Source organism: Streptomyces sp. NPDC091282 (assembly GCF_044757385.1).
GTDB lineage: Bacteria > Actinomycetota > Actinomycetes > Streptomycetales > Streptomycetaceae > Streptomyces > Streptomyces gramineus.
The window spans coordinates 1,488,831-1,545,337 of record NZ_JBIVUX010000001.1 but is presented as its reverse complement, the minus strand read 5'-3'; the positions used below and the strand labels follow the sequence as shown (position 1 = coordinate 1,545,337).

Annotated in this window: 40 protein-coding genes and 1 rRNA gene (1 of these 41 only partly in view); 19 read left to right on the top strand and 22 right to left on the bottom strand. The window is 73.0% G+C overall.

Annotated features, from left to right (window positions below):
• Nucleotides 1–95, top strand: a 5S ribosomal RNA gene (gene rrf, locus ACIQOE_RS07060); the annotation flags it as partial.
• 117 nt (nt 96–212) lie between these two features.
• Here rrf and ACIQOE_RS07055 read toward each other — a convergent pair.
• From ACIQOE_RS07055 to ACIQOE_RS07035, 5 genes are read right to left on the bottom strand one after another with little or no spacing between them, the layout of a single operon-like run.
• Entirely contained in the window at nt 213–1,523 is a 1,311-nt protein-coding gene (locus ACIQOE_RS07055) for a DUF58 domain-containing protein (RefSeq protein WP_401410056.1), read from the bottom strand.
• Nucleotides 1,523–2,512 (bottom strand): MoxR family ATPase, encoded by a 990-nt coding sequence (locus ACIQOE_RS07050; protein WP_351323128.1) that lies wholly within the window; start codon nt 2,510–2,512, stop codon nt 1,523–1,525. Before ACIQOE_RS07050 ends, ACIQOE_RS07055 begins: the two co-directional genes overlap by 1 nt.
• Nucleotides 2,512–3,708: a DUF4350 domain-containing protein gene (locus tag ACIQOE_RS07045; protein ID WP_401410054.1), complete on the bottom strand. Its 1,197-nt coding sequence runs from the start codon at nt 3,706–3,708 to the stop codon at nt 2,512–2,514. The genes ACIQOE_RS07050 and ACIQOE_RS07045 overlap by 1 nt, the downstream gene beginning before the upstream one ends.
• Nucleotides 3,705–4,487, bottom strand: a complete 783-nt coding sequence (locus ACIQOE_RS07040) for a DUF4129 domain-containing protein (RefSeq protein ID WP_401410052.1) — start codon at nt 4,485–4,487, stop codon at nt 3,705–3,707. The genes ACIQOE_RS07045 and ACIQOE_RS07040 overlap by 4 nt, the downstream gene beginning before the upstream one ends.
• Nucleotides 4,488–4,491: 4 nt before the next feature.
• Complete coding sequence (locus ACIQOE_RS07035) at nt 4,492–5,880, bottom strand: hypothetical protein (protein ID WP_401410050.1); 1,389 nt, start codon at nt 5,878–5,880, stop codon at nt 4,492–4,494.
• A 140-nt stretch (nt 5,881–6,020) separates the two neighbouring features.
• Here ACIQOE_RS07035 and mtnA point away from each other — a divergent pair, with 140 nt between their 5' ends.
• The 7 genes from mtnA to ACIQOE_RS07000 all read left to right on the top strand — a co-directional run bounded on the left by mtnA (nt 6,021) and on the right by ACIQOE_RS07000 (nt 14,966).
• The gene (gene mtnA / locus ACIQOE_RS07030) at nt 6,021–7,163 is read left to right on the top strand and encodes an S-methyl-5-thioribose-1-phosphate isomerase (RefSeq protein ID WP_365571797.1); all 1,143 of its coding nucleotides are present in this window, start codon (nt 6,021–6,023) and stop codon (nt 7,161–7,163) included.
• Between the two features lie 209 nt (nt 7,164–7,372).
• Nucleotides 7,373–8,062, top strand: coding sequence for a two-component system response regulator MtrA (mtrA, locus tag ACIQOE_RS07025; RefSeq protein ID WP_015659998.1), 690 nt, complete (start codon nt 7,373–7,375; stop codon nt 8,060–8,062).
• Nucleotide 8,063: 1 nt separating this feature from the next.
• Nucleotides 8,064–10,121 (top strand): MtrAB system histidine kinase MtrB, encoded by a 2,058-nt coding sequence (gene mtrB / locus ACIQOE_RS07020; protein ID WP_401410047.1) that lies wholly within the window; start codon nt 8,064–8,066, stop codon nt 10,119–10,121.
• Nucleotides 10,111–11,949 (top strand): LpqB family beta-propeller domain-containing protein, encoded by a 1,839-nt coding sequence (locus tag ACIQOE_RS07015; RefSeq protein WP_401410045.1) that lies wholly within the window; start codon nt 10,111–10,113, stop codon nt 11,947–11,949. Before mtrB ends, ACIQOE_RS07015 begins: the two co-directional genes overlap by 11 nt.
• 216 nt (nt 11,950–12,165) lie before the next feature.
• Nucleotides 12,166–13,005 (top strand): phosphoribosyltransferase family protein, encoded by an 840-nt coding sequence (locus ACIQOE_RS07010; RefSeq protein ID WP_401410043.1) that lies wholly within the window; start codon nt 12,166–12,168, stop codon nt 13,003–13,005.
• Nucleotides 13,006–13,321: 316 nt separating this feature from the next.
• Nucleotides 13,322–14,014 (top strand): ribosome hibernation-promoting factor, HPF/YfiA family, encoded by a 693-nt coding sequence (gene hpf, locus ACIQOE_RS07005; RefSeq protein ID WP_351322863.1) that lies wholly within the window; start codon nt 13,322–13,324, stop codon nt 14,012–14,014.
• A 205-nt stretch (nt 14,015–14,219) separates the two neighbouring features.
• Nucleotides 14,220–14,966, top strand: coding sequence for a response regulator transcription factor (locus tag ACIQOE_RS07000; protein ID WP_351322864.1), 747 nt, complete (start codon nt 14,220–14,222; stop codon nt 14,964–14,966).
• A gap of 15 nt (nt 14,967–14,981) precedes the next feature.
• On the opposite strand, the gene ACIQOE_RS06995 is transcribed toward ACIQOE_RS07000, so the two are convergent.
• Together ACIQOE_RS06995 and ACIQOE_RS06990 are read right to left on the bottom strand one after the other, a co-directional pair.
• Nucleotides 14,982–16,172, bottom strand: a complete 1,191-nt coding sequence (locus tag ACIQOE_RS06995) for a DNA glycosylase AlkZ-like family protein (protein WP_351322865.1) — start codon at nt 16,170–16,172, stop codon at nt 14,982–14,984.
• Nucleotides 16,173–16,221: 49 nt separating this feature from the next.
• On the bottom strand, nt 16,222–16,797 hold the full coding sequence (locus tag ACIQOE_RS06990; RefSeq protein ID WP_401410040.1) for a GNAT family N-acetyltransferase: 576 nt from the start codon (nt 16,795–16,797) through the stop codon (nt 16,222–16,224).
• Between the two features lie 358 nt (nt 16,798–17,155).
• On the opposite strand from ACIQOE_RS06990, the gene secA reads away from it, so the two are divergent.
• On the top strand, nt 17,156–19,999 hold the full coding sequence (secA, locus tag ACIQOE_RS06985; RefSeq protein ID WP_351322867.1) for a preprotein translocase subunit SecA: 2,844 nt from the start codon (nt 17,156–17,158) through the stop codon (nt 19,997–19,999).
• A gap of 121 nt (nt 20,000–20,120) precedes the next feature.
• On the opposite strand, the gene ACIQOE_RS06980 is transcribed toward secA, so the two are convergent.
• Entirely contained in the window at nt 20,121–20,579 is a 459-nt protein-coding gene (locus ACIQOE_RS06980; RefSeq protein ID WP_362644222.1) for an Rv3235 family protein, read from the bottom strand.
• 339 nt (nt 20,580–20,918) lie between these two features.
• On the opposite strand from ACIQOE_RS06980, the gene ACIQOE_RS06975 reads away from it, so the two are divergent.
• From ACIQOE_RS06975 to ACIQOE_RS06965, 3 genes are all read left to right on the top strand, one after another.
• Nucleotides 20,919–21,434: a DUF6912 family protein gene (locus ACIQOE_RS06975; protein ID WP_401410037.1), complete on the top strand. Its 516-nt coding sequence runs from the start codon at nt 20,919–20,921 to the stop codon at nt 21,432–21,434.
• Between the two features lie 77 nt (nt 21,435–21,511).
• On the top strand, nt 21,512–22,177 hold the full coding sequence (locus ACIQOE_RS06970) for an HAD family hydrolase (RefSeq protein WP_362167840.1): 666 nt from the start codon (nt 21,512–21,514) through the stop codon (nt 22,175–22,177).
• Between the two features lie 458 nt (nt 22,178–22,635).
• A complete protein-coding gene (locus ACIQOE_RS06965) occupies nt 22,636–27,570 on the top strand; it encodes an NAD-glutamate dehydrogenase (protein ID WP_401410035.1) in 4,935 nt (1,644 codons plus the stop codon).
• Between the two features lie 117 nt (nt 27,571–27,687).
• On the opposite strand, the gene ACIQOE_RS06960 is transcribed toward ACIQOE_RS06965, so the two are convergent.
• Together ACIQOE_RS06960 and ACIQOE_RS06955 are read right to left on the bottom strand one after the other, a co-directional pair.
• Nucleotides 27,688–28,569 (bottom strand): ABC transporter ATP-binding protein, encoded by an 882-nt coding sequence (locus ACIQOE_RS06960; RefSeq protein WP_351322874.1) that lies wholly within the window; start codon nt 28,567–28,569, stop codon nt 27,688–27,690.
• Nucleotides 28,562–29,479, bottom strand: coding sequence for an ABC transporter permease (locus ACIQOE_RS06955; RefSeq protein WP_351322875.1), 918 nt, complete (start codon nt 29,477–29,479; stop codon nt 28,562–28,564). The genes ACIQOE_RS06960 and ACIQOE_RS06955 overlap by 8 nt, the downstream gene beginning before the upstream one ends.
• A gap of 359 nt (nt 29,480–29,838) precedes the next feature.
• On the opposite strand from ACIQOE_RS06955, the gene ACIQOE_RS06950 reads away from it, so the two are divergent.
• The 3 genes from ACIQOE_RS06950 (at nt 29,839) to ACIQOE_RS06940 (ending at nt 31,889) form a co-directional block, all read left to right on the top strand.
• Entirely contained in the window at nt 29,839–30,465 is a 627-nt protein-coding gene (locus ACIQOE_RS06950; protein ID WP_351322876.1) for a TetR/AcrR family transcriptional regulator, read from the top strand.
• 79 nt (nt 30,466–30,544) lie between these two features.
• Nucleotides 30,545–30,922, top strand: a complete 378-nt coding sequence (locus ACIQOE_RS06945; protein WP_362644217.1) for a DoxX family protein — start codon at nt 30,545–30,547, stop codon at nt 30,920–30,922.
• 37 nt (nt 30,923–30,959) lie between these two features.
• On the top strand, nt 30,960–31,889 hold the full coding sequence (locus tag ACIQOE_RS06940; RefSeq protein ID WP_351322878.1) for an RNA polymerase sigma-70 factor: 930 nt from the start codon (nt 30,960–30,962) through the stop codon (nt 31,887–31,889).
• Between the two features lie 19 nt (nt 31,890–31,908).
• Here ACIQOE_RS06940 and galE read toward each other — a convergent pair whose 3' ends face one another.
• On the bottom strand, nt 31,909–32,889 hold the full coding sequence (gene galE, locus ACIQOE_RS06935; protein ID WP_401410032.1) for a UDP-glucose 4-epimerase GalE: 981 nt from the start codon (nt 32,887–32,889) through the stop codon (nt 31,909–31,911).
• Between the two features lie 38 nt (nt 32,890–32,927).
• Nucleotides 32,928–34,145, bottom strand: coding sequence for a glycosyltransferase 87 family protein (locus tag ACIQOE_RS06930; protein WP_401410129.1), 1,218 nt, complete (start codon nt 34,143–34,145; stop codon nt 32,928–32,930).
• Nucleotides 34,146–34,542: 397 nt separating this feature from the next.
• Between ACIQOE_RS06930 and ACIQOE_RS06925 the strand changes: the two genes are divergently transcribed.
• Nucleotides 34,543–36,057 carry a glycosyltransferase family 39 protein gene (locus tag ACIQOE_RS06925; protein WP_365560953.1) on the top strand — a complete coding sequence of 505 codons (1,515 nt, stop codon included), beginning with the start codon at nt 34,543–34,545 and terminating at the stop codon, nt 36,055–36,057.
• 49 nt (nt 36,058–36,106) lie between these two features.
• Here ACIQOE_RS06925 and ACIQOE_RS06920 read toward each other — a convergent pair whose 3' ends face one another.
• Complete coding sequence (locus ACIQOE_RS06920) at nt 36,107–36,589, bottom strand: MarR family winged helix-turn-helix transcriptional regulator (RefSeq protein WP_401410030.1); 483 nt, start codon at nt 36,587–36,589, stop codon at nt 36,107–36,109.
• Between the two features lie 129 nt (nt 36,590–36,718).
• Here ACIQOE_RS06920 and ACIQOE_RS06915 point away from each other — a divergent pair, with 129 nt between their 5' ends.
• Complete coding sequence (locus ACIQOE_RS06915; protein ID WP_351322882.1) at nt 36,719–37,135, top strand: organic hydroperoxide resistance protein; 417 nt, start codon at nt 36,719–36,721, stop codon at nt 37,133–37,135.
• On the opposite strand, the gene ACIQOE_RS06910 is transcribed toward ACIQOE_RS06915, so the two are convergent.
• The 9 genes from ACIQOE_RS06910 to ACIQOE_RS06870 all read right to left on the bottom strand — a co-directional run bounded on the left by ACIQOE_RS06910 (nt 37,122) and on the right by ACIQOE_RS06870 (nt 54,134).
• Nucleotides 37,122–38,558 carry a hypothetical protein gene (locus ACIQOE_RS06910; RefSeq protein ID WP_401410028.1) on the bottom strand — a complete coding sequence of 479 codons (1,437 nt, stop codon included), beginning with the start codon at nt 38,556–38,558 and terminating at the stop codon, nt 37,122–37,124. The two genes, ACIQOE_RS06915 and ACIQOE_RS06910, sit on opposite strands and share 14 nt — an antisense overlap.
• Before the next feature lie 78 nt (nt 38,559–38,636).
• Nucleotides 38,637–39,941, bottom strand: a complete 1,305-nt coding sequence (locus ACIQOE_RS06905) for a hypothetical protein (protein ID WP_401410026.1) — start codon at nt 39,939–39,941, stop codon at nt 38,637–38,639.
• On the bottom strand, nt 39,938–42,121 hold the full coding sequence (locus ACIQOE_RS06900) for a CDP-glycerol glycerophosphotransferase family protein (RefSeq protein ID WP_401410024.1): 2,184 nt from the start codon (nt 42,119–42,121) through the stop codon (nt 39,938–39,940). The genes ACIQOE_RS06905 and ACIQOE_RS06900 overlap by 4 nt, the downstream gene beginning before the upstream one ends.
• A gap of 2 nt (nt 42,122–42,123) precedes the next feature.
• The gene (locus tag ACIQOE_RS06895; protein WP_401410022.1) at nt 42,124–44,313 is read right to left on the bottom strand and encodes a bifunctional glycosyltransferase family 2 protein/CDP-glycerol:glycerophosphate glycerophosphotransferase; all 2,190 of its coding nucleotides are present in this window, start codon (nt 44,311–44,313) and stop codon (nt 42,124–42,126) included.
• Nucleotides 44,314–44,437: 124 nt separating this feature from the next.
• Entirely contained in the window at nt 44,438–46,699 is a 2,262-nt protein-coding gene (locus ACIQOE_RS06890) for a CDP-glycerol glycerophosphotransferase family protein (protein ID WP_401410020.1), read from the bottom strand.
• Between the two features lie 151 nt (nt 46,700–46,850).
• Complete coding sequence (locus ACIQOE_RS06885) at nt 46,851–47,690, bottom strand: carbohydrate ABC transporter permease (protein ID WP_351938784.1); 840 nt, start codon at nt 47,688–47,690, stop codon at nt 46,851–46,853.
• The gene (locus tag ACIQOE_RS06880; protein WP_401410018.1) at nt 47,687–49,018 is read right to left on the bottom strand and encodes a carbohydrate ABC transporter permease; all 1,332 of its coding nucleotides are present in this window, start codon (nt 49,016–49,018) and stop codon (nt 47,687–47,689) included. The genes ACIQOE_RS06885 and ACIQOE_RS06880 overlap by 4 nt, the downstream gene beginning before the upstream one ends.
• A gap of 7 nt (nt 49,019–49,025) precedes the next feature.
• Nucleotides 49,026–50,408, bottom strand: coding sequence for an ABC transporter substrate-binding protein (locus tag ACIQOE_RS06875; RefSeq protein ID WP_365560973.1), 1,383 nt, complete (start codon nt 50,406–50,408; stop codon nt 49,026–49,028).
• 150 nt (nt 50,409–50,558) lie between these two features.
• On the bottom strand, nt 50,559–54,134 hold the full coding sequence (locus ACIQOE_RS06870) for an FHA domain-containing protein (protein ID WP_401410015.1): 3,576 nt from the start codon (nt 54,132–54,134) through the stop codon (nt 50,559–50,561).
• A gap of 416 nt (nt 54,135–54,550) precedes the next feature.
• Here ACIQOE_RS06870 and ACIQOE_RS06865 point away from each other — a divergent pair, with 416 nt between their 5' ends.
• Entirely contained in the window at nt 54,551–56,230 is a 1,680-nt protein-coding gene (locus tag ACIQOE_RS06865; RefSeq protein WP_401410013.1) for a serine/threonine-protein kinase, read from the top strand.
• Nucleotides 56,231–56,341: 111 nt separating this feature from the next.
• On the top strand, nt 56,342–56,507 hold the beginning of the coding sequence (locus ACIQOE_RS06860) for a serine/threonine-protein kinase (RefSeq protein ID WP_351941276.1). The gene runs 1,067 nt beyond the window's last position; only the first 166 of its 1,233 coding nucleotides appear in the window; the start codon lies at nt 56,342–56,344; the stop codon falls past the right edge of the window.

Sequence of the window (56,507 nt, the reverse complement as noted above, 5' to 3'; positions counted from 1 at the left end):
AAACGCCCGGTTACATTCCGAACCCGGAAGCTAAGCCTTACAGCGCCGATGGTACTGCAGGGGGGACCCTGTGGGAGAGTAGGACACCGCCGAACAAATATTGGGAAAGGCCCACACCGTATGGTGTGGGCCTTTCTGCATTTCCAGGAGTCTTTATTCGCTGAGGAGCGGAAGAAGAGTGGCAGGCCCGTCGACGGGCCTGCCACGGAATCTCAGAGCCGGCCCGCCGCTTTCAGGGCCAGGTATGCGTCGGCCAGTGCGGGGGCGAGATCCTCAGGCGTCGCGTCCACCACCGTCACACCGCGCCGACGGAGTTGTTCCGCCGTGCGGTGCCGCTCGCTCTGGGCCTGCGCAGCCGCCGCCGCTTCGTACACCGCGTCGGCGTCTCCGCGCGCCATCGCCATCCGGGCGACACGCGGATCGGCCACCGACGCGAGCAGCACCGTGTGCCGTTGGGTCAGCTGAGCGAGCACGGGCAGCAGACCCTGTTCGACAGGCGCGGTGTCGAGCGTCGTCAGGAGAACGATCAGAGAGCGGCGTGGAGCCGCCCGGAGGGCCGTGGCCGTCAGCCCACGTGCATCCGTCTCGACGAGCTCGGACTCCAGCGTGGCCATCGCGTCGACCAGGGACGGCAGGACGTCGCCCGCGGCACGGCCCTGGACGCGGGCACGCACCCGGCGGTCGTAGGCGAGCAGATCCACACGGTCGCCCGCGCGTGAGGCGAGCGCTCCGAGGAGGAGCGCCGCGTCCATCGAGGCGTCCAGGCGCGGCGCGTCGCCGACCCGGCCGGCCGAGGTGCGGCCGGTGTCGAGCACCAGGAGGATGTGCCGGTCCCGTTCGGGACGCCAGGTGCGTACGGCGACCGCCGAGTGCCGGGCGGTGGCGCGCCAGTCGATGGAACGGGTGTCGTCACCGGGAACGTACTCGCGCAGGCTGTCGAACTCGGTGCCCTCGCCGCGGGTCAGGACGCTGGTGCGGCCGTCGAGTTCACGCAATCGAGCGAGTTTCGACGGCAGGTGCTTCCGGCTGGTGAACGGGGGCAGAACCCGTACAGTCCAGGGCACTTGGTGGCCGCCCTGGCGGGAGAACAGGCCGAGGGGGCCGAAGGAGCGGATCGTGACGCGGTCCGCCTGGCGGTCGCCGCGACGGGTGGGACGCAGTCTGGTCGTCACGCGCCGGCGCTCGCCCGGCGGGACGGTGAGGCGGTGGCGTGAGGCCTCGATCTCCGTGCCAGGCAGCCAGCTGCTCGGCGGCCAGCCGTCCCTGAGTCGGGCCCGCAAGGTGCGTCCCGACGGGTTCGTCACGGTCAGGGTGACGTCCGCGCTCTCGCCGAGGCGCGCCGACGTGTCGCCGGAGCGGGTCAGCACCAGGCGGCGTACGGGAGCCGCCAGGGCGAAGTCGCAGGCGCAGGCCAGCGCGACCGAGCCGTTCACGGCGAGGATGCCCGTCCAGCTCGGGTCCCAGATGCCGAGAGGGATGGATCCGATGGCCGCGAGGAGGGCGGCGCGTCCGGTGACGGGCATCAGCGGGGGACCGGGACGTGGGCCAGGATCGCGTTGATGACGGAGTCGGCGGTCACGCCCTCCATCTCGGCCTCCGGGCGGAGCTGGACACGGTGGCGGAGGGTGGGCAGGGCGAGGGCCTTGACGTCGTCGGGGATGACGTAGTCCCGGCCGGTCAGCCAGGCCCACGCCCGCGAGGTGGCGAGGAGGGCGGTGGCGCCACGCGGTGAGACGCCGAGGGTGAAGGACGGCGACTCGCGCGTGGCACGGCAGATGTCGACGACGTAGGCGGTGATCTCGGGGGAGACCGTCGTCTTGGCGACCGCGGCGCGGGCGGCTTCGAGGTCGGCGGCGCCCGCCACCGGGCGTACGCCGGCGGCGCGCAGGTCGCGCGGGTTGAAGCCCTCGGCGTGGCGGGTGAGGACGTCGATCTCGTCCTGGCGGGAGGGGAGAGGGATCGTCAGCTTGAGGAGGAAGCGGTCGAGTTGGGCCTCGGGGAGGGGATACGTGCCCTCGTACTCGACGGGGTTCTGGGTGGCGGCGACCAGGAAGGGGTCGGGCAGCGGACGCGGGGTGCCGTCGACCGTGACCTGGCGTTCCTCCATGGCTTCGAGGAGGGAGGACTGGGTCTTGGGCGGGGTGCGGTTGATCTCGTCCGCGAGGAGGAGGTTGGTGAAGACCGGCCCGGCCTGGAAGGAGAACTCCGCGGTGCGGGTGTCGTAGACGAGGGAGCCCGTGATGTCGCTGGGCATCAGGTCGGGGGTGAACTGGACGCGCTTGGTGTCCAGTTCGAGCGCGGCGGCGAGAGCACGGACGAGCAGGGTCTTCGCCACGCCGGGGACGCCTTCGAGGAGTACGTGTCCGCGGCACAGGAGAGCGACGACGAGGCCGGTCACGGCGGGGTCCTGGCCGACCACGGCTTTGGCGATCTCGGCGCGCAGGGCCTCCAGGGAGGCCCGTGCGTCGGCCGGGTTCCCGGTGGTCCCGGCGTTGTCAGTGGTCGGGTCCATCATGGACGGCGTACCTCTCTTTCGAGGGCGTCGAGTTGGTCGGTGAGGGCGATGAGGGCCGCGTCGTCGCCGGGCGGCGGTCCGAAGAGCAGGGAGTGCAGGGCCTGGCCGTCGCCGCGGAGATGGGCGGAAAGGGCGGGCAGCAGGGCCTCGGGGGCGTCCGCCTGGGAGACGGGGACGCCGACGAGCGGGGCGAGCCGGGTGCGTGCGGCGGCGCGGAGGGCGGCGGCCGCCCGGTCGCGGGCGTTGGCCTTGCGGTAGAGGCGCGCGCGGCCTTCGACGGTCTCGGAGGCGCGGACCGCCACGGGGAGCTTCTCGGGCACCAGCGGGCCGAGGCGGCGTGCGCGCCAGAAGGCGGCGAGGACCGCGGCGAGGAAGAGCTGCAGCGCGCCCCACAGCCAGCCGGAGGGAAGCAGGTCGAACAAGGTCTTCTGGTCGTCGGTGCCGGCGGCCGACGAGTCGGAGAGCGAGGGGAGGTACCAGACCAGATGGTGGCGGGAGCCGAGGAGCTGGAGGGCGAGCGAGGCGTTGCCCTGCTTGTCGAGCCGGTCGTTGAGCAGGATGTCGGGCGAGCCGAGGACGACGGTGTCGCCGCCTCCGGAGGCCGCGGGGACACGGATCAGCGTGGCCAGACGCTGGCTTGGGTAGCAGGTGTCGGCGTCGAGGTGCGTGGTGGTGTAGCGGATGCCGCCCGTGTCCGCGCTGCCCGCGCGGCGGGCCGCGGCCAGGCCGCAGTGCGGGTCCAGGGTGGACCTCGGGCTGGTGGCGGGGTCGGCGGTGACGCCGGGGGCGAGCCGTTCGACGGACGTGGTGCCGGCCGCGACCAGGACGGTGCGGCCGCCCGATCCGGCGGTCGACAGCCGCAGCTGGGACTGCTGGCTGGGCGTGAGCAGGTCGGGGACGGCGACCAGCAGGGTGGTGTCCCGGCCGGCCGCGGCGCGGGCCTCGGACAGGGTGGTGACCACGCGGGTGGAGACACCCCGGTCGGCGAGGAGTTCCGCGACGGCGCGGCTGCCGTAGGGGTCGACGGAGCGCGGGTCGAGTTCGCCGTGCCTGCTGTCGGAGCGGATGACGGCGATGGCGACGGCACCGGCCAGCAGGAGCACCACGGCGAGGACGATGCCGCGGCTGCGCGTCCAGAGCTGGCGGGTGGTGGGCGCGGTGGTGGTGGGCGCGAGGGCTACGCCGGTCGTCATTCGGCGTCTCCCTTGCGGACGTGGTGGGTGGTGCTCGCGGTGCTCGCGGTGAGCGTGGGCCTGGTGCGTTCCAGGTCGCGGTCGAGTTCCGCGATGCGCTCGTACGAGGCCTGGGTGGCCCTGCGGCCGCCGTACGTCACGTCGTCGAACTCGCGGGCGGCGGCGCGCAGCCGGTCCGGGTGGGCGGGCAGGACGCGGCCCGCTTCGGCGGCGGCCTCGTCGGCGGTGCGGCCCGGACGGACGTCGAGCAGGGCGCGTTCCTCCAGGGAGCGGACGACGGCGCGCATGCGTTCCTGGAGGGCCTGGTTCCAGTGGCCCTGGGCGGCGTGCGCCTCGGCGGCCGCGCGGTGTTCGGCGGCGCTGCGGGGGCGGTCGTCGAACAGTGCGGCGGCGGAGACGGGCCGGCGGTGCGGTGTGCCCAGACGCCACCACAGGGCGCCGATGACGGCGATGACGGCCAGGACCACGACGACGAGGCCCAGCGTGCCTCCGGGGGTCGCGGACGCGGCGGCGGACAGCATGCGGCCCACCCAGTCCAGGAAGGCGCTCAGGGCTCGCTGGAACAGCCCGGGGTCGTTCTCGTGGTACATCCGTTTGGCCAGCTCGCGCCGTGCCGCCTCCCGCGCGGGGTCGCGCGGGATCGTCACGGGCGGCTGGTCGCCGGAGCCGGCCGGCGACAGCAGAGCTGCCTCCCTGGCCCGCAGCAGGCCGCGTACGGCCTTGTCGGCGGCGTGCGGCAGGACCGCGGGCGCCGCGGTGAGAACTCCCCCCGGACTCACCGCATCAGCTCCCCGGGACGGTGCCGGCGGCGCCGGCGCCGTGGTTCTCCACACCGGCCGCGCGGGCCAGTTCGAGGTCGAGGGCCTCGCGGCGGATGCGCTGGTCGATGTAGAGGAGCACGGTGACGCCCGCGTTGATCGGGAAGGTCAGCATGGAGCCGATCACCGATCCGATGCCGCTGATGACGAGGAACGTCCAGCCGACGTTGGTGTTGGTGCTCTCCAGGAAGCCGGAGTAGCCGTCGCCGCTGAGGATGGCGGCGATCACGGCGAAGGGGATCACGGCGATCGAGGAGATGACGTTGGCGATGATCGTCGCCAGGATCTGGATGCCGAAGACCCGCCACCAGGAGCCGCGGACGAGCTTGGCGGAGCGGCCCAGCGACTTCGTGATGCCCTGCTTCTCCAGCATCAGGGCGGGAGAGGCCAGGGAGAAGCGGATCATCAGCCAGAGGGCGACGACGCCGCCCCCGAGGATGCCCACGACGAGCAGTGCGGCGATGGCGCCGCCGGGGCCGCCGGCGATCGCCACGACGATGCCGGGCAGCGCGCCGACCAGCAGGACGCCGACCACGATGAGGCCCAGCAGGACGATGAGGCCGAACAGTCTCAGTACCTGCGGGCGCGCGTCGCGCCAGGCCTCGCCGGTGGTCACGGACCTGCCGAGCACGGCACGGCTGGTGACGGTGGTCAGCAGGGCCGTCGCGATGATCGTGCCGACCAGCGAGATCAGCAGGACGGCGCCCGAGCCGGCCATGACCTCGCCCGCGGCACGGGACACCTCGCCGAGGGAGGCGCCGGGCTCGTTGAGGGCGTCGGTGGTCTCGGCGTCGTTGAGGACGAATCCCTGGAGGAGGATGACCGCGACCTGGGTGACGACGGCGACCGTCAGCGAGATGCCGAGGACCGTGCGCCAGTAGGTGCGCATGGTGGAGACGGCACCGTCGAGGATCTCGCCGACGCCGAGCGGGCGCAGCGGGATCACGCCGGGCTTCGCCGCGGGCGGGGGTCCGCCCCAGCCGCCGCCCCAGGCTCCGTAGCCGCCGGGCGGCCCGTATCCGCCGGGCGGGCCGCCGTAGCCGCCGGGTCCACCGGGGCCGCCGTAGCCTCCGTAACCGCCGCCGGGGGGCCGGCCGCCCCAGCCGGGGCCGGGCGGTGGCGGCGGCGGTGCCTGGCCCGGTGCCGGGGCGCCGGTGGGCGCGGACCACTGGCCGGGCGGCGGCTGGTCCTTGGACCACTTCGGGCCGGAGTCCTGCGGGTCGGTGCCCGGCTGGTCGGTGGGCTGCTCGGCAGGGCCTGCGGGAACGGGGCGGTCGGCAGGGGCGGACGCGCCGGGTTCCCGCCCGTCGGACGGGGCGGATCCGGGCGAGGCCCAGCCCGGAGTGTCGTTCATCGAAGCTCCTTCACGGTGCCCGTCCGCGGTCGCGGTGGCAGGTTGGCTGCCATCGTGCCATGGGCAGGTCACCCAGTGACCTGCCGCGGTACAGGCTCCGCACCTTCAATTGTCCGCCGAATCCGGGGCAGACTGACGGCATGGCTGATCAGTACGCGCAAACCGGCGAGGACAAGCGGCCGACAGGAATGCCCGTGATCCGGTGGGAGGAGCCGCCCGAGGGCCCCGTGGTGGTCCTTCTTGACCAGACCAGACTGCCGGCCGAGGAGGTCGAGCTGGTGTGCACGGACGCGTCGGCGCTGGTCGAGGCGATCCGGACGCTCGCGGTGCGCGGAGCGCCGCTGCTGGGCATAGCGGGGGCGTACGGCGTCGCGCTCGCCGCCGTGCGGGGCTTCGACGTCGACGAGGCGGCGTTGGCGCTGGAGGGTGCCCGGCCCACGGCCGTGAACCTCTCCGTCGGGGTGCGCAGGGCCGTCGCCGCGTACCGGTCGGCGCTGGCCAAGAACGGTGACACCGGGGCGGCGGCGGTGGCGGCACTGGTCGCGGCGCGGGCGCTGCACCGCGAGGACGCCGAGGCGAGCGCCCGAATGGCCGGGCACGGGCTGGCTCTCCTCGACGAGTTGCTGCCGGGCGGCGGCCACCGCATCCTCACGCACTGCAACACCGGGTCGCTGGTGTCGGGAGGCGAGGGAACGGCGTTCGCGGTGGCCCTGCAGGCGCACCGGGCGGGGCGGCTGCGGCGGCTCTGGGTGGACGAGACGCGTCCGCTGCTGCAGGGCGCCCGGCTGACGGCGTACGAGGCGGCGCGCAGCGGCATGGCGTACAGCCTGCTCACCGACAACGCGGCGGGTTCCCTGTTCGCCGCGGGCGAGGTGGACGCGGTGCTGGTCGGAGCGGACCGGATCGCGGCCGACGGATCGGTGGCGAACAAGGTGGGGAGCTATCCGCTGGCGGTGCTGGCGCGGTACCACCATGTGCCGTTCATCGTGGTGGCGCCGTTGACGACGGTGGATCCGGAGACGCCGGACGGGGCGTCCATCGAGGTCGAGCAGCGCCCCGGCTACGAGGTGACCGAGGTCACAGCGCCGCAGGTGGCGGTGACGGGAGCGGGTGGCGGGATTCCGGTGGCACCGCTGGGGACCCAGGCGTACAACCCGGCGTTCGACGTGACGCCGCCCGAGCTGGTGACGGCGATCGTCACCGAGCACGGGGTGCTCTCGCCGGTGACGGCCGAGGCGCTGGCGGAGCTGTCCGCCAGGTCACGGCAGGTGCCGATCGGCTGACAAGGCCGGTGCAACCGCCGAAACGACCCCTCGACCTGTGGCGATGAGCAGGGCGGGGGGCGTCGGCCGTCAAGGGGTGCCCGGCGGCCGTCATGGGCCCGCACCCGGTCTCCCCGCATACGTGGGCAGACAGTGACGCCGTCCTGCGGCTATCGTCACAGGCCGGTGACCCTGGTCACCTGCGCAACCTTCACCGTTATGAGAATGGGATGATGTCGTTTATGAAGGGACGAGTCCTTGTCGTCGACGACGACACCGCACTGGCCGAGATGCTCGGCATCGTGCTGCGTGGTGAAGGTTTTGAGCCGTCTTTCGTAGCCGACGGCGACAAGGCGCTGGCCGCTTTCCGTGAGACCAAGCCCGATCTGGTGCTGCTGGACCTGATGCTGCCCGGCCGGGACGGCATCGAGGTGTGCCGCCTGATCAGGGCGGAGTCCGGGGTGCCGATCGTGATGCTCACGGCGAAGAGCGACACCGTCGACGTGGTCGTGGGCCTGGAGTCGGGCGCCGACGACTACATCGTGAAGCCGTTCAAGCCGAAGGAACTGGTCGCCCGGATCCGCGCCAGGCTGCGGAGGTCCGAGGAGCCGGCGCCGGAGCAGCTCGCCATAGGCGACCTGGTCATCGACGTGGCCGGGCACTCGGTGAAGCGGGACGGGCAGTCGATCGCGCTGACCCCGCTGGAGTTCGACCTGCTGGTCGCGCTCGCCCGCAAGCCGTGGCAGGTGTTCACGCGCGAGGTGCTCCTGGAGCAGGTCTGGGGCTACCGGCACGCGGCGGACACCCGTCTCGTCAACGTTCACGTCCAGCGGCTGCGCTCCAAGGTCGAGAAGGACCCGGAGCGTCCGGAGATCGTGGTGACCGTCCGTGGTGTCGGATACAAGGCCGGACCGAGCTGACATGTCCGAGGACAGTGCCGCTGCGGCCCCCGGCCGGTCCGGGGACCGTCCGGAGCGGCCTGTCGGCGTGAAGAGGCCCCGTTCGCGCTGGGCGCTGCTCGTCGAGGGCGGGCTGCTGCAGGGCGGGGTCCAGGGCAGCCCGGTGCTGCGGCTGTTCATGCGCTGGGTGCGCCGGCCGCTGCTGCCGGTCATGCGGCTGTGGCGGCGCAACATCCAGCTCAAGGTCGTCGTCACGACCCTGCTGATGTCGCTGGGCGTCGTCCTGCTGCTCGGTTTCGTCGTCATCGGGCAGGTCCGCAACGGCCTCCTCGACGCCAAGGTGAAGGCCTCGCAGAGCCAGGCCACCGGCGGTTTCGCGGTCGCCAAGCAGAAGGCCGACGAGGCCGCGACCGGCACCGGGGACACGACGGTGTCACCGGACGGACGCCAGTCGCAGAACCTCACCCCCTGGATGAGCGACCTCGTCGAGTCCCTGTCCAGCGGCGGCCAGGGCGCCTTCGACGTGGTGACGCTGCCCGCGGGCGACAACAGCGGCGGCGGGCGCGGTCCGCGCGCCTCCGGCCAGGTGGACCCGGCGTCCAGCGTCCCCGACGACCTGCGCACCCGGATCAACGGGACCATGACCGCCGCGCAGAGCTACACGCGGATCGTCTACACGGACAGCGACAAGGAGTCGCAGCCCGCCCTGGTCATCGGCAAGCAGGTCAACGACCCGAACGGCGACCCGTACGAGCTGTACTACCTCTTCCCGCTCACCCAGGAGGAGAAGTCCCTCAGCCTGGTCAAGGGCACGCTCGCGACGGCCGGTCTGTTCGTCGTCGTCCTGCTCGGGGCCATCGCCTGGCTGGTGGTGCGGCAGGTCGTGACGCCGGTGCGGATGGCGGCCGGGATCGCCGAGCGGCTGTCCGCCGGGCGGCTGCAGGAGCGCATGAAGGTCACCGGCGAGGACGACATCGCGCGGCTCGGCGAGGCCTTCAACAAGATGGCGCAGAACCTCCAGCTGAAGATCCAGCAGCTGGAGGACCTGTCGCGGATGCAGCGCCGGTTCGTGTCGGACGTGTCGCACGAGCTGCGTACGCCGCTGACGACCGTACGGATGGCGGCCGACGTCATCCACGAGGCGCGCGAGGACTTCGATCCGGTGACCGCGCGGTCCGCGGAGCTCCTCGCCGACCAGCTGGACCGGTTCGAGTCGCTGCTTGCCGACCTCCTGGAGATCAGCCGTTTCGACGCGGGCGCCGCGGCGCTGGAGGCCGAGCCGATAGACCTCAGGGAGGTCGTGCGGCGCGTGGTCAGCGGGGCCGCGCCGCTCGCGGAGCGCAAGGGCACGCACATACGCGTGCTCGGCGACCTGCAGCCCGTGGTGGCCGAGGCGGACGCCCGGCGCGTGGAGCGGGTGCTGCGCAACCTGGTCGTCAACGCCGTGGAGCACGGCGAGGGCAAGGACGTCGTCGTCAAGCTGGCCTCGGCCGGCGGCGCGGTGGCGATCGCGGTGCGCGACTACGGCGTCGGCCTCAAGCCCGGCGAGGCGACGCGGGTCTTCAGCCGCTTCTGGCGGGCGGACCCGGCACGCGCGCGTACCACCGGCGGAACCGGCCTCGGGCTGTCGATCGCCCTGGAGGACGCGCGGCTGCACGGCGGCTGGCTGCAGGCGTGGGGAGAGCCGGGCGGCGGCTCGCAGTTCCGGCTGACGCTGCCGAGGACCGCCGACGAGCCGCTGCGGGGCTCGCCGATACCCCTGGAGCCGAAGGACTCCCGGCGCAACCGGGGTCTCAGCGACGCCGGTCTGCCGGGCGGCGACGGCAAGCGGGCCACCGTGCCGATGCAGTCCGGCGGCGGGCAGGGAGCGGCGCTCGCTCCCATGGCGCAGCGGATGGCGGGCGTGACCCCGACCGCCGACCCGACGGCGCTGCCCGGCAACGGGGCGCGGGTGGTGCCCAGGCCCGGCGGGAGCGCGCGGCGCCAGGAGAGCACGCCCGGTACCGGCCCGGCGGACGACGGGAGCGTCGGCGGGCCGGACGAGTCGAACAAGCCAGGGGAGGCATTTCGTGGTCGGTGACCGCGAGGGGAGCGCGCGGCCCGGACCGGTGCGCGCGGCGGCGTACGCCGCCTGCGGAGCCGTACTGCTGGCGGGCTGTGCCTCCATGCCGGACAGCGGTGATCTGCGGGACGTCGAGTCCACGCCACGGCAGGACACGCAGGTGCGGGTCTTCGCCATGCCGCCGCAGCAGGACGCCTCCTCCACCGAGATCGTCCAGGGCTTCCTGGAGGCCCTGACCAGTGACGATCCGCGGTACGACACGGCACGCAAGTACCTGAGCCCGGCCGCCGCGAAGATCTGGCGGCCGGATTCGCAGGCGACCGTGCTGGCGAACGGGCCGAGCATCCAGACGGATCCGCGCCCGGCCGGCCGGGACGGCACGGACAGCATCACGTACACGTTGCAGGGCAGCCGGGTGGCGACCGTCGACGCGCAGCAGGCGTACACGCCCGCCGCCGGGACGTATCAGAGGACGGTGCACCTGACGAAGGACGCCAAGAGCGGGCAGTGGCGGATCGACTCGCTGCCGCAGGGCGTCGTGATGGGCAAGTCCGACTTCCAGCGCAACTACACGTCCGTCAACAAGTACTACTTCGCGTCGGGGACGTCCGCGGGGGAGACCGGGCAGCCGGTGGCGGTCGCCGATCCGGTCTTCGTCCGCAGCCGGGTGGATCCGACGACCCAGCTGGTGCGTTCGCTGATCAACGGCCCGACCACCTGGCTCGGCCCGGTGGTCCGGTCGAGCTTCCCGACCGGTACGGCTCTGAAGAAGGGCGTGTCCGGGCTGACGCCGGACGACCAGAACCGGGTCACCGTGCCGCTGAACGTCAAGGCGTCCCGGATCGGTTCGGTCAAGTGCACCGAGATGGCGACCGAGTTGCTGTTCACGCTGCGGAACCTGACGCCCACCGTGGAATCGGTGGCGCTGCAGTCCGTCGGCGGCGGCCGGATGTGCGACGTCACCGAGGAAGAGGCCGAGGCGACCGCCTGGCGGCCGTCCGCCAAGCGGCCCGACTACCTGTACTTCCTGGACGGCAAGCACCGGCTGGTGCGGATGACGGCCGGCGGGACCGGCACCGGCGCGGTGGCCGTGCCGGGGCCGTTCGGGGCGGGCACCAAGCCGCTGCAGTCGGTGGCGGTCGCCCGCGACGAGCGGACCGCGGCCGGGGTCAGCAGCGACGGCAGGTCGCTGTACGTCACCTCGCTCGCGTCGGACGGCTCGCTCGGCGACGCCGTGCTGACCAGCCACGGAGCGACCGAGGACGACCGGCTGACGGCGCCGAGCTGGGACGCCAGGGGCGACCTGTGGGTGGCCGACCGGAACGCCGCCGATCCGCAGCTGTACATGCTGGCGCAGGGCGTCGGCCAGCCGATGGCGGTGCAGATCCCCGAGCTGAACGGCCGCATCGAGGACGTGCGGGTCGCCGCCGACGGGGTGCGGATCGCGCTCGTCGTGGAGAAGGACGGCAAGCAGTCGCTGCTGGTGGGGCGGATCGAGCGCAGCAGGTCGGACGACCAGCAGGAGGTCTCGGTCCTGGAGCTGCGGTCCGCCACCCCCGGCTCGGAGGAGGTCACCGCGATGTCCTGGGCCGGGGACAGCCGGCTCGTGGTCGTCGGGCGTGAGCAGGGCGGCGTGCAGCAGACGCGGTACGTGCAGGTCGACGGCTCCACGCCGGACGGACCGGCGCCCGCGGCACTCACGGGCGTGCTGGCGATCGCCGCCTCCGAGGACGACCGGGTGCCGCTGGTGGCCCGGTCGAAGGACGACGGGATCGTCCGGCTGCCGTCCGGGGCGCAGTGGCAGAAGGTGGTCAAGGACGGTTCGGCGCCGATATACCCGGGCTGAGGCCGCCTCTTCGTCATACGCGGGCTGAGGCCGCCTCGTCGTCCGGATATGCGGGCTGAAGCCGCCTCCTCGTCCGGGCGGGCCCCGTTGGCCGGGCTCCGTCGGTGCGGCGCGGAGTCCGGCTCCGCGGGCGGTCGCTGCGCTTCCCGTCCGGTTGTCCACAGGCGGTTGTCCACAGGGGTGGCCGCCGCGGCCGGGTGTGGGCACAGTGGGGTCATGCGGGGGTGGTGGCAGGACCTCACCGACCTGGTGCTCCCGGCCGAGTGCGGAGGCTGTGGGACGCCTCGCACGGTGCTCTGTCCCGAGTGCCGTGCCGCCCTGAGCGGGGCCGTACCGCGCCGGGTGCGACCGGTGCCGGAGCCGCGTGGGCTGCCGGCGGTGTACGCGGCGGCGGCCTACGCGGACGAGGTGCGGGCGGTTCTCCTCGCCCACAAGGAGCGGGGCGCGTTGGCGCTCGCGGGGGCGCTCGGTGCGGCCCTCGCGGGAGTGGTGCGCGCCGGGCGCCCCGGCATCGGCCCCGCGCTTCTCGTGCCGGTGCCCTCCGCGCCGTGGGCCGTGCGGGCGCGGGGACACGATCCGGTGCGGCGGATCGCCCTCGCGGCGGCCGCGGAGCTGCGGCGCACCGGAGTCCCGGCGCGGGTGGTCCCGGTGCTCCGGCAGCGGCGGGCCGTCGCCGACCAGTCGGGGCTCAACTCCCGGCAGCGGCTGGCGAACATCGACGGCGCGCTGGAGGTCGTGGCCGGCGGTGCCCGGCTCCTCGCGGGCGGCCGGGTCGTCCTCGTCGACGACCTCGTCACGACCGGCGCCACCCTCGCCGAAGCGGCACGTGCGGTACGGGAGAGGACGGGGCCGGAAGGGGCAGGAGAAGAGACAACGGCTGTGTATCGGCGCGCGGCTTGGGAAGGTAGGGAGGAACGGACCGCCGGACCGAGGGAAGAACGAGCGAAGTGGACACGGGACGCACCGGGAATCGCCGAGGGGAACGCCCCCGCGTGGCCGATCCGCGCGGCCGTGATCGCAGCCGCACCGGATTCTTTCGAAATGAACCGGAACTGACTGCTAACGCTCATCGTTGCAGGTAGTGACCGGGCCAATTCACCTGAATGGAGGTACGCATCAGTAGAGGGTGACGACATCCGTCCGGGCGAGATATGTTCGGTTGTGAGGGAGAAAGCCGCAGGCCGTGGCTCCCGAATCCGAATGCCGTGCCGCGTGTTTTCCGTAATCATCGCGGTGCTGGGGTGCAGATCTTGCCCATGGGGGAGGAGGAGGTGAAGTCGCCGAGTCCGAGGCTCCGGGGTTCCCCGGAGTCGGGTGCAAAAAGGGAGATGCTCCGCCAGAGGAGCGGAGCGCTCCGGGAACGGAGTTCTGCGTGGACATCGTCGTCAAGGGCCGCAAGACCGAGGTGCCCGAGCGGTTCCGCAAGCACGTGGCCGAGAAGCTGAAGCTGGAGAAGATCCAGAAGCTCGACGGCAAGGTGATCAGCCTCGACGTCGAGGTGTCCAAGGAGCCCAACCCCCGACAGGCGGACCGTTGCGACCGGGTGGAGATCACGCTCCGCTCCCGCGGTCCGGTGATCCGGGCGGAGGCAGCGGCCAGCGACCCGTACGCGGCACTCGACCTGGCGGCGGAGAAGCTGGACGCGCGGCTGCGCAAGCAGCACGACAAGCGGTACTCCCGTCGTGGCGCCCAGCGGATCCCGGCCGCCGAAGTCGCCGACCACGTCCCGGACGCGGCGACCCTCAACGGGAACGGCGTCCCCGTCCCGGCGGAAGAGCCCGACGGCGTGCCCACCAAGAAGATGGGCTCCCTGGAGGTGAAGGGCGAAGGCCCCCTCATCGTCCGCGAGAAGACCCACGTCGCCTCACCGATGAGCCTCGACCAGGCCCTGTACGAGATGGAACTGGTCGGACACGACTTCTACCTGTTCGTCGACTCCGAGACCAAGGAGCCGAGCGTCGTCTACCGGCGACACGCGTACGACTACGGCGTCATCCACCTGAGCACCGACCCGATGGTCGCCCAGGCGCAACCCCCGGCGGCGGGAGGCACACTGGGCGGCTGACCCGCCCGCCCGGTAGCTGAGCCGGTGCCCCTGGAAGCGTGCGTGCGCCCCAGGGGCACCGGTGTGCGACCACTTCGCGCCCCGCTCTGTCTCCGCGTTGCCGCCCAGGCATGGAATCATGGCCGCAACGGTCCAACCGGTGGGCCGCTGCCTTGGGTTGGCGATGGCACAGCACCACAGGCCACAGCCTTCAGGGGGAGGAACGATGGCGGACAGCTTCGGACCGTTGCGGGACGATGCCGGCGACGGCGTCACCGGCCTGGGCCCGGACACGGAGGGCACAGCGCGCAAGGAACCCATCAGAGTCCTTGTCGTGGACGACCATGCGCTCTTCCGCCGCGGCCTGGAGATCGTGCTCGCCGCCGAGGAGGACATCCAGGTCGTCGGCGAGGCGGGCGACGGCGCCGAGGCCGTGGACAAGGCCGCCGACCTGCTGCCGGACATCGTGCTGATGGACGTCCGGATGCCCAAGCGCGGAGGCATCGAGGCCTGCACCTCCATCAAGGAGGTCGCGCCCAGCGCGAAGATCATCATGTTGACGATCAGCGACGAGGAAGCCGATCTCTACGAGGCGATCAAGGCGGGCGCGACCGGATATCTCCTCAAGGAGATCTCCACCGACGAGGTGGCCACCGCCATTCGCGCCGTGGCCGACGGGCAGTCGCAGATCAGCCCGTCCATGGCGTCGAAACTCCTCACCGAGTTCAAGTCGATGATCCAGCGCACCGACGAGCGCCGGCTGGTCCCGGCGCCACGGCTCACCGACCGCGAACTCGAAGTCCTCAAACTCGTCGCCACGGGCATGAACAACCGCGATATCGCGAAGGAGTTGTTCATCTCCGAGAACACCGTGAAGAACCACGTGCGCAACATCCTGGAGAAGCTGCAGCTGCACTCCAGGATGGAGGCCGTGGTCTACGCGATGCGGGAGAAGATCCTGGAGATCCGCTGAGACCTCCGGGACCGGTCAGCGCAGCGCGGCCATCAGCGCGCGGCTGACCTCCCGGACGAGCGGCTCCCGCAGTTCCGGTGCGTCCACCCGCTCCACCCGCACGGTCGTGCAGTCCACCCAGCTCGCCGCCTCGACCAGGGCCTCGGCCACCGCCGGAACCGCCTTCGGCGTGTCCAGCGCCACCTGCCGTGCCACCAGCACACCGCCCGCCTCACGCGCCGGATCCACCCGGCCCACCAGACGGCCGCCGGCCAGCACCGGCATCGCGTAGTAGCCGTACACCCGCTTCGGCTTCGGGACGTACGCCTCCAGGCGGTGGGTGAATCCGAAGATCCGCTCCGTGCGCGCCCGGTCCCAGATCAGCGAGTCGAAGGGCGAGAGCAGCGTCGTCCGGTGCCGGCCGCGCGCCGGAGCGGCCAGGGCCGCCGGGTCCGCCCAGGCCGGCTTGGACCAGCCCTCCACCTCCACCGGCACCAGCCCCGAATCGGCGATCACCGCGTCGACCTGCTCGCCCTTGAGCCGGTGGTAGTCGGCGATGTCGGCGCGCGTGCCGACACCCAGCGACTGCCCGGCCAGCCCGACCAGACGGCGCAGGCACTCGGTGTCGTCCAGGTCGTCGTGGAGCAGCGCGCTCGGGACGGCGCGCTCGGCGAGGTCGTACACCCGCTTCCAGCCGCGCCGCTGGACGCACACCACCTCGCCGTACATCAGGGCGCGCTCCACGGCGACCTTGGTGCCGGACCAGTCCCACCACTCGCTGGTCTTCTTCGCGCCGCCCAACTCCGTCGCGGTCAGCGGGCCTTCGGTGCGCAGCTGCTTGATGACCTGGTCGTAGACGCCGTCGGGGAGGTCGTGGCTCCAGTGCGGGCGGTCGCGGTAGGCGCGGCGGCGGAAGGCGAAGTGCGGCCACTCCTCGACGGGCAGGATGCAGGCCGCGTGCGACCAGTACTCGAACGCGTGCGTGTCGGTCCAGTAGGCCGCGTCGACCGCCTTGCGCCCGACGGCTCCGAGGCGGGCGTACGGGATGAGCTCGTGGGAACGGGCGAGGACCGAGATGGTGTCGAGCTGGACCGCGCCGAGGTGGCGGAGCACGCCCCGCACGCCCGAGCGGCGGTCGGGGGCACCGAGGAAGCCCTGAGCCCGCAGGGCGATGCGGCGGGCGTCGTCCGCCGACAGGACGGTGGTGGGGCGCGGGAGGGTCGTCATGGAGCGGACGATAGAGGGTGGCACTGACAGTGCGGAAAGACTCCCGGTCTCAGCCCTGCGAGGGGGCCGGCAGATAGGGCGCGGCCGAGGGCAGGCCCAGGTCCGACGGCAGCAGCGAGCCCACCCAGCAGTCGCGCCGCACCCCCTTGTTGTCGAGGGCGGAGCGCAGGGTGCCCTCGACGGTGAACCCGGCACGTTCGGCGACGGCGCGCGAGCCGTGGTTGCCCACCTCGGCACGCCACTCGACCCGGCCGATCGCCAGCTGCGTGAACGCCCAGTGGGCGGCGGTCCGGGTGGCCTCGCTGATGTAGCCGCGGCGGCGGTGCTCCGCGGCGGTCCAGAAACCCACCTCGGCCGTGCCCGGTGAGCGCATGGTCAGGCCGAGCATCCCGGCCAGCTCCCCGGCCGGCAGGAACACGCCGAAGGTGAACATCGAACCCGCCGACCAGCCGTCGGGGACCAGCTGCTCGGTGAAACTCCGGGCATGCTCCGGGAGGTAGGGCGAGGGGATGGTCGTCCAGCGCTGGATGGCCGGATCCTGGGCGGCCGCGTACACCGCGTCGGTGTCCCGCGGGCCGACCGTGCGCAGCAGCAGACGGGCGGTGGTGAGCGTGACGGGTTCCATCGGCCGATTCTGCGCGGCCCGGCACCCGGCGCGCCACGCATTTCGCGTTCCGTGGCCGCGCGATCACGGTTCGCGCAAATCCTCGGCGGATGCGGCACTATCGGGCCGCCCCGGCCGTTGTCCCCTGTGAAGCGGTCAGAAAGCGGAAATCGATCCGGCACCACCCCCCCCCACAACCGAATGGCCACCCGGAGGAGTCACCCGAAGGGGGCCCGCGGCGCCCTCGGAAAAGCGGCGGACGGCCGTCGGGCCGCCAGGCCTCCCGGCGCGGCCGGGTCCTCGCATACGATGGCCGTTGCTCAGTACGTCCAATCGAAACCGACCGTCCCAGGCCCGATCGGCAAGGAGACAAACCCCCGTGTCCGTCCTCTCGAAGATCATGCGTGCAGGCGAAGGCAAGATCCTGCGCAAGCTGCACCGCATCGCGGACCAGGTCAACTCCATCGAAGAGGACTTCGTCGACCTCTCCGACGCCGAGCTGCGGGCCCTCACCGATGAGTACAAGCAGCGCTACGCCGACGGAGAGAGCCTCGACGACCTGCTCCCCGAGGCGTTCGCGACCGTCCGCGAGGCCGCCAAGCGCGCCCTCGGCCAGCGCCACTACGACGTGCAGATCATGGGTGGCGCCGCCCTCCACCTCGGCTACGTGGCCGAGATGAAGACCGGTGAGGGCAAGACCCTCGTCGGCACCCTGCCCGCGTACCTCAACGCGCTGTCGGGCAAGGGCGTCCACCTGATCACGGTCAACGACTACCTGGCCGAGCGCGACTCCGAGATGATGGGCCGCGTCCACAAGTTCCTGGGCCTGAACGTCGGCTGCATCCTGGCCAACATGTCGCCCGCCGAGCGCCGCGAGCAGTACGCGGCGGACATCACGTACGGCACGAACAACGAGTTCGGCTTCGACTACCTGCGCGACAACATGGCGTGGGCCCAGGACGAGCTCGTCCAGCGCGGCCACAACTTCGCCATCGTCGACGAGGTCGACTCCATCCTGGTCGACGAGGCCCGTACGCCGCTGATCATCTCCGGCCCGGCCGACCAGGCCACCAAGTGGTACGGCGACTTCGCCAAGCTGGTCCTGCGCCTCAAGAAGGGCGAGGCCGGCAACCCGCTCAAGGGCATCGAGGAGACCGGCGACTACGAGGTCGACGAGAAGAAGCGCACGGTCGCCATCCACGAGTCCGGCGTCTCCAAGGTCGAGGACTGGCTGGGCATCGACAACCTCTACGAGTCGGTGAACACGCCTCTGGTGGGCTACCTGAACAACGCCATCAAGGCGAAGGAGCTCTTCAAGAAGGACAAGGACTACGTCGTCATGGACGGCGAAGTCATGATCGTCGACGAGCACACCGGCCGTATCCTCGCCGGCCGCCGCTACAACGAGGGCATGCACCAGGCGATCGAGGCGAAGGAAGGGGTGGACATCAAGGACGAGAACCAGACCCTCGCCACGATCACCCTGCAGAACTTCTTCCGCCTCTACAAGCGCCACGACCACAACGGCAAGGAGCAGCCCGGCCTGTCCGGCATGACCGGTACGGCCATGACCGAGGCCGCCGAGTTCCACCAGATCTACAAGCTCGGCGTGGTCCCGATCCCGACGAACCGGCCGATGGTCCGCAAGGACCAGTCCGACCTCATCTACCGCACCGAGGTCGCCAAGTTCGAGGCGGTCGTCGACGACATCGCGGAGAAGCACGAGAAGGGCCAGCCGATCCTGGTCGGCACGACCTCCGTCGAGAAGTCGGAGTACCTCTCCCAGCAGCTCTCCAAGCGCGGCATCCAGCACGAGGTGCTCAACGCCAAGCACCACGAGCGGGAGGCGTCGATCGTCGCGCAGGCCGGCCGCAGGGGCGCCGTCACGGTGGCCACCAACATGGCCGGCCGTGGTACCGACATCAAGCTCGGCGGCAACCCGGACGACCTCGCCGAGGCGGAGCTGCGCCAGCGCGGCCTCGACCCCGAGGAGCACATCGAGGAGTGGGCGCAGGCCCTGCCCGCCGCCCTGGAGAACGCCGAGCGCGCGGTGAAGGCCGAGTTCGAGGAGGTCAAGGACCTCGGCGGCCTGTACGTCCTCGGTACCGAGCGGCACGAGTCGCGCCGGATCGACAACCAGCTGCGCGGTCGTTCCGGCCGTCAGGGCGACCCCGGCGAGTCCCGTTTCTACCTCTCCCTCGGTGACGACCTGATGCGCCTGTTCAAGGCCCAGATGGTCGAGCGCGTGATGTCCATGGCCAACGTGCCGGACGACGTGCCGATCGAGAACAAGATGGTCACCCGCGCGATCGCGTCCGCGCAGTCGCAGGTCGAGCAGCAGAACTTCGAGACGCGCAAGAACGTCCTGAAGTACGACGAGGTGCTCAACCGCCAGCGTGAGGTCATCTACGGCGAGCGCCGCCGCGTCCTGGAGGGCGAGGACCTGCAGGAGCAGATCCAGCACTTCATGGACGACACGATCGACGCGTACGTCGGCGCGGAGACCGCCGAGGGCTTCCCGGAGGACTGGGACCTCGACCGGCTGTGGGGCGCCTTCAAGCAGCTCTACCCGGTCAAGGTGACCATCGAGGAGCTGGAGGAGGCGGCCGGCGACCGTGCCGGTCTGACCGCCGAGTACATCTCCGAGTCCATCAAGGACGACGTCCAGGACCAGTACGCGGCGCGGGAGGCGCAGCTCGGCTCCGAGATCATGCGTGAGCTGGAGCGCCGGGTCGTGCTGTCGGTCCTCGACCGCAAGTGGCGCGAGCACCTCTACGAGATGGACTACCTCCAGGAGGGCATCGGCCTGCGCGCGATGGCCCAGAAGGACCCGCTGGTCGAGTACCAGCGCGAGGGCTTCGACATGTTCACCGCCATGATGGACGGCATCAAGGAGGAGTCCGTCGGCTACCTGTTCAACCTGGAGGTCCAGGTCGAGCAGCAGGTCGAGGAGGTCCCGGTCGAGGACGCGGCGGTGGCCGCGGACGGCGTCCAGGACGCGGTGCCGGCCCAGGCGGGCGCCCGTCCCGAGATCCGCGCGAAGGGCCTGGAGGCGCCGCAGCGCCGGGGCATGCACTTCTCCGCGGCCACCGTGGACGGCGAGGGCGGTCTCGTCGAGGGCGACTTCGACTACGACGACGAGCCGGCCCGCTCCGAGGCGGACGGCCTCACCCGCGCCGAGCGCCGCAAGCAGGCGAAGGGCAGCCGCCGCCGCAGGAAGTGACGGCACCCGCGACACCGGCCAGGGCCGGCCACCCCGCACAGGGGGGCCGGCCCTTCGGCTTGCCGCGGGGCGGCGCGCCCTGGGGCTTGCCGCGAACGTCCCGTCTGCCGAGGGGCCGGCCCTAGTCGGTGTGCGGAGGGCGGGGGACGCCCAGTTCGACCGCTGTGCAGCGCCAGCGCAGGTCCTGGCTCTGCTCCAGGCGGAAGGCCATGGCCCGCAGCTGGTCGCCCGCCGCGATGCGGGCGAAGACCTCCAGGGCGCCGGCCCGGGGCACGTAGTAGCCGATGTCGTGGACGACGGGGTCGGTGCCGCGGGCGCGCAGCGGGCCGCGGGCGGCGAGGCGCGCCAGGTCGTCGTAGGCGGGTCCCGCCGTGTGCCGGAGCATCCAGTGGACGGGGCGGCGGCCGCTGAGGACGGCCAGCAGGCGCTCCGCGAAGAGGTCGGTGGGGCGAGGGCCCGGCGGGGCCGCCGGAGGCGTCAGCGGCCTGCGGGAGGTCGCGCCGGGCCGGCGGGAGTCGCGGCGGCCGGGCGGGCGGGTGCCCGGGCGGAGCTGGGCGGTCCTGGTCATGACCTTGTTCATGGGAGACCCCGTTCGGCGGGCCCGGCGGGTACCGGGCGGTAACTTGCGGTCGGGGATCTTGTACGGGGGCCGGGACGGCGGCAGCAAGGCGGTGACCGTCCATGCGGGGAGCCCCGCGGGATTCACTTATCCGAGTGATCGGTGAGCCCGGAAACCCTCGGGACGGGCGGCGGTACCGGGTGAATCGCGCGGCACCGGGTTGACGGTGCGGGCGTCGGTGCCCGGGACCCGAAAGGGGACGCCCGCACGTATCCTTGAGGCCCTCCGGGAGGCCGCCAGGACCTCCGGGAGAGGCACCAGCCGAGCCAGTCGAAGAGTCCCGGAAGAGAGCGGCCCCCCATGCGCGTCTACGTCCCCCTGACCCTCCCCGGGCTCGCCGAGGCCCACAAGACGGGCGAGCTGGGGACCGGTCCGTTCGCCGCCTACGCCGTCACGCCCGCGCTGCGCGAGTGGTACCTCTCCGACGACATCGAGGAGCTGGAGTACGCCGCGCTCAACCGGGCCGCGCTCGCCTCGCTGCGGCTGCTCGCGGCCGACCGGGACGCGCCGCGGCGCCGGGTCGTGGTCGCCGTGGACGTCCCCGACGGCACGGCGGCGGCCGACCCGGACCGCGGCCTCGACCCGGCGGCACTGGGCGAGGTGCGGGTGACCGGGCCGGTGGCGCTGGCCAAGGCGGCCGCGGTGCACGTCGACTCCGACGACGCCGAGGAGGACGTCACGGCCGCGGCCGGGGCGCTGGCGGCGGCGGACGGCGGGGACGACGACGCGCAGTTCACCGTGGACGGCGCCGAGGACCACGAGCTGCTCTGGTACGCCACGCAGGAGATCCCGAACCTGGTCGGCCTCGGCGGCTGAACCCGGCCGTACGGCTGTGACCTGCGGCGATGTTCCACCGGTCTTGAGTGTCGGCGGTGGCGGGTAGCGTTTTCGGCATGGGGAAGCACGAAAGCGCGCACATCGTCTGGGACTGGAACGGGACGCTGTTCCACGACAACGACGCGATCATCGGGGCGACGAACGCGGCCTCGGCCGAGCTGGGCCTCGCGCCGATCACGCTGGAGCAGTACCGGGCGCTGTACTGCGTGCCGGTGCCTAAGTTCTACGAGCGGCTGATGGGGCGGCTGCCGACCGACGCCGAGTGGGAGGCCATGGACGAGATCTTCCACCGGTACTACGCCGAGCACCGCGCCCTGTGCGGGCTGACCGACGGGGCCGCCGAGCTGCTGGCCGGCTGGCGTTCGGCGGGAGGCAGCCAGTCGCTGCTGAGCATGTACGTGCACGAGGAGCTCGTGCCGCTGGTGCGCGGGTTCGGGATCGAGCCGCACTTCGTCCGGGTCGAGGGCCGCGTCGGGCCGTCCGGCGGCAGCAAGGCCGAGCACATGGTGCGCCACCTGCGGTCCCTGGGGGAGGTGCGGCCCGGGCGGACCGTGGTGATCGGGGACGCGGCGGACGACGCGGTGGCCGCGCGGGCCGTGGGCGCGCAGGCGGTGCTGTACACCGGCGGGTCGCACGGCAGGGCGAGCCTTGAGGAGGTCGGCGTGCCGGTCGTGGACTCGCTCGCGGAGGCGGTCGAGGAGGCGCAGCGACTGGTGGCGTGAAGCGGCCGGGGAGGCGCGTGGTGCCTCCCGCGGTCAAGCAGGCGCCGCGTCGCTGTGCAGAACGTCAAAGTTCCACCCCCTCTTTTGTACACATACGGCTCATGACGGCCCCCGGGTGATGAGCGATAGCCTTGGTGGCGTGATCAGCGCGATAGTTCGCGGGGGCACCGATGCCCCTGCCCTGCGCCCGGCGAGCACGGAACACCTCCGTGACCGGGCGGCGGTCGCTGGTCTTCGCGGGCGGAGGGCGCTCGGAACGGCCCTGGTGGCGACGGCCCCGAGAGGCACGTCACACCCTTGGGGCATGTCGAGAATGGCCGAATACCCCCCGCTCGTCTCACCCTGCGGCATAGCGTCGGAGCAGACCGGAGACCCCGGCCGTGGCGTCGAGCCGCAGGGGGAAGAGCCCGTACTTCCTTCTACGTCACGCAATGGCGCGCGACAGGAGCCAGAGGACAATGCAGACCAAGCTGGACGAAGCCAAGGCCGAGCTGCTCGATCGGGCCGCCCGGGTAGCTGAGAACAGCCCGGCAGGGGGGCTACCGACGGGGACGGCGGGGACCGCGGACCAGGAGTCCGTGTTCGCGTTCCTTCAGCGCTACTACCTGCACACCGCACCGGAGGACCTGGCCGACCGCGACCCGGTCGACGTCTTCGGCGCGGCCCTCTCGCACTTCCGTCTTGCCGAGACCCGCCCGCAGGGCACCGCGAGCGTCCGGGTCCACACCCCGTCCGTCGAGGAGAACGGGTGGACCTGCAGCCACTCCGTGGTGGAGGTCGTCACCGACGACATGCCCTTCCTCGTCGACTCGGTCACCAATGAGCTGACCCGGCAGGGGCGCGGCATCCACGTCGTGATCCACCCGCAGTTCGCGGTCCGCCGCGACCTCACCGGCAAGCTGATCGAGATGCTGCCCGCCCCGGGCGCCGGCGAGGAGCTGCCGCACGACGGGCACATCGAGTCCTGGATCCACGTGGAGATCGACCGCGAGACCGATCGCGCCGACCTCAAGCAGATCACCGCCGACCTGCTGCGGGTCCTCTCCGACGCCCGCGAGGCCGTCGAGGACTGGGAGAAGATGCGCGAGGCGGCCCTGCGGATCGCCGGCGGCATCGAGGCCGAGGCGCTGCCGACGGACCTGCCCGCCCACGAGACCGAGGAAGCCCGCGAGCTGCTGCGCTGGCTCGCCGACGACCACTTCACCTTCCTCGGCTTCCGCGAGTACCAGCTGCGCGACGACGACTCCCTGGGCGCCGTGCCCGGCACCGGCCTCGGCATCCTGCGCTCCGACCCGCCGCACGCCGGCGAGGAGGGCCACCCGGTCAGCCCGTCCTTCGAGCGGCTCCCGGCCGACGCGCGCGCCAAGGCCCGTGAGCACAAGCTCCTCGTCCTGACCAAGGCGAACAGCCGGTCGACCGTGCACCGGCCGTCGTACCTGGACTACATCGGCGTCAAGAAGTTCGACGCGGACGGCAACGTGGTCGGCGAGCGCCGCTTCCTCGGGCTGTTCTCGTCCGCCGCGTACACCGAGTCGGTGCGCCGGGTGCCGGTCATCCGCCGCAAGGTCGACGAGGTCCTCGCCCGGGCCGGCTTCTCGCCCCACAGCCACGACGGCCGCGACCTGCTCCAGATCATGGAGACCTACCCGCGCGACGAGCTGTTCCAGACCCCGGTCCCCGAGCTGGAATCGATCGTCACCAGCGTCCTCTACCTCCAGGAACGCCGCCGGCTCCGCCTCTACCTGCGCCAGGACGAGTACGGCCGCTACTACTCGGCCCTCGTCTACCTGCCCCGGGACCGCTACACGACCGGCGTCCGGCTGCGGATCATCGACATCCTGAAGGAGGAGCTCGGCGGCACCAGCGTCGACTTCACCGCCTGGAACACCGAATCGATTCTCTCCCGGCTGCACTTCGTCGTCCGGGTCCCGCAGGGCACCGAGCTGTCCGAGCTGTCGGACGCCGACAAGGACCGCATCGAGGCCCGCCTGGTCGAGGCGGCCCGCTCCTGGGCCGACAGCTTCGCCGAGGCGCTCAACGCCGAGTGCGGCGAGGAGCGCGCGGCCGAACTGCAGCGCCGCTACACCAACTCGTTCCCCGAGGGCTACAAGGCCGACCACACCCCGCGCGCCGCGGTCGCCGACCTGGTGCACCTGGAGCGGCTCACCGAGGAGCCGGGCAACGACTTCGCGCTCAGCCTCTACGAGCCGGTGGGCGCCGCACCCGGCGAGCGCCGCTTCAAGATCTACCGCAAGGGCGCCGCGATCTCGCTGTCCGCGGTGCTGCCGGTCCTCAACCGGCTCGGCGTCGAGGTGATCGACGAGCGGCCGTACGAGCTGCGCTGCTCGGACCGGACGACCGCGTGGATCTACGACTTCGGGCTGCGCATGCCGAAGGTGTCCGGCGGAAGCAACGGCGACTACCTGGGCGAAGACGGCCGTGAGCGGTTCCAGGACGCGTTCGCGGCGACCTGGACCGGCCTCGCGGAGAACGACGGCTTCAACGCGCTGGTGCTGAGCGCCGGGCTGAACTGGCGGCAGGCGATGGTGCTGCGGGCGTACGCCAAGTACCTGCGGCAGGCCGGTTCCACGTTCAGCCAGGACTACATGGAGACCACGCTCCGCCACAACGTCCACACCACGCGGCTGCTCGTCTCGCTGTTCGAGGCCCGGATGTCCCCGGACCGGCAGAAGGCCGGCCTGGAGATCACCGACGCCCTCCACGAGGAGCTGGACGCGGCGCTCGACCAGGTGGCGAGCCTCGACGAGGACCGCATCCTGCGGTCCTTCCTGACCGTCATCAAGGCGACGCTGCGCACCAACTTCTTCCAGGAGACGGCGGACGGCACCCCGCACTCGTACGTCTCCATGAAGTTCGACCCGCAGGCCATCCCGGACCTCCCGGCGCCGCGTCCGGCGTTCGAGATCTGGGTGTACTCGCCGCGTGTCGAGGGTGTGCACCTGCGCTTCGGCAAGGTCGCCCGCGGCGGGCTGCGCTGGTCCGACCGGCGTGAGGACTTCCGGACCGAGATCCTCGGCCTGGTCAAGGCGCAGATGGTCAAGAACACCGTCATCGTGCCGGTCGGCGCCAAGGGCGGGTTCGTCGCCAAGCAGCTGCCGGACCCGGCGAAGGACCGCGACGCGTGGCTGGCCGAGGGCATCGCCAGCTACAAGACCTTCATCTCGGCGCTGCTCGACATCACCGACAACATGGTCGCCGGCGAGGTCGTGCCCCCGCAGGACGTGGTCCGGCACGACGAGGACGACACCTACCTGGTGGTCGCGGCCGACAAGGGCACGGCGACGTTCTCCGACATCGCCAACGAGGTCGCCGGCAGCTACGACTTCTGGCTCGGCGACGCCTTCGCCTCCGGCGGTTCCGCGGGCTACGACCACAAGGGCATGGGCATCACCGCGCGCGGTGCCTGGGAGTCCGTGAAGCGGCACTTCCGGGAACTGGACGTCGACACGCAGTCCGAGGACTTCACCGTCGTCGGCATCGGCGACATGTCCGGTGACGTGTTCGGCAACGGCATGCTGCTCAGCGAGCACATCCGCCTGGTCGCCGCCTTCGACCACCGGCACATCTTCATCGACCCCACCCCGGACGCGGCCACCTCCTACGCCGAGCGCCGCCGCCTGTTCGACCTGCCCCGCTCCAGCTGGGCCGACTACAACACCGAACTGCTCTCGGCGGGCGGCGGGATCTTCCCGCGCAGCGCCAAGGCGATCCAGGTCAACGGCCACATCCGCGAGGCCCTCGGCATCGAGGAGAAGGTCGGCAAGCTGACCCCGGCCGAGCTGATGAAGGCGATCCTGGAGGCGCCGGTCGACCTGCTGTGGAACGGCGGTATCGGCACCTACGTCAAGGCGTCGACCGAGTCCAACGCGGACGTCGGCGACAAGGCCAACGACGCCATCCGCGTCGACGGCGCCGACCTGCGCGTCAAGGTCGTCGGCGAGGGCGGCAACCTGGGCCTGACCCAGCTCGGCCGGATCGAGTTCGCCCGCCAGGGCGGCAGGATCAACACCGACGCCATCGACAACAGCGCCGGCGTGGACACCTCCGACCACGAGGTGAACATCAAGATCCTGCTCAACGGCGTGGTCGCGGACGGCGACATGACGGTCAAGCAGCGCAACAAGCTGCTCGCCGAGATGACCGACGAGGTCGGCTCCCTGGTGCTGCGCAACAACTACGCGCAGAACGTGGCGATCTCCAACGCGCTGGCCCAGTCCAAGGACATGCTCCACGCCCAGCAGCGGTTCCTGCGCCACCTGGTCAGGGAGGGGCACCTCGACCGGGCCCTGGAGTTCCTGCCCACCGACCGCCAGATCCGCGAGCGGCTGGGCTCCGGCCAGGGTCTGACCAGCCCGGAGACGGCCGTCCTGCTGGCGTACACGAAGATCACGGTCGCCGACGAACTGCTGGCGACCACGCTGCCGGACGACCCGTACCTGAGCGGTCTGCTGCACGCCTACTTCCCGACCGCCCTGCGCGACCGGTTCGCCGCCGCGCTCGCCACCCACCCGCTGCGCCGCGAGATCACGACCACGGTCCTGGTCAACGACACGGTCAACACCGGTGGCACGACCTACCTGCACCGGCTGCGCGAGGAGACCGGGGCCTCCCTGGAGGAGATCGTCCGCGCGCAGACCGCGGCGCGTGCGATCTTCCGTTCCGCGCCGGTCTGGGACGCGGTCGAGGAGCTGGACAACAGGGTCGACGCGGCCGTCCAGACCCGGATCCGGCTGCACTCCCGCCGTCTGGTGGAGCGCGGCACCCGCTGGCTGCTCAACAACCGTCCGCAGCCGCTCCAACTGCTCGAGAACGTCGACTTCTTCTCCGAGCGGGTCGAGCAGGTCTGGCAGCAGCTGCCCAAGCTGCTGCGCGGCGCGGACCTGGAGTGGTACCAGCACGTGTACGACGAGCTGTCCGCGGCCGGTGTCCCGGACGAGCTGGCGAGTCGGGTGGCCGGTTTCTCCTCGGCCTTCCCGGCGCTGGACATCGTCTCGGTGGCCGACCGGATGGGCAAGGAGCCGCTGGAGGTCGCCGAGGTCTACTACGACCTCGCCGACCGCCTCGGGGTCACCCAGCTGATGGACCGGATCATCGAGCTGCCGCGGGACGACCGCTGGCAGTCGATGGCCCGCGCCTCCATCCGCGAGGACCTGTACGCGGCGCACGCGATGCTCACCGCCGACGTGCTCGCCGCGGGCGACGGCAGTGCCAGCCCCGAGCAGCGCTACCAGGACTGGGAGGAGAAGAACGCCGCCATCCTGAGCCGGGCCCGTACCACGCTGGAGGAGATCCGCGGCTCGGACTCCTTCGACCTGGCCAACCTGTCGGTGGCCATGCGGACGATGCGGACGCTGCTGCGCACGCACGTGTAGACGCGGTCGTACGGCGTGAGGGCCGTACGACACGAAAGGCGCCCCGGGCCGGTGACGGCTCGGGGCGCCTTTGCGCTGTGCGGATCCCGCGGAGGCGGGGCTCCGGGAGGCCGGGCCTCAGGAAGGCTGGGTGACCTTGGAGGCGTCCGGGGCCTCGGCCTGCTTCGGCGGCGCGGCCTTGGGCTTCGGCTTGGCCTTCGCCTTGTCGGACTTGTCGCCGGAGAAGGCCTCGTACTCGGTGAGGACGTCCTCGGTCGGGCCGTCCATGCGCAGCACACCGCGCTCCAGCCACAGCACCCGCTCGCAGGTGTCGCGGATGGACTTGTTGTTGTGGCTGACCAGGAACACCGTGCCGGCGTGCTTGCGCAGCTCCCGGATGCGCTCCTCGGAACGCTTGCGGAAGGACGCGTCACCGGTGGCCAGGGCCTCGTCGATGAGCAGGACGTCGTGGTCCTTGGCCGCCGCGATGGAGAACCGCAGGCGGGCGCCCATGCCGGAGGAGTACGTGCGCATCGGCAGGGTGATGAAGTCGCCCTTCTCGTTGATGCCGGAGAAGTCGACGATCTCCTGGTAGCGCTCCTTGATCTCCTCGCGGGACATGCCCATGGCGAGGCCGCCGAGGTAGACGTTCTTCTCGCCGGTCAGGTCGCCCATCAGGGCCGCGTTGACGCCGAGGAGGGAGGGCTGCCCGTCGGTGTAGATGGCGCCGTTCTCCACCGGGAGGAGGCCGGCGACGGCCTTGAGGAGCGTGGACTTGCCGGAGCCGTTGCTGCCGATGAGACCGATCGCCTCGCCCTTGTAGGCGACGAAGGAGACGTCCTTGACGGCGTGCACCTTGCGGACGCCCGCCGCCTGCTCGGCGTGCTTGCGGCGCATGATGCGGTTGAGGGCCGCGGTCGCGGAGCCGCGGCCGGCGCCGGTGCCGTTGACCCGGTAGACGATGTCGACGTGGTCGGCGATGACGGTGGGGATCGGGGTGTCGTTGATGTTCTCAGCCACGGCCGTACGTCTCCTCAGCCTTCCAGAAGTAGATGAAGCCGCCGACGCCGGCGACGAGGGCCCAGCCGGTCGCGATGACCCACACGTGCGCGGGGAGCTGGCTCGCGTGGAAGCTGTCGATCAGGGAGAAGCGCATCAGGTCGATGTAGACGGCGGACGGGTTGGCCTTGAGCACCGGGGCCACCCAGCTCGGCAGACCCTTGTGGCCGCCGGTCAGCTTGTCGATGCTCCACATGACGCCGGAGATGTACATCCAGGTGCGCAGCACGAACGGCATCAGCTGGGAGATGTCCGGGGTCTTGGCGCCCATGCGGGCCATGATCAGCGACACGCCGGTGTTGAAGGTGAACTGGAGGAGCAGCGCGGGGATGGCCAGCAGCCAGGAGGCGGCGACCGGCACCCCGAAGCAGAGCAGGATGACGATCAGGGCGCACATCGAGAACAGCAGCTGCTGGAGCTGCTGGAGGCAGAAGGAGATCGGCAGTGCGGCCCGCGGGAAGTGCAGGGCGCGGACGAGGCCGAGGTTGCCGGCGATCGCGCGGGTGCCGGTCATGATCGAGCTCGACGTGAAGGTCCAGATGAACACGCCCGTGACCAGGAACGGGATGTAGTCCGGCACATTGCGCTTGGTGTCCAGCAGCACGCCGAAGATGAAGTAGTACACCGCCGCGTTCAGCAGCGGGGTCATGATCTGCCAGACCTGGCCGAGCTTCGCCTGGGCGTACTGGGCCGTGAGCTTGGCGGTGGCGAACGCGGTGATGAAGTGCCGCCGGGCCCACAACTGGCCGACGTACTGCGGCAGGGTGGGACGGGCGCCGCTGACCGAGAGTCCGTGCCGGGCGGCGAGTGCCGCGAGGTCGTCCTCGGCCGTGACCGGGGTCGGGGGCGGTGTGTGGAGAACCTGGGTCACATCCGCTGCTTTCACTCGGGGGGTGGGGGTGCGGCGTCCGGCTGGACACCGGTCCCGTCACCCGGCGTTCGCTTACGCTTCTCTTCACGTTTTCTTACGTCGGGACGGGACCGTATCGTCGCAACGGGAGCGTAGGCCGAGTTGGCGTCGGAACGCAACCGTTTCGTCGTCACGGGCCGGTGTGGGCCGTGACACTCCCGAGGTCCGGGCGCGACCGATTCGTTGCGCGCGAGCACTCGGGTCCGCTCTCGGTACGGCGGTGAGCTGGGAGGCGTTCAGAACGGCGGTCCTGAGGCGAACGGGTGGCGGGCCTCGTCGGGACGCAACCGTTTCGTCGTTACGCCCCTATGCTGGGTGGCATGACGACGAACGCCGAGGAGCCCCAGACGCGTCCGCGCCGACGAGCCCCCGCCGGGGCGGCCGTCCTCCGCGAGGACGTGACCGAGGCCATCCGGGCCGCCGTCTTCGAGGAACTCGCCGCGGTCGGGTACGCCCGGATGTCCATCGAGGGCATCGCGCGCCGCGCGGGCGTCGGCAAGACCGCCGTCTACCGCCGCTGGCGCTCCAAGCTGCACCTCGTCCTCGACGTCGTCTCCGCCCTCGCGGTGCTGGGCCTGCCGGTCCCCGACACCGGCTCCCTGGAGGGCGACCTGCGCCTCCTGTACGAGGTCACCTCCCGCGCGCTGCGCCACCCGGTCGCCTCGCAGATCATCCCGGACCTCCAGGCCGAGGCGGCCCGCAACCCGGAGATCGCCGAGGCCATGCAGAAGACGCTGCGCGAGGGCCAGGACGGCGTCGCCAGCAAGATCATCGAGGCGGCCCAGCGGCGCGGTGAACTCGCCGCGAACCTCGACGACGACCTGGCCATGGACCTGATCTCCGGCCCGCTGTACTGGCGTTCGGTGGTGATCCGCACCCCGAAGCTGCCGAAGGGGTATCTGGCGGCACTGGCCCGTGGCACCACGGAGGCGCTCAAGGCGCTGTGAACCGCTCGGCCGGGGATGTCACAGGCGGCCAAGCCGTCTCGTCACAGGGGCGCAGGCATCCTCGATCTAGGAGTGGACGATGAACCTGGCCCTGTGGATCGCCGCGGCGCTGCTCGCCGCGGTGGCTCTGACCGGTGGGATCAGCAAGACGTTCGTGCCCCGGGAGAAGCTGGCCGCGGCCCACGGAGGAGGCTGGACCGCGGACGCGGGCACCGGCTTCGTCAAGACGCTCGGTGTGCTGGAGCTGCTGGCGGCGGCGGGTCTGCTGCTGCCGGCGGCCGTCGGCGTGGCACCGGTGCTGGTACCGGTGACGGCCGGGGCCTGGGTTCTGCTGATGGCCGGTGCGATGATCACCCATGGCCGGCGCGGCGAGACCGCGTTCGTGGCGCTGAACCTGGTCTACCTCGTGCTCGCGCTCGTCGTCGCGGTGGGCCGGTTCGGTCCCGCGTCCTTCTGACCGGCCGGTTCACGGACACCGAGGGGGAGCAGGCGTCATGGACACGAACAAGGCCGAGGAGTTCGAGGAGCTGCGGCCGCTGCTGTTCTCGATCGCGTACCGGATCCTGGGCAGCGTCGGCGAGGCGGAGGACGCGGTCCAGGAGAGCTGGCTGCGGTTCGAGCGCTCGACGACGGAGGTCAGGTCGCCGAAGGCGTTCCTGTCGGCCGCGGTCACCCGGATCGCGATCGACGTGCTGCGCTCGGCCCGGGTCCGGCGCGAGCAGTACGTCGGCCCGTGGTTCCCCGAGCCGCTGCTCGCCGACCCCTACGAGGACCCGGCACGGTCGGCGGAGCTGGCCGACTCGGTCTCGATGGCGGCGCTGCTGCTCCTGGAGCGGCTCAGCCCGCTGGAGCGGGCCGTCTTCGTCCTGCGCGAGGTGTTCGACTTCGGGTTCCCCGAGGTCGCGTCGGCGGTGGGCCGCTCGGAGGCCGCCTGCCGCCAGCTCGCCGTGCGGGCCCGGCGCCACATGGCCGAGGGCCGTCCGCGCTTCGAGGCGGACCGCGCGGAGCGCGAGGAGCTGGCGGCACGCTTCTTCGAGGCCCTCCACGAAGGCGACCTGGCCGGCCTGCGGGACCTGCTCGCGGCCGACGTGACCCTGGTCGGCGACGCCGGCGGCAAGGCCCCGCAGCTGGCCCGGACGGTCCTGGGCGCCCCGCGGGTGGCGCGGCTGCTCGCCGCCGTCCTGCCGGTGATGTTCCGGATCGAGGTGACCTGCGAGCAGCACGAGGTGAACGGGCGGCCGGGCGCGATCTTCCGGGACCGCGACGGCGGGATCCTGCAGACCCTCTCCCTGGACGTGGCCGAGGGCCGGATCCAGGCGATCCGCCTGGTCCTCAACCCCGACAAGCTCGCCCACATGGGCCCGGTCGCGGACGCCTGGGCCCTGTCCGAGGAGTTCAAGCGGGCCCGCAGGCCGGCGCCCTGAGGGCGCCGGCGGGTGCGGATCAGGTCCGGGCCGCCTCCGGGTGGAGGCGCAGCCAGCCCTGCCAGGCCGAGGTGATCATGTCCTGGACGTCGTGCCTGGCCTTCCAGCCCAGCTCCGCGGCGGCGCGCTCGGCGGAGGCGACCACGCGGGCCGGGTCGCCGGGGCGGCGCGCGGTGACGGTGGGCGGACGGTCGTGACCGGTGACCGCGTTGATGCGGTCGATCATCTCGCGGACCGAGACGCCCTCGCCGCTCCCGATGTTCAGGGTCAGCGCGCGGCCCGGTCCGGCCTGGAGGGCGCGGGCCGCCGCCACATGGGCCTCGGCCAGGTCCACCACGTGGATGTAGTCGCGCACGCAGGTGCCGTCGGGCGTCGGGTAGTCGTCGCCGAAGACGTGCGGGGCGGCGTCCTGGGTGAGCTTCTCGAAGACCATCGGCACGAGGTTGAAGACACCGGTGTCGGCGAGTTCGGGGCGGGCGGCGCCGGCCACGTTGAAGTAGCGCAGCGACGCCGTGGACAGGCCGGTGGCCCGGCCCGTCGCCCGCACCAGCCACTCACCCGCGAGCTTCGTCTCGCCGTACGGCGACATCGGCGCGCACGGCGTCTCCTCCGTCACCAGCTTCACGTCCGGCATGCCGTAGACCGCGGCGGAGGAGGAGAACACGAAGGAGCCGACCCGCGCCTCCGTCACCGCCTCCAGCAGGACCCGCAGGCCCTCCACGTTCTCCCGGTAGTAGTGCAGGGGCCGCTCCACCGACTCGCCCACCTGCTTCTTCGCCGCCAGGTGGACGACGCCGGTCACCTCGTGCTCGGCCAGCACGCGCGCCAGCTTCTCCCCGTCCAGCGTGGAGCCCGTCACCAACGGGACGTCCTCGGGCACGCGCGCGGCGATGCCGGCGGACAGGTCGTCGTACACCACCGTCCGCTCGCCCGCCTCGGCCATCGCGCGTACGACGTGCGCCCCGATGTAACCGGCGCCGCCGGTGATGAGCCAGGTCATGCGTGCCCGTCCCCTCCGTCAGTCCGCCCGTGGCGTCGTCAGCCGCGGTCACCCCTCAGTGAACCAGGTGCGGCCGCCGTCAGCGGACGGCCGGGCCGCGGCGCCGGGCCGGGCGCGGTGCGGACGGCGGTCCGCGGGCGGCGGGTGGCGCGCCACAGGCGGGTGAGGGAGAGGACGGCGGCGCCGGCCAGCAGGCCGTTGCGGGCGAGCATCAGCAGGCAGCCGGTCCAGGTGCCGTGCACGACCTCGGCGTAGAACGTGGGGTAGGCGACCGAGCTGAGCGCGGTCGCGGTCACGATCAGCGCGGCGACCGGACGCTGGGTGGTGTGCCGGGAGGTCAGGCACACGGCGGTCAGGCCGAGCAGCCAGATCAGGTACTGGGGGCTGATCACGCGGCTGGTGACGGTGAACAGGAGCACCGCGCTCAGCGCCGCGTCGTACGGGGTGGCCTCGGTCCACCGGCGGGCCCGCACCCGCCACAGCAGCAGCAGCGCGAAGGCCGCGGCGGTGAGCGCGAGGGAGGCGGTCGCGACCGCGTGCACGTGCGGGCCGACCAGCTCCATCGCCCCGTACCGGTAGCGGGTCGTGCCCCGCCAGCCGGCGTGCCGGGCGAGGCTGAGCGCGGTGCCGCCGAGGGACTCGACCTGGACACCCCGGCCGCCCTGCTGGCGCAGGAAGGCCAGCGGGTTGCGGAAGGAGAGCAGGAAGACGGACAGGACCGCGGCGCCGGTCGCGGCGGCCCACGTCCACGCGCTGCGGGTGGTGCGTCCGCGTCCGACGCCCAGCAGCACCAGCGCGGGCCACACCTTCACCAGCGCGCCGAGTGCCGCGAGCGCGCCGCACGCGCGCGTGGCGCGGCCCAGCGCCAGCAGGGAGAGCACCGCGAAGGCGGTCACCGCCACGTCGTAGCGGGCGAGCGGCAGGTGCAGCAGGAGGGGGAGGGCACCGGTCCACAGGGCCGCGCCCAGCAGGGTCCGTCCGGGGCGGGTGCCCGCGCGGACGAGCGCGGCCGTGATCAGCGCGTCGGTCGCCAGGGTGAGCGCCACGAACGCCTGGAAGTAGCTCAGTCCGGGCAGCAGCCCCGGCGCCAGCAGCACGGCGCCGGCGCCCGGCGGGTACTGCCACAGCGTGTCGTGCGCCGGGAACGCGCCCTGCGACAGCACGCCGTACCAGTGGAAGTACAGCCGCCACACCTCCCGTGCGACCGCGCCGTGTCCGAGGAGCCGCTCGTTGTTGTGGGCGAGGAGCCACAGCATCAGCGCGCGCGTGGCGAGCCAGGCACCGGCGAGGCACAGGGGGCGCGCGAGGCGTGACGTGCGCGGGGGTTGTGCGGTGCGCGCGGTGCGCCACAGGCGCGAGAGTCGAACAGACGGGGCGAACGGGGCGCGGGGGAGCGGGAAGTACGAGCGGTGATTCATCAACGGCGAGCGTAAGCCGCGCGGATGGTGTATCCATGCCGATACGCCGTCAATACCCGGCAAAGGTTGGCTAATCGCAAAAGATCGGGCCGTGGTGAGTATCGGGCCTCTCGTAAAAGCGCATCCGCGGACGACGCGAACGACAGCAACCGGCCGGCCGGCTCCGTCGAGCCGGCCGAAGCCGTCGGAGGGGCGGCCCGCCGGGCCGCCGGGCCGCGCGCGCCGCGCCGCCGCCGTGGCCGTCCCGGCCGCGGTGATGCTCGCGGTCGGCCTCTGGGGCCTGCACCGCGGCGGCATGTGGCGCGACGAGGCCGTCACCTACCAGGTCGCCCGGCGCACCGTGCCGCAGATCTGGCGGCTGCTGCACGGCGTGGACGCGGTGCACGGCCTGTACTACCTGCTGATGCACGTCGTCCTCGCCGTCGCGCCCGGCCGGCCGGGCGAGGTGGACCTGCGGCTGCCCTCGGTGTGCGCGGCGGCCGTCACCGCAGGTCTGGTGGCCGCCCTCGGCATCCGGCTGGCCCGGCCGCGCGTCGGCCTGTGGGCCGGACTGATGTTCGCGGTCACGCCGTTGGTCGGGCACTACGCGCAGGAGGGCCGCTCCTACGCCCTGGTCGCCGCGGGCGCGACCGGCGCGACCCTGCTGTTCGTCCGGGCGGCGGACGCGGAGGGCACGGCCGGACGGCGGGCCTGGTGGTGGTACGGCGCCGTCCTCGCGGTCACCTGCTGGCTGCACGAGTTCGCCGTCCTGCTGCTGCTCGCGCACGCGGCGACCCTGGCGCTGGCCCGGTCCTCGGGACGGGTGTGGCGGGGCTGGGGCTGCGCGGCCGGGGCGGTGGCGCTGGTGCTGGCTCCGATGGCCGTCGTCTCGCACGCGCAGTCGGCCCAGCTGGCGTGGCTGTGGGAGCCTGACCTGGAGACCGCGCAGGACCTGCTGCGCGACTACCTCGGGCCGAGCGACGGGGTGTACTGGGTGTGCCTCGCGCTCGGCCTGCTGGGGCTGACCCGGCTGGTGGGCCGGCGCGGCGAACTGACCCTGGCGGCGGTCGCGCTGCCGCTCGCGGTGCTGCCGCCGGTGGCGCTGATGCTGGCCTCCCAGTTCACGCCGCTCTACGTCGACCGGTACGTGCTGTACGCCCTCGCCGGGGCGCCGCTGCTGGTGGCGCTCGGCGCGGACCGGGCCGCGGGTCTGCTCGGCCGGCTCCTGCCGCACGGCGCGGCGGGCGCGGCCAGGTCGCCCGCGCTGACCGTGGCCGGCGTCCTGGCGGTCCTCCTCGCCTTCGCCCACCAGGTGCCGCTGCTGCGCCACGACCGCGTGCCGGGCACCCGGCCCGACGACCTGGGCGCGGTCGCGGCGGCCGCGGCGCGCGTGCTGCGGCCCGGTGACCCCGTGCTCTACCTGCCGTCCCACGCACGGGGCACGGAGCTGGCCTATCCCGCCGCGTTCCGGGGCACGCGGGACGTGGCGCTCGCCCGGGCCGCCGCGGCGTCCGGGACGCTGTACGGCGGTGAGGTCGGCGCGGGGACGCTGCGGCGGCGGCTGGCCAAGGCGGACGAGGTGTGGGCGGTCATGGAGAAGTACGCGCTGGTCAGCGGGTACCGGCCGCGGCTCGCCACGGAGCGCGCGAAACTCGCCGTGCTGAACCAGCAGTTCGTGCTGCGCGAGGAGATGGTGATCGACCGGATGGCGCTGCGGCTGTACGTGCGGCCGATCCGGGGCACGGCGGGCGGGACCCAGCCCGGCCGGTGAGGCGGCGCCGCCACCCCCGCGGCCCGGCCCCGGGCCGGCCGCGGGCGTCTCAGCGCGCCCCCTCCGCCGCGGCCGCGGCGTCCAGGGCGCCGGTGAGCTGGTCCAGACGGTCCTTCAGGTCCCGGATCCCGTCCAGGTCGAAGCCGGTCGCGGCCATGATCCGGCGCGGTACCTCGAAGGCCTGCTCCCGCAGTGCGGTGCCCTGCTCCGTCAGCCGTACCTCCACCGAGCGCTCGTCGCGGGCGCTGCGCTCCCGGCGCACCAGGCCCGCCGTCTCCATGCGCTTGAGCAGGGGGGACAGGGTGCCGGAGTCCAGGCGCAGGTGTTCGCCGAGCTTCTTGACCGGCAGGTCGCCGTGCTCCCACAGCACCAGCATCACCAGGTACTGCGGATAGGTGAGCCGGAGGTCCTTCAGGAGCACGCGGTAGACGCTGTCGAAGGCGCGGGACGCGGCGTGCAGGGAGAAGCAGATCTGGCGGTCCAGGTGCAGCCACTCCGCCTCGGGGGCGGGGGCCGGGGTCGTCGCGGTCATGACCCGATGGTACCTCTCGCGAGTCATTCAGTTGTGCACAATTGAATTGTGTGCTCTACTTGTGGTCGTGAGGGCGGCAGGAACGGAGCCGCCGGACCACGCAGCAGACTTCGAGAGGGATGGTCTTCCATGGACGCGCTCTACACCGCAGCCGCCACCGCCACCGGCCGGGAGGGACGGGCGGTCAGCTCGGACGGGCAGCTGGACCTCGCGCTGGCGTTCCCGCCGGCGCTCGGCGGCAACGGCCAGGGCACCAACCCCGAGCAGCTCTTCGCCGCCGGTTACGCCGCCTGCTTCGCCAGCGCCCTCGGCGCCGTCGGCCGCCAGGCCAAGGTCGACACCGGCGAGATCTCCGTCACCGCCGAGGTCGGCATCGGCAAGGACGAGGCCGACGGCGGCTTCGCGCTCAAGGTCACCCTGCGCGTCGAACTCCCCGAGGAGCTCGCCAACGAGACCGGCGAGAAGCTCGTCCACCAGGCCCACGCGTTCTGCCCCTACTCCAAGGCCACCCGCGGCAACATCCCGGTCGAGCTCATCGTCGAGTAGCGGGCCCGGCGGCCGCCGGCACGTCCCGTGTCCCGGTGAGCCGCGCGAGCACCTCGCCGGTCCGCCGGCTCCAGTCCACGACCACCGCGTCCCCGGGCAGCCGCTCCCGCCGCGTGAGCAGCAGCCAGCGCACCCGGGAGCGGTGGTCGTGCGCGTCGGCCAGCCGGATGCCGTACCCGGGCAGCAGTCGCACGGCGTAGGGGGCGTCCGTGACCACCGGTTCACCGGGGCCGATGTGCCGGGCCGCCCAGTCGTACGACGGCCAGCGCGGCGGCTGGACGAAGCCGACCGGGTCCAGCGAGCGCGGTACGACCGCTCCCGCCTGCGCGGTCAGGAACCCCAGGCAGACCCCGCCGGCCGTGGCCCAGCCGAGCACCCGCCGCCGGACCGGCCAGGGCCGCCCGGCCGCCAGCTCCACGGCCAGCGCGCACTGCGGCGCCAGGAGTGCCGCGCCCAGCAGCTCGCCGGTGCCGTGGCGGACGCCGTACCCGGCCGGCAGCGCCGCCAGCACGGACAGCAGGACGAGCGGATCACGCCAGGCCGTGTCCCGGGCCCGGAGCCACAGCGCCGGCAGCCCGAGCAGCACCGCCAGCCAGCACTGGCCCGCCACCCCGCCGTACACCCCGTCCACCGGGTAGGTCTGCGGCAGCACGCGCGCGTGCGTCCCGACCGCGAACACCGCGGCCGCCACCGCGCCCATCAGCCCCCACCGCCCCCGCACGGCACCCGCCCAGCCGCGCTGCCACCCCGCAACGAACGCCACCGCCCCGGCCGCGGCCGCCGCACCGAGCAGCGGGTCGACCAGCGCCACCACCCCGTACAGCACCCCGAGCGCCGCGTATCCGGAGAGACTGCGCAGGCCGCTCGGGCCGACGTAGCGCACCCGGCGCCGATCGCGGGCCCGCGCCCCGGTCAGCGCCCAGCACCACAGGGTGAGGCCGAGGGCGAACGCGGACGGGTAGCCGAGACCGCCGGTCAGCGGCAGCAGGGCCGGCGAACCGCCGCCCCAGCCCGGCCGGGTGCCCCACAGCACGGACATCAGGACCAGCGCCAGCACCGGCGCCCAGGGACGCGGGGTCAGGACCCGGACCAGGCGGCCGAGGCCGGTCAGCAGCACCAGCAGGTTCAGCGGGCCGCACACCCGCAGCAGCTGCCAGCCGCTGAGCCCGGTCAGCCGCGCCAGCACGCCCTGCGCCAGCACGTACGGCGAGACGGCGGCGTCCGTCAGGCCCGACCGCAGCCCCTCCACCGCCGCCGCGTGCAGTCCGGCCTCGCAGCACGGCGGCACCCGCCAGTACGCCAGGGTCATCACCAGCCAGAACAGCAGGCCGAAGACCTGGTACGGGGTGAGTCTGCGGACCCGGCCGCCGCGCAGGGCGGTGGAGCCGCGCGCGGCGCGCCGGACCAGGGCGCCGGTGCTCACCGGAGAGAACGGACAGGGCGGACCATTTGCCGAGTGTTCCCGCGCGCCGCACGGCCGTCCCGGCCGCGCGGCCGCCCGTCACCTCATCGAGTGAGCTTCCGGCAGACCCGCACCGCTCACCTCATCGAGTGACCCCTGTGCCGGAACCGGAGCCACCCGGGACAGCAGTGCGTCGAGGAGCAGCGGCACCCCCACCACCGGCAGCAGCCAGGCCAGTACGATCAGCCGGTCGCCGCCGATCGCGATGTCCGGATGCCCCGCCTGGGTCAGGATCCCGGTGCCCGCCGCCGCCAGCAGGAACGCCCCGAACGCCGGCCGCCGCCGCGCGCCCCACGCCCCGGCCGCCAGCGCCGCCGGGAACACCGGGGACAGCAACTGCCGGCGCAGCCACTCCACCCAGAAGTCCCACTCCAGATGGAGGAACTCCGGCCAGGGCCGGACCCGGTCCGGGTGGGCGTAGTGGCCCGTCAGCAGGTCCTGCATGCTCTCCGCCTCGGAGGGATAGTGCAGCAGCCGGGCCAGCAGCAGCGTGCCGGCCACCGCCGCCCCGCCCACCGCGGCGACCGCCACCACCCCGGGCCCGGCCGCCCGCCCGCGCCGCCGCCGCGCGAGGGCCACCGCCGCTCCGGCCCCGGCCAGGCACCCCCCGAGGAACAGCGCCTGCGCGTGCTTCACGGCGAACAGCGCCGCCAGCGCCCCCGCCACCAGCACCGTCCCGGCCCGCACGGTCCCCGCCCGGCCGGTGAGGGCCAGCGCGCAGCCCCACACCGCCGTCAGGGTCAGCGCCAGCATCAGGCCCTCGGTCATCGGCCGCATCGCCGTCGTCCCCACCGGCAGCAGGTAGTACAGGGCCTGCCCGGTCAGCGCGAGCGGCACCGGCACCGGCAGCGTCCGCAGCACCAGGAAGACCAGCACCCCGCCCGCGACCGTGACCAGCACGCTCGCCAGCCACACCCCCCAGGTCACCCCGAACACGGTCACGAACGGCACCAGGAACACCGGATAGCCGGGCCGCACCTCGAAGATGGCCCGCAGCCGGGCCCCGACGAACGGCACGACGTGCCCGCCCGTCCGGCCGGCCGCCGACCGGCGCTCCACGCGCCGCAGTTCGTCCCGCCGGCACTGCGCGGCCACCCGTCCCGCCGGGCTCGGCGCGTGGAAGCGCACGACGTCCACGCTCTGCGCGCGCGCCGCCTTCGACGCCTGCCCGGCGCACACCCACGCGATCGTGCGGACCGCCGCCTCCCGTGGCTGGGCACCGCCGAGGGACAGCGCGTACGACACGTAGTTCTTGGAGTCGGGAGTGTCCCGGCCGGTGACGTTGGCCAGTTGCAGCACCGCGAAGACGGCGGCCAGCACCAGCACCCAGGTGCGCGGTCTCACGTCGACGCCAGCAGATCGCGGCCCGCGGCCGGTTCCGGCACCCGCACGGCGGCGGCCGGCATCGGCTCACCGAGCAGCAGCGTCCGGACGACCCGTTCGGCGGCCCGGCCGTCGTCGAACTCGCAGAAACGCGCCCGGAAGACCGCCCGCAGCCGCGCCGACTCCTCGTCCCGCCAGCCGCCCGAGGCGAAGAGCCGCGCCAGCTCCTCGTAGGAGCGGGACACATGACCCGGCGCCTCGGCGGTGATGTCGAGGTAGGTGCCCCGGCTCGCGGTGTACGCGGCCCAGTCGTCGGCGTGCACGACGATCGGCCGGTCCAGGTTGGCGTAGTCGAACAGGACGGAGGAGTAGTCGGTGACCAGCACGTCCGCCGCCAGCAGCACCCGCTCCACGTCCGGTTCGCCGGTCGCGTCGACCACGATCCCGCGCCGGTGCAGCTCGGCCAGGCCCATCCCGCGCGCCGGACCGGTCGCCAGCGCCGGATGCAGCCGGACCACCAGGGTGTGGTCCGCGCCGAGGTCGGCGGCGAACCGGGCCAGGTCGATCCGCTCCACATGGCCGCCCCGGACGTAGTCCCGGCGGGTCGGGGCGTAGAGGACGACCGTGTGACCGGCGGGAATGCCGTACCGGTCGCGGAAGTCCGTCGGGCCGCCCGCGACCAGGACGTCGTTGCGCGGGCTGCCCGTGCGAACGGAGCCGAAGTGGCAGGGGTAGGCCCGCTCCCACACCAGCTCGGAGTGGCGGTTGGCGACCAGGCTGTGGTCCCACCGGTCGGCCCGGCGCAGCATCTGCGGCACGTCCAGGCCGAGCCGGGCGCCGGGCCGGTCCAGCAGGTCGGCGCCCAGGTACTTCAGCGGGGTGCCGCGATGGGTGTGCACGTGCACGCTGCCCGGCCGTTTGACCAGCGCGCCGGGCCAGTTGACGTCGTTCACGAAGAACTTCGCGCGGGCGGCCAGCCGCCGGTACTGCGGTGAGTCCAGCAGCACGTGCTCCACGTCGCCGGGCAGCCCCGCCGCCACCTCGGCGTCCTTGACCACCCAGACACCGCGCAGCTCCGGCGCGATCTCCCGGGCCCTGCGGTAGACGGCCGCCGGGTCGCCCCGCAGGCCCTGGTGCGAGGCCGCCGAGTACAGCACCAGCCGCTCGTCGAGCGCCCCGCCCGGCCGGGGCAGCGCGCGCCGGGCCCGCGCGCCCGCCGCCCGGCGCACCCGCAGCGCCTGCCGGCCGCCCTCCCGGCCCAGCCGCCCGGCCTGCTGCCGCAGCCGGTAGGACGCGTACGAACCGCCGAGCACCCCGAGGGCGGCGCCCTCCGGCCGCCAGGCGCGGTACAGCTCGGCCGTGCGCCGGAAGAACTCGCCCTTGGCGGCGGGCGGCAGCCGGTCCGGCTTGGCGAGGATGTCCAGGCAGTGCTCGCCCATCTTCCGGTGCAGGTACGGCCGCCAGCCGGCCAGTTCGGGGTGGGAGTCGACGTACGCGAAGACCCTGCGGTACTGGTCGTGGACGTCGAAGTGCTTGCGGCTGGTGGTGGAGAGGATGTTGCCCTGGCGGCGCTGGCGGTAGTTCAGGCAGATCCGGTCCAGGGTGGCGATCCGGCCGGCGCCCAGCATGACCGGGAAGGTCCACGGGGTGTCCTCGTAGTAGCCCGGCGGGAACCGGAAGCCGTTCTCCGTGACGAAGTCACGCCGGTAGGCCTTGTTCCACACCACCATCAGCAGGTCGAGGATCTCCGGGTGTTCGGCCGCCGTGAAGACGGCGTCGGTCGCGCTCAGCACCTCCGCCAGGGCGTTGCGCCGCGTCCCGCCCCACCAGTAGGTGCGCGCGTAGTCGAAGACCAGGACGTCCGGGTCGCCGGTCTCCGCCAGCCGGTCGGCGACCGCGCGCAGCGCGCCCGGGGTGAGGGTGTCGTCGCTGTCCAGGAAGAGCAGGAAGTCGCCGCCGGCGTGCGGGAGTCCGGCGTTGCGGGCGCGGCCCAGGCCCACGTTCTCGGGCAGGTGCAGGACCCGTACCCGCGGGTCGCGGGCCGCGTACTCGTCGAGGATCGCGCCGCTGCCGTCCGGGCTCCGGTCGTCGACCGCGATCACCTCGAAGTCGCGGAAGGACTGGTCCAGCACCGAGTCGAGGCACTCGCGCAGGAAGCCCTGCACCCGGTGACAGGGCACGATCAGACTGAATCGGGGCACGGTCAGCTCCTCACGAAGACGGTGGCGGCCGGGGCGGGCAGCCGCTTTGCCAGGGGGATCAGCGGCGGCAGCGACTCCGGCGGCTGGCCGAGGAAGATCCGGCGCACGACCCGCTCGGCGGCCAGACCGTCGTCGAACTCGCAGAACCGGGCCCGGAACGCGGCCCGCAGCCGGGTGGACTCCGGGCTCCGGTACGCGCCCTCGCGGAAGATCCGGGCCAGCTCCTTGGGGGTGCGGGCGACCGGGCCCGGCGGCTCGGCCATCAGGTCGAAGCAGACGCCCCTGGTCTCCCGGTAGACCTCCCAGTCGTCGGCGTACACGACGATCGGCCGGTCCAGGTTGGCGTAGTCGAACATGATGGAGGAGTAGTCGGTGATCAGCGCGTCCGCCGCGAGGCACACGTCCTCGGCGGAGCGGTGCGCGGTCACATCGATGACCCGGCCGCTGCCCGCGGGGACCCCCTGGTCGTAGAAGTAGTGCGCGCGCAGCAGGACGACGACGTCCTCGCCGGCCTCCTCGCAGAACGCCTCCAGGTCGAGGGCGGGTTCGAAGCCGGTGCGGTGGTCGCGGTGGGTGGGGGCGTACAGCACGGCCGTCGTGCCGTCCGGAACGCCCAGGGCGCGGCGGGCCCGGACCACGTCGTGCGGGGACGCCGCGTAGTAGACGTCGTTGCGCGGATAGCCGTACTCCAGCGCCTCGTACGAGCCGGGGAAGGCGCGCTCCCAGGTCTGGGTGGAGTGGCGGTTGGCGGACAGGTTGTAGTCCCAGCGGTCCACCCGGCCGAGCAGCCTGGCGAAGCTGCCGGTGCGTGCCGCGACCACCGGGTACGTCGACTGGTCGACGCCCATCTTCTTCAGCGGGGTGCCGTGCTGGGTCTGCAGGTGCACGCTGCCGGGCCGTTTCACGACCCCTTCGGCGAAGTTGGCGTTGTTCACCAGGTACTTGGCGCGGGCCAGCAGCTGCCAGTAGCGGCGGCTGCCGATCACCGCGTACTCCACGTCCTCGGGCACGGCGTGCTCCTGGCCGGCCTCGACCAGGAACACCGAGCGCAGCCACGGGGCGAGCTGGCGGGCCGCGGCGTGGATGGCGGCCGGGTTGCAGGTGTAGCCGCGGCCCCAGTAGGCGCAGAACACGGCGAGGTTCTCGTCCAGCGGGCGGCGCAGGTCGAGGGCGTAGCGCAGCCGGGTGAGCGGCAGCCGGGGCCGGGGCAGCCGTCCGGCGGCCCGGTTCGCCCCGCGCAGCGCCCGGAACGCGGTGTACGCGCCGGCCGCCAGGAGCCGGTGCTGCACCCCGAGGCTCCCGCCCGGCGTCCGGAACCCGGCCGGGCGGTGGGCGCGGTACAGGGAGCCCGCCCGCCGGAAGAACGCCCGGTGCCCGGACGGCAGCCGCCGCGGCCGCGCGGCCGTCCTCAGCACGGCCTCGAAGAGCTGCCCGAACAGCGGCCGCGCCCGGTTCTCCGGGAGCCCGGCGGCGCGCGCACGCGTCAGCACCAGCTCGACCTGGTCGAGGAGTTCGTGCTGGTGCGCGCCCGGCAGGTTCAGCCGGCCGCCCTGCCGGCGCAGCCGGTGCCGTACGGCCACCGACCGCAGCACCGCGAGGCGTTCGGCGGCGATGCCGGCCGGTCCGCTCCAGCCGACGTCCGTGAAGTGGCCGGCGGGGAACTTCAGCCGGGCGTCGGTGACAAAGGCGCGGCGCCAGACGGCGCTCCACGCCGGCAGCGCCACCCCGGTCAGCGCGGGCGCCTCGGCCGGGGCGAAGGCGCCCCGCGGAGCGCCCGCCAGCAGCGCCGCGGCCGGGTTCGCCGGCTCGCCCTCCCACCAGGGCACCCGCTCGTGCTCGAAATACAGCACGTCGACGTCACCGGTCTCGGCCAGCCGTGCCGCCAGCCGCGCCAGCGCGCCCGGCACCAGCACGTCGTCGCCGTCCAGGAACAGCAGGTAGGTGCCCCGGGCCGCCCGCATCCCGGCGTTGCGGGCCCCGCTCAGCCCGGCGGACGGCGGTGAGTGCACCGGGGCCACCCGGGAGTCCCGCTCGGCGTGCCCGGCGGCGACCGCGGCGGCCGGGGCGTCGGGTCCGTCGCAGACCGGGATCAGCTCCAGGTCGCCGAAGGACTGGGCGAGGACCGAGTCCAGCGCCTGGGACAGCCGGCCGGCGACCCCGTGGGACGGGACGATGATGCTGAAGCGGGGCATGCTGCTCTTTCTCAGGTGTCCATGCGGCCCGGCCTCCCCGCGGGTCGCCAGGTGGACGGCCGCGACGGAGTGGGCCGCGAGGTGTTGGGGGGCATGAGGGAACTCCCTGGAAGGCAAACGGCGGTCAGCGGCCCTCGGTGACGGGCAGATGGCCGGAAGGTTGCGGAACGGTGGCCAACGGGGAGTCGGTGCGTTCCGAGGCCGCCGACGGGACGGGGCGCCGCTCGGCGAGCGGGACGAACTCCGGCAGGCCGTCCCGTTCGCCGAGCACCACGTGCCGGACGACCCGCTCGGCGGCGCGTCCGTCGTCGTACCGGCAGAACCGCTCGCGGAACGCGGCCCGCAGCTCCGCGGAGCGCGAACCCCGCCAGTGGCCGTCCGCGAAGATGTCGATCAGCTCGTCCTCGCTGCGGGCGACCGCGCCCGGCGGAGCGGCGCGCAGGTCGAAGTAGGTGCCCCGGCAGGCCTGGTAGGCGTCCCAGTCCTCGGTGTGCACCACGATCGGCCGGTCCAGGTTCGCGTAGTCGAACATGAGGGAGGAGTAGTCGGTGATCAGCGCGTCCGAGGCCAGGCACAGGGACTCCACGCTCGGGTGGTCGCTGACGTCGATCACCCGGGCCCCGGCCGCGAGCGGGCCGCCGTGCCAGTAGTGGGCGCGGGCCAGGACCACGAAGCGCGGACCGAGCCGGCGCACGATCCGCTCCAGGTCGAGCGCGGGCCGCTGGGTGCGCCGGTAGTCGCGGTGGGTGGGCGCGTACAGCAGGGCGACGGCGCCCTCGGGGACGCCCAGCGACTCCCGGATCCGGATCACGTCGGCGGACGTGGCGTGCTGGAAGACGTCGTTGCGGGGACTGCCGTACTCCAGGGTGGTGTAGCGGCCGGGGTAGACGCGCTCCCAGGTCAGGGTGGTGTGGCGGTTGGCGGACAGCAGGTAGTCCCACTTGCCGACACCGCGCAGCAGCTCCTCGAAGTCCATGCCGGCGCCGGCCGCCGGGTGTTCCTGGAGGTCCAGGCCCATGTGCTTGAGCGGGGTGCCGTGCTGGGTCTGCACGAACACCTGGCCGGGGCGCTTGCGCAGCCGCCGGTCGAAGTTGACGTTGTTGACCAGGTACGTGGAGCGGGCCAGCGCGGTCCAGTAGCCGAAGGTGCCCGGACGCAGCCGGCGCGGGCCCGGCGGCACGGTGTGCTGGTGCTCGGGACGGGCGATCCAGGCGGTGCGGATGTGCGGGGCGTGGTCGCGGAACGCCGCCTCCAGCGCGCCCGGGTTGCAGGCGTGGCCGCGGTGCCAGTAGGCGGCGAAGACCGCGCGGTCGGCGCGCAGCGGGAGCCGCAGCTGGATGCGGTAGTGCAGCTGGAGGAGGGCCGAGCGCAGGGCGCGGGCGGACTTCACGGCCGCCTTCGCCGTGCGGCGGCCGGCGGCCTGCGTCAGCTGGAGGGCGTGGTAGGTGCGGTGCAGGCCGTAGTGGACCAGGCCGTGCCGCAGCCGGGTGCGCCAGGGGAGCGGGCCGCCCTCGGTCCGGTACCGGCGGTAGTGCGCGCGGGCCCTGCGCAGGAACTCGGCCCGGCTGCCGCGGGGCAGCCGCTCCCGCCGGGTGAACACCGTCGAGAGGTGGTCGATCATCCGCCGGAACAGCACCGGCCGCCAGTGCGCCAGTTCGGGCCGCTCGTCGAGGAAGGCGAAGACCCGGTCGTACTGGTCGAAGATGTCGAAGTGGCCGCGGCTGGCGGTGGAGAGGATGCTGCCGTGCCGCCGCTGCCGGTAGTGCACGCAGACCCGGTCCAGGGTCGCGATCGTCCCGGCGGCCATCAGCACCGGGTAGGTCCACGGGGTGTCCTCGTAGTAGCCGGGCGGGAAGGCGAAGCCGTGCTCGGCCACGAACTCCCGCCGGTACGCCTTGTTCCACGCCACCATCAGCACGCGCAGGAGACCCGGCCGGTCCCGGAGGGTGAAGGGCGCCGGGCCCTCCTCGGTCAGGTGCCGTGCCTGCTTGTTGCGTTCCGCACGGCCGGTCCAGAAGGTCCGCGCGTAGTCGTGGACCAGCACGTCCGGCTCGCCGGTCTCCTTGATCCGGTCGGCGACGGCCCGCAGCGCATCGGGGGTCAGCGTGTCGTCGCTGTCCAGGAAGAGCAGGTAGTCGCCGCGCGCCAGCTCCATCCCGGCGTTGCGGGCGCCCCCCAGGCCCCGGTTCTCCGCCAGGTGCACGGGCCGCACCCGGGCGTCGCGGGCCGCGTACTCGTCGATGATCGCGCCGCAGGCGTCCGGCGAGCGGTCGTCGACGACGATCAGTTCCAGATCGGGATACGACTGCGAGAGCACCGAGTCCAGGCACTCGGACAGGTACGCCTGGACCCGGTACGCGGGGACGATGACACTGAACCTGGGCAACGGGCATCCAACGGTCGGCGCGGGCGTTCTGCCCGGGAACGGCCAATGGAGTGATCCGGTTACGGTTCGCTAGGTCATCCGGGTTACGTTCCGTGAACGGCGAAGGGCGAGCCGGTGGACGGCCCGCCCTTCCCTGACGCTTCCCGTGTGCTTATTTGACCGCGCCCGCCATCACCCCGGTGACGAACTGCCGCTGGAAGGCGAAGAACACCGCCAGCGGGATCACCATCGAGATGAAGGCGCCGGGCGCCAGGACGTCCACGTTGTTGCCGAACTGGCGGACCTGGGTCTGGAGCGCCACCGTGATCGGCTGGGTGCCCGACTTGGTGAACACCAGCGCCACCAGCATGTCGTTCCACACCCACAGGAACTGGAAGATGCCCAGGCTCGCGATGGCCGGCCCGCCCAGCGGCATCACCACCCGGGTGAACAGGCGCAGTTCACCGGCGCCGTCCAGACGGGCCGCCTCCAGCAGCTCCCGCGGGATCTCCGCGAAGAAGTTCCGCAGCAGGAACACCGCGAACGGCAGCCCGAAACCGACGTGGAAGAGCACCACCCCGAGGATCGTCCCGAACAGCCCTATCTTGCCGAAGAGTTCGGCGATCGGGATCAGTGCGACCTGGACCGGCACGACCAGCAGGCTGACCACGGTCAGGAACCACCAGTCCCGGCCGGGGAACTCCATCCACGCGAACGCGTACCCGGCCAGCGCCCCGATGACCACGACCAGGACGGTCGCCGGGACGGTGATCAGGACCGTGTTCCACAGCGAATGGGTGATGTCGCCGTTCTCCAGGAGGTTGCGGTAACTCCCGAAGGTGAGCTGGGACGGCTTGGCGAACACCTGCCACCAGCCACTCGCGCTCATGTCCTCCGGGGAGCGCAGCGAGGAGGCGAGCAGCCCGATCGTCGGCACCAGCCAGAACAGCGCGACGACGATCAGGAAGAACCGCACCAGACCGCCGTTGATCTTCTCCAGCAGCCAGCTCATCGCCGTTCCTCCCGCCTGAGCCTGCGGACGTTGAACCACATCACCGGGATCACGAGCAGCAGCAGGAACACCGCGATCGCGCTCGCGATGCCCGGCTGGCCCTCGGAGAAGCCCTTGCGGTACAGCTCCAGGGCGAGCACGTTCGCGTCGTCCTGCGAGGAGCCCGGCGCGATGATGTACACGAGGTCGAACACCTTCAGCACGTTGATCATCAGGGTCACCGTGACCACCGCGAGGACGGGTGCGAGGAGCGGCACGGTGACCTTGCGGAACACCTGCCACTCGGTCGCCCCGTCCACCCGCGCCGCCTCCAGCAGCTCCCGGGGCACACCGGCCAGCCCGGCCGCGATCAGCACCATCGCGAAACCGGCCCACATCCAGATGTACGACCCGATGATGGCGGGCGTGACCAGGGACGGGCCGAGCCAGTCGACCCCGTTGTAGGGCTGCTTGAAGTTGCTCGCGGGCAGCCGCAGCACCGCCCCGTCGGCGGCGGCGGGCAGCGTGAAGGTGCCGTCGGCCGCCGCCTCGGCGGACGCCACCACCGTGCCGTCCTTCACCGCCTCGACGCGCATGCCGTCGTAGCCGAGTTCGGACGGGTCGGGGGCGCCGAGCCTGCCGACGCCCTTGCCGCGCGTGAAGTCCTGCCAGGTGCTGCCGGTGACCTTCCCCGGGTCGGACACCGCCGCCACGGCCGGTTTCGCCCCGTCGGGCATCTGGTCGGGGGCGACGCCGACCAGCGGGAGGGAGACGGGCTGCCCGGCGTGGACGGCCGCCGTGGTGACGAAGCCGCCCTGGTCGGGCTTGAGCGGCGACTCCCGGCCCGGGTGGGCGTTCGGGAACGCCGAGGACCGGGCGAAAGTGTCGTGGACGCCGACCCAGACCGCGTTGGCGACGCCCTTGTCCGGGTCCTGGTCGTAGACGAGCCGGAAGATGATCCCGGCGGCCAGCATCGAGATCGCCATCGGCATGAAGACGACCAGCTTGAACGCCGTGCCCCAGCGGATCCGTTCGGTCAGCACCGCGAAGACCAGACCGAGGGCGGTGGAGAGCGTCGGCGCGAACACCACCCAGATGATGTTGTTCTTCAGGGCGGTCCTGATGCCGTCGTCCGTGAAGATCGCCTTGTAGTTGTCGAAGCCGGCGAAACCGTCGCCGTTCGCGTTGTAGAAGCTGCGGATCAGCGAGTACCCGATCGGGTAGACCACGAGCGCGCCCAGCAGCACCAGGGCCGGCAGCAGGAAGAGGAACGCCACCGTCCGGCGGGTGCCGGTCACGCTCTTGCGGCGGCCCGGTGGAGCGGGGGCCGTCGTCGCGGGTGCGGCCATCGCCGGGTCAGCTTCCGCTGCCGTAGGCGGCCGCCGCGTCCTTCTCCAGCTTGGCCTGCGTGCCCGCCACGTCCTTCGGGTTCTTCAGGAAGTCCTGCAGGTCCTTCCACTCGCCCTTGCCCGGGGTGCCGCCGAACGCCTGCGGGGCCTGGTCGGACATGTCGAAACGGAAGTCGTCGCCGGACGCGATCAGGGACTTGGCGATCGTGCGCTGCACCTCGTTCGGGTAGGCCGAGTTCGCCACGCTCTTGTTCGGCGAGAGGTAGCCGCCGAGCTTCGCCTGGATCGTCGCCGCGTCCGGGGAGGCCAGGAAGGTCGCGAGCGCCTGGGCGCCCTTGGAGTCCTTGAAGACGACGGCCGCGTCACCGCCGGAGACCACGGGCGCGGCGGAGCCGACCGCCGGGAACGGGAACACCTTGGCGTCGGTGCCCACCTTCGCCTTGGTCTCACCGATGTTGACCTGCACGAAGTCGCCCTCGTAGACCATCCCCGCCTTCGGCTGGTCGCCGCCGGTGAAGGTCTGGGTGACCGAGGCGGGGAACTCCGTCTGCAGCGCGCCGTCGGCGTCGCCCGCCACGTACCCCTTCTTGCCCCAGATCTGGGCGAGCGTGGTCAGCGCCTGCTTCACCGACGGGTCGGTCCACTTGATCTTGTGCTGGGCGAGCTGGTCGTACTTCTCCGGGCCCGCCTGGGAGAGGTAGACGTTCTCGAACCAGTCGGTCAGCGTCCAGCCGTCGGCGCCGCCGACCGAGAACGGCGTGACACCCGAGTCGTACACCGTCTGCGCGGTCGTCAGCAGGTCCTGCCAGCTCTTGGGTTCCTTGGCGCCCGCGTTCTCGAAGACCGTGGTGTTGTACCAGATCAGCGACTTGTTGGCGGCCTTGTAGTAGACGCCGTACTGCTTGCCGCCGACCGTGCCGATGTCCTGCCAGCCCTGCGAGTAGTTCTTCCGCACCTCCTTCAGCGCGTCCGCGCCGAGCGGTTTCGCCCAGCCCTTCTGCACGGCCTGCTTGATCGCTCCGGGCTGCGGCAGCAGCGCGATGTCCGGCGGCTGGCCGCCCGCGATCTTCGAGCCGAGGAAGTTGATGATCGGGTCCTGGGCGGGCACGAAGGTGACCTTCGCGCCGGTGCGCTTCTCGAACTCCGCGAGTACCTGCTTGAAGTTCTTCTGCTCCTGCCCGGTCCAGACGGCGGCCACCTCCAGTGTGGTGCCGTCCAGTTTCGGGAGACTGAGGGTGGAGCCGGGGGTACCGGCACCGCCCTTGGAGCCGTCGTCGTCCTTCTTGTCGCCGCTTCCTCCGCACGCGGTGAGCACGAGGGCTCCCGAGAGGAGGGCGGCGAGCGTCGTGAGGGCCCTGCCGGTCCGGATGGTGCTGCTCATGGCGCGCATCACTTCCCCGTTCGTCGTTCCTCGTTGAACGTCGGAACTCTGTTCCGTGCGCTCCGGTGTACGCGGGGGCCGCCGGTGCGGCAAGGGTGCCTACAGGTGAGGGCCGGGGATCGTGATGGCCTCGTGATCAGCGGGCCGGGGCACCGCCGCTCACAGCAGGGAGGGCACCTCCGCCGCCGAGACCTCGCGCGCCGCCCGCTCCACCGCGCTCGCCAACAGGGCAAGGTCCGTGGGCCCGTTGCCCAGCTCCCGCACCGGGCGGCGGGTCGGAGGGTCGCCCATGCGGGGCCAGTCGAGGGCGACGACCGTGGGGCGCTGGGTCGCCGTGCGCGGGATGCGGCCGGTGACCCGGCCCGCCTGGAAGGCCGTGACCCGGCCGTCCGGTGAGGTCAGACGGCCGCGGCCCGGGGCCGGTTCGTCGGGTCCCGCGGCCGGCGGGTCCAGGGTGACGCGCAGGGTGGCCCGCCGGGCCGGTTCCGTCTCCGCCGTACGGCCGCCCGCACCGGACGCCGCGATCAGGTGGACGCCGAGCCGGTAGCCCTCCTTCGCCACCGCCTCCAGCGCCCGCATCACCGAACCGGCGGCCGGCCGGCCCGGTGAGCCGAGGGCGGGGGAGACCAGCGCGTCCAGGTCGTCGACCACGACGACCAGGCGCGGCAACGGCGGTGGCACCTCGGTGCGGCTGCGGGCGGCGGCTGCGGCCGACGGGCGCAGCCGGATCGTCGAGCTGGGCGGTGCCTCGATGTCGGCGGCACCCGAGGCGGCGGGACGGCCGCGCTGGGGGACGATCCGGCCCGAGATCTCCCGCTGGGCGTGCCACTCGGCGAAGTCGGAGCGGCCGAGCAGCTCCGAGCGCCGCTTCAGCTCCGCGCTCAGCGACTGCGCCAGCTCCCGCATCCGCACCGGGTCGTTGACCGACAGGTGGGTCGTCACGTGCGGTATGTCGGTGCACACCCGCAGGCCCTCGCTAAGACCCGCGCCCGCCCCGGTGCCGACGCCGTCGCGGCCGTCGATCAGGACGATCCCGAGCCGGTCGGGACGCTCGGCGGCGGCCAGCGAGGCGACCAGCGCGCGCAGCAGCTCGGTACGGCCGCTGCCGGACGGGCCCTCGACCAGCAGGTGCGGTCCCTCGGCGACCAGGTCGGCGCCGAGCGGGCCGCGCGGTCCGGCGCCGAGCACCGTCCGGGCCCGGCCGCCGAGCGACTCGGCGTCGTCGGCGGCGTCCGCCCAACGGGCCATCAGCGACGCCGGGGTGGCCCGCGCCAGCCCCAACTCGTCGAGCAGACGGGCGGACTGCGGGAGCGGGGCGGCCACCCGGCTGTGCCGGTCGCCGGCCGGGCCGTCGGGGCGCAGCGGTGCCAGAGCCCGCGCGAACCGCTCGGCCCAGGCGGCGGAGACCGCGTCCACCGCGGCCAGGGTGCCGGGCCCGAGCGGGCCCGCCGCGTCGGTACGGGCCACCCGCAGCAGGTGCAGTGCCGTCGCCACGTCCCCGCTGAGCAGGGCCACGGCCCCGCACTCCCGGAACGTCGGCGTCACCGCGCACGCGGACTCGTAGGTCCGGGCGACCGGTGAGGTGGGCGAGGCGGGGGCCGTCTCCGCCAGGCAGATCACGTGCACTCCGGCGCGCGGCCCGGCGACGGCCAGCCGCGCCACCGCGTCACGCAGCGCGGAGCCGCCGGGATCGCCGTCCACCACGACGACCGTGTACGGCCCCGGGAAGCCGCCGTCGTGCGCGTCGAGGCCTTCGCGGGCCCAGGAGGGGCGGTGCGCGGCGTCGGCGGCCGCGGTGCCGGTGCCCGCGCCGGACAGGTCCGGGCGGTCGGACGGGGTGGCGGGCCGGCGGGGCGCCGACAGGTCCTCCACCCGGCGGAGCAGCTCCTCCACGCGGGCGGCGGCCTGCTCGCGGTCGTAGGCGAGCAGGAGCCGGCAGTCCTGGCCGTGTCCGGGGCGCACGTGCGGCAGCCAGCCGAGCCAGGCCCACTCCGCCGCGCGCTCCTCCACGGGCCGGGACCGGTCCGCGCTGATCAGCACGATCTCCAGCAGGTCGGGGGAGTGCAGCGCGGCGAGCTGGGCCAGGACCGCGCGGGCGAGACCGGTGAGCCGGGTGCGCGGGCCCGCGAGACCGAGAGCACCGGCCTCGCGCAGGTCGGCGGTGACCGGCACGGCGGGAAGCAGTTCTGGGCCGTCGAGCGTGGGGCGGTCCGCGGTGCCGAGCCGGACCGTGAGCGCTTCCGGGTGACCGGGGCCGCGCTCCCAGAGGCGGGGGCCGGGGCCGAGCGCGGTCAGCAGCAGGGCGGCCGGATCCGGCCAGGTCTCCGGCTGGGCCGGACGCTCGGCCGGCGCGGTGGTGCCGGTCTCGGCGGCGGGCTCGTCGTCGGCGTCCGGCAGCGGCTCGGTGCGGCCGCCGGCCAGCCGCCGTGCCCAGGCGCCGAGCCCGCGTCTGCGGGTGCCGGGCAGGGCGGGGGCGTCGGTGCCGCGGAGCGGGGTGCCCTTGCGGCCGGCGGCGGGGTCCTCAAAGGCCTCGCCGTCCGCCGCCGCGCCGGGGCCGCCGAGAACGCCGGCGCGGCCTGCGTGGGTGTCGCCGGAGCGTGCGGCCGGGCCGGGGGCGTGGTCCGTGGGGTGCCGCGGGTCGCCGGGGTGCCGTGCGGCTTCGGAGCCGTCGCGCGGGCCGGGCAGCCGGCCGTGACCGGCGGCCTGCGAGGTGTCGTACCGGCCGGGTCCGGCCGCCGGGAACGGCTCCTGCCCCGGTCCCGCCGCCGAGGCGGACGCGGGCCCGGTACCGGCCCGCGGCCCGCCGTCCCGGCCCGCTCCGGCCGCCGTGCCGCGGGCGGCGGCGGGCAGCCCGCCGTGGCTCTCGATCCGCGGTGCCTCGCCCTGCGCGGGCACCACGTGCGGCTCCGCGGGCGCGTGCGGCCGGCCCGCCGCCGGGCCCGCGGCGCCCCAGCCCGCCGTGCCGTAGCCGTGGTGGGTGCGGCCGGCCGGACCGCCGGGTGCCGCCGGGTGCACGGAGCCCGCGGGACCGCCGCCCGGGTCGTCCGGGTCCAGGTCGTCCAGGAGCACCCGGACGCAGCCCTCCCCGTCCGGTGCGGTCTCCACCCGGGCCCCCGGTCCGCCGGACGGCGTAAGCCGCAGGGCCGATTCCCCGATGCGCAGGAGCGCTCCCGGGACGAGCCGGACCGGGCGGTCGGTGACCCGGGTGCCGTCCAGGGCCGTGCCGTTCGTCGAGTTCAGGTCGGCGACCAGGACGTGGCCGTCGGCGCCGACCGTGACCGCGCAGTGCAGGCGGGAGACGTCCGGGTCGTCGAGCGGGACGTCGGCGTCGGCGGAACGGCCGACGGTGATCCGGCCGCCGTGCAGGAGGTGCACCCCGCCCGCGTCAGGACCGGCGATCACGCGCAGCTGGGCCGGGGCGTCGTCCAGCTCGGGATGCGGTTCGGGGGCCGCGGGCGCGCCCAGGGCCAGCACGGCGCCGTCGACCAGCGGGGGCTCGCCGAGGATCCGATGGCGGGCGTCCAGCCGCTCCGCTCCCGCGTACAGCACGACCGGGGCGCCGCCGGACTCCCGGCCGCCCACGCCGCCGTCACCGGTGACCGCCGAGGCCAGCGCGGAGGCCACCGCCGCCAGATCCGTGCCCGCGGGGGCCGTCACCAGCACGTCCCGGCTCACGGTCCGGCCCCGCTGCGCGGCAGGGCCCAGCGGGTCTACGACGGTCAGCCGGATCTGCATCGCCGTCAGCGGTCCCTTCTGCGCGGGCGCGGAATTCCCCCCACCGCCACGAGCACGTCGGCCAGTTCTGCTGTCGCACGCATCCTCGCACCTGCCACTGACAACACGCCCACGTCCCGATGGTAAGTGATCTTGATTGGTCAGCTCTGCCCCCAAAAGTGCCTGACCGATACTGCGCGGACGATCACTTGAGATCGGTCACGTCCCGTCCCGGCAACCGACGGACCGAAGCGAGCGTCTTTCATCGAACAAGTGCGGGAACGCCAACGTATGGGGATACGTCCGGAACACTCGTCGACCGCGCGCCGGGCGAGGGAAAGCACAGCCGGACGACAGCCCGGTGTCCGGGGCCACGGCACTAGAGTGGGTCGGACACGAGAACCGGACACACCAGCAAGCAGCAGGGAGCGGATGACGTGCGGCCGGTAGGCAGCAAGTACCTCCTGGAGGAGCCGCTCGGACGCGGCGCCACCGGTACCGTCTGGCGTGCCCGCCAGCGGGAGACCGCGGGCGCCGAGGCGGCCGTGCCCGGCCAGCCCGGCGAGACCGTCGCGATCAAGGTCCTCAAGGAAGAGCTCGCGAGCGACCCCGACATCGTGATGCGGTTCCTGCGGGAGCGCTCCGTGCTGCTCCGGCTGACCCATCCGAACATCGTCCGGGTCCGCGACCTGGTCGTCGAGGGCGACCTGCTGGCCCTGGTCATGGACCTCGTCGAGGGCCCCGACCTGCACCGGTACCTGCGCGAGAACGGCCCCTTCACGCCGGTCGCCGCCGCGCTGCTGACCGCGCAGATCGCCGACGCGCTCGCCGCCAGCCACGCCGACGGCGTCGTGCACCGCGACCTGAAGCCCGCCAACGTGCTGCTCCAGCAGTACGACGGCCGGATGCACCCGCTGCTGACCGACTTCGGCATCGCCCGGCTCGCCGACTCCCCGGGCCTGACCCGCACCCACGAGTTCGTCGGCACGCCCGCGTACGTGGCGCCGGAGTCCGCCGAGGGCCGCCCGCAGACCTCCGCCGTCGACGTCTACGGCGCCGGCATCCTGCTGTACGAGCTGGTCACCGGCCGTCCGCCGTTCTCCGGCGGCAGCGCCCTCGAAGTCCTCCACCAGCACCTCAGCGCCGAGCCGCGCCGACCGTCCACCGTCCCCGACCCGCTGTGGACGCTCATAGAGCGCTGCCTGCGCAAGAACCCCGACGACCGGCCCAGCGCCGAGAACCTCGCCCGCGGCCTGCGGGTCGTCGCCGAGGGCATCGGCGTGCACGCGAACTCCGCGCAGATCGCCGCCGCCGAGGGAGTCGGCGCGCTGCTGGCCCCCGACCCGGCGCCGACCGCCGTGCCGGGATCGGCCGACCCCACCCAGGTGCTGCCGAACACCGGCGGCCCCGGCGGTTCGTACGACCCGAACGCGGTGACCAGCTTCCTCCCGCACACCGGCGGACCGGCGGGCGCCGCCGACCCGACCGCCGTGCTGCCCAACACCGGCGCCCCCGACCCGACGGCCGTCATGCCCCCCGTGCCGCAGGGGCAGCCGCAGCCGGAGCAGCCGCACCCCTGGCAGACCCAGCTCCGCGCGGCCCGCGACCGCAACGAGCAGACGCAGATCCAGTACCTCGACCCGAACGAGGACCCGCTGCGCCGCCGCCCGCAGCGCCAGGTGGCCCGGCCGCAGGACCAGCCGCGCCAGGCCCCGCAGCAGCAGCCGGTGCGCCGGCCGCAGCCGCGCGGGCAGCAGGACGGCGGATACGGCCGGCAGCAGCCCGCCGGGTACGGGCACCAGCCGCAGCAGTACGCACCGCAGCAGCAGCCCCAGCGCCCGCAGCAGCGCTACGCGCCCCCGGCCGCCCCCGCCGAGCCGCAGCGGGCCCCGCGCGAGCCGCGGCAGCGCAGCGCCAACCCGATGAAGATCCCCGGGCTCGGCTGCCTCAAGGGCTGCCTGTTCATGGTCGTCATCCTGTTCGTCGCGGGCTGGCTGATCTGGGACCTGACCCCGCTGCACACCTGGGTCGGCGAGGGCCGGGGCTACTGGCAGCAGCTGAAGGACTGGTCGAAGGCGGTCGGCGACTTCTTCGACAGCGTGGGCGCCGGCAACTGACCGCGAGTTTGGTTATTTGTCGACATCCGGCGGGTGATTTCCGCCTCCCTGGTGAAGGTTGGCTCTTCGGACGCGTACTTTTATCGGCAACACGCGTCTGTAGGAGCAGCCTTGGCACGGAAGATCGGCAGCCGGTACACCGCCAACCAGATCCTGGGGCGGGGCAGCGCCGGCACGGTGTGGCTGGGCGAGGGGCCGGACGGGCCCGTCGCCATCAAGCTGCTGCGTGAGGACCTCGCGTCCGACGAGGAGCTGGTGGGCCGCTTCGTCCAGGAGC

Excerpts from the sequence above, each read along its gene's own strand:
- ACIQOE_RS06995 (WP_351322865.1), bottom strand. The coding sequence starts at position 16,172 with ATGACGACCCTCCCGCGCCCCACCACCGTCCTGTCGGCGGACGACGCC.
- ACIQOE_RS07055 (WP_401410056.1), bottom strand. The coding sequence starts at position 1,523 with ATGCCCGTCACCGGACGCGCCGCCCTCCTCGCGGCCATCGGATCCATC.
- ACIQOE_RS06980 (WP_362644222.1), bottom strand. The coding sequence starts at position 20,579 with ATGAACAAGGTCATGACCAGGACCGCCCAGCTCCGCCCGGGCACCCGC.
- mtnA (WP_365571797.1), top strand. The coding sequence starts at position 6,021 with ATGGCTGATCAGTACGCGCAAACCGGCGAGGACAAGCGGCCGACAGGA.
- ACIQOE_RS06975 (WP_401410037.1), top strand. The coding sequence starts at position 20,919 with ATGCGCGTCTACGTCCCCCTGACCCTCCCCGGGCTCGCCGAGGCCCAC.
- ACIQOE_RS06950 (WP_351322876.1), top strand. The coding sequence starts at position 29,839 with ATGACGACGAACGCCGAGGAGCCCCAGACGCGTCCGCGCCGACGAGCC.
- mtrB (WP_401410047.1), top strand. The coding sequence starts at position 8,064 with ATGTCCGAGGACAGTGCCGCTGCGGCCCCCGGCCGGTCCGGGGACCGT.
- ACIQOE_RS06915 (WP_351322882.1), top strand. The coding sequence starts at position 36,719 with ATGGACGCGCTCTACACCGCAGCCGCCACCGCCACCGGCCGGGAGGGA.
- ACIQOE_RS06895 (WP_401410022.1), bottom strand. The coding sequence starts at position 44,313 with ATGCCCCGCTTCAGCATCATCGTCCCGTCCCACGGGGTCGCCGGCCGG.
- ACIQOE_RS06945 (WP_362644217.1), top strand. The coding sequence starts at position 30,545 with ATGAACCTGGCCCTGTGGATCGCCGCGGCGCTGCTCGCCGCGGTGGCT.
- ACIQOE_RS06885 (WP_351938784.1), bottom strand. The coding sequence starts at position 47,690 with ATGAGCTGGCTGCTGGAGAAGATCAACGGCGGTCTGGTGCGGTTCTTC.
- ACIQOE_RS07000 (WP_351322864.1), top strand. The coding sequence starts at position 14,220 with ATGGCGGACAGCTTCGGACCGTTGCGGGACGATGCCGGCGACGGCGTC.
- ACIQOE_RS06990 (WP_401410040.1), bottom strand. The coding sequence starts at position 16,797 with ATGGAACCCGTCACGCTCACCACCGCCCGTCTGCTGCTGCGCACGGTC.
- ACIQOE_RS07050 (WP_351323128.1), bottom strand. The coding sequence starts at position 2,512 with ATGGACCCGACCACTGACAACGCCGGGACCACCGGGAACCCGGCCGAC.
- mtrA (WP_015659998.1), top strand. The coding sequence starts at position 7,373 with ATGATGTCGTTTATGAAGGGACGAGTCCTTGTCGTCGACGACGACACC.
- galE (WP_401410032.1), bottom strand. The coding sequence starts at position 32,889 with ATGACCTGGCTCATCACCGGCGGCGCCGGTTACATCGGGGCGCACGTC.
- ACIQOE_RS06880 (WP_401410018.1), bottom strand. The coding sequence starts at position 49,018 with ATGGCCGCACCCGCGACGACGGCCCCCGCTCCACCGGGCCGCCGCAAG.
- ACIQOE_RS06920 (WP_401410030.1), bottom strand. The coding sequence starts at position 36,589 with ATGACCGCGACGACCCCGGCCCCCGCCCCCGAGGCGGAGTGGCTGCAC.
- ACIQOE_RS06970 (WP_362167840.1), top strand. The coding sequence starts at position 21,512 with ATGGGGAAGCACGAAAGCGCGCACATCGTCTGGGACTGGAACGGGACG.
- ACIQOE_RS07035 (WP_401410050.1), bottom strand. The coding sequence starts at position 5,880 with ATGAACGACACTCCGGGCTGGGCCTCGCCCGGATCCGCCCCGTCCGAC.
- ACIQOE_RS06930 (WP_401410129.1), bottom strand. The coding sequence starts at position 34,145 with ATGCTGTGGCTCCTCGCCCACAACAACGAGCGGCTCCTCGGACACGGC.
- ACIQOE_RS06875 (WP_365560973.1), bottom strand. The coding sequence starts at position 50,408 with ATGCGCGCCATGAGCAGCACCATCCGGACCGGCAGGGCCCTCACGACG.
- ACIQOE_RS06940 (WP_351322878.1), top strand. The coding sequence starts at position 30,960 with ATGGACACGAACAAGGCCGAGGAGTTCGAGGAGCTGCGGCCGCTGCTG.
- ACIQOE_RS06870 (WP_401410015.1), bottom strand. The coding sequence starts at position 54,134 with ATGCAGATCCGGCTGACCGTCGTAGACCCGCTGGGCCCTGCCGCGCAG.
- ACIQOE_RS07045 (WP_401410054.1), bottom strand. The coding sequence starts at position 3,708 with ATGACGACCGGCGTAGCCCTCGCGCCCACCACCACCGCGCCCACCACC.
- ACIQOE_RS06965 (WP_401410035.1), top strand. The coding sequence starts at position 22,636 with ATGCAGACCAAGCTGGACGAAGCCAAGGCCGAGCTGCTCGATCGGGCC.
- ACIQOE_RS07010 (WP_401410043.1), top strand. The coding sequence starts at position 12,166 with ATGCGGGGGTGGTGGCAGGACCTCACCGACCTGGTGCTCCCGGCCGAG.